At 68.0% G+C, this 57,671-nt stretch carries 44 protein-coding genes, 1 pseudogene and 1 riboswitch (1 of these 46 running past the window's edge); of the genes and pseudogenes, 16 read left to right on the top strand and 29 right to left on the bottom strand.

From position 1 onward, the window contains the following. Together AC3A3X_RS07480 and AC3A3X_RS07475 are read right to left on the bottom strand one after the other, a co-directional pair. On the bottom strand, nucleotides 1-268 hold the beginning of the coding sequence (locus AC3A3X_RS07480) for a protein-L-isoaspartate O-methyltransferase family protein (protein WP_487582398.1). 380 nt of this gene lie to the left of the window's left edge; the window shows 268 of its 648 coding nt (coding positions 1-268); its start codon is at nucleotides 266-268; its stop codon lies off the left edge, out of view. Between the two features lie 202 nt (nucleotides 269-470). Continuing rightward, the gene (locus AC3A3X_RS07475; protein ID WP_487582397.1) at nucleotides 471-1,154 is read right to left on the bottom strand and encodes a TetR/AcrR family transcriptional regulator; all 684 of its coding nucleotides are present in this window, start codon (nucleotides 1,152-1,154) and stop codon (nucleotides 471-473) included. Between the two features lie 122 nt (nucleotides 1,155-1,276). Between AC3A3X_RS07475 and AC3A3X_RS07470 the strand changes: the two genes are divergently transcribed. Beyond that, nucleotides 1,277-2,344 carry an efflux RND transporter periplasmic adaptor subunit gene (locus tag AC3A3X_RS07470; protein WP_487582476.1) on the top strand — a complete coding sequence of 356 codons (1,068 nt, stop codon included), beginning with the start codon at nucleotides 1,277-1,279 and terminating at the stop codon, nucleotides 2,342-2,344. A 3-nt stretch (nucleotides 2,345-2,347) separates the two neighbouring features. Next, a complete protein-coding gene (locus tag AC3A3X_RS07465; RefSeq protein ID WP_487582396.1) occupies nucleotides 2,348-5,503 on the top strand; it encodes an efflux RND transporter permease subunit in 3,156 nt (1,051 codons plus the stop codon). Between the two features lie 34 nt (nucleotides 5,504-5,537). On the opposite strand, the gene AC3A3X_RS07460 is transcribed toward AC3A3X_RS07465, so the two are convergent. The 18 genes and pseudogenes from AC3A3X_RS07460 to AC3A3X_RS07375 form a co-directional block, all read right to left on the bottom strand. Beyond that, on the bottom strand, nucleotides 5,538-6,170 hold the full coding sequence (locus AC3A3X_RS07460; protein ID WP_487582395.1) for a hypothetical protein: 633 nt from the start codon (nucleotides 6,168-6,170) through the stop codon (nucleotides 5,538-5,540). Between the two features lie 84 nt (nucleotides 6,171-6,254). Next, entirely contained in the window at nucleotides 6,255-7,343 is a 1,089-nt protein-coding gene (gene leuB / locus AC3A3X_RS07455; protein WP_487582394.1) for a 3-isopropylmalate dehydrogenase, read from the bottom strand. Continuing rightward, nucleotides 7,333-7,971 (bottom strand): 3-isopropylmalate dehydratase small subunit, encoded by a 639-nt coding sequence (gene leuD, locus AC3A3X_RS07450; RefSeq protein ID WP_487582393.1) that lies wholly within the window; start codon nucleotides 7,969-7,971, stop codon nucleotides 7,333-7,335. Before leuD ends, leuB begins: the two co-directional genes overlap by 11 nt. 154 nt (nucleotides 7,972-8,125) lie before the next feature. Beyond that, the gene (gene leuC / locus AC3A3X_RS07445) at nucleotides 8,126-9,574 is read right to left on the bottom strand and encodes a 3-isopropylmalate dehydratase large subunit (RefSeq protein WP_487582392.1); all 1,449 of its coding nucleotides are present in this window, start codon (nucleotides 9,572-9,574) and stop codon (nucleotides 8,126-8,128) included. A gap of 77 nt (nucleotides 9,575-9,651) precedes the next feature. Then, complete coding sequence (locus AC3A3X_RS07440) at nucleotides 9,652-11,223, bottom strand: 2-isopropylmalate synthase (RefSeq protein ID WP_487582391.1); 1,572 nt, start codon at nucleotides 11,221-11,223, stop codon at nucleotides 9,652-9,654. Continuing rightward, nucleotides 11,220-12,344, bottom strand: a complete 1,125-nt coding sequence (locus AC3A3X_RS07435; protein WP_487582390.1) for a threonine dehydratase — start codon at nucleotides 12,342-12,344, stop codon at nucleotides 11,220-11,222. The genes AC3A3X_RS07440 and AC3A3X_RS07435 overlap by 4 nt, the downstream gene beginning before the upstream one ends. A 4-nt stretch (nucleotides 12,345-12,348) precedes the next feature. Then, nucleotides 12,349-13,323, bottom strand: coding sequence for an aminotransferase class IV (locus tag AC3A3X_RS07430; protein WP_487582389.1), 975 nt, complete (start codon nucleotides 13,321-13,323; stop codon nucleotides 12,349-12,351). Beyond that, nucleotides 13,320-13,556: an ACT domain-containing protein gene (locus tag AC3A3X_RS07425; protein WP_158732233.1), complete on the bottom strand. Its 237-nt coding sequence runs from the start codon at nucleotides 13,554-13,556 to the stop codon at nucleotides 13,320-13,322. Before AC3A3X_RS07425 ends, AC3A3X_RS07430 begins: the two co-directional genes overlap by 4 nt. Then, a complete protein-coding gene (gene ilvG / locus AC3A3X_RS07420; protein ID WP_487582388.1) occupies nucleotides 13,540-15,279 on the bottom strand; it encodes an acetolactate synthase 2 catalytic subunit in 1,740 nt (579 codons plus the stop codon). Before ilvG ends, AC3A3X_RS07425 begins: the two co-directional genes overlap by 17 nt. After that, nucleotides 15,279-16,295, bottom strand: a pseudogene (ilvC, locus tag AC3A3X_RS07415) (ketol-acid reductoisomerase); the annotation flags it as partial. The gene ilvG and the pseudogene ilvC, both read right to left, overlap by 1 nt. A 63-nt stretch (nucleotides 16,296-16,358) precedes the next feature. After that, complete coding sequence (ilvD, locus tag AC3A3X_RS07410) at nucleotides 16,359-18,155, bottom strand: dihydroxy-acid dehydratase (RefSeq protein WP_487582387.1); 1,797 nt, start codon at nucleotides 18,153-18,155, stop codon at nucleotides 16,359-16,361. Nucleotides 18,156-18,492: 337 nt separating this feature from the next. Further along, nucleotides 18,493-19,779 (bottom strand): threonine synthase, encoded by a 1,287-nt coding sequence (gene thrC / locus AC3A3X_RS07405; RefSeq protein ID WP_487582386.1) that lies wholly within the window; start codon nucleotides 19,777-19,779, stop codon nucleotides 18,493-18,495. A gap of 159 nt (nucleotides 19,780-19,938) precedes the next feature. Further along, entirely contained in the window at nucleotides 19,939-20,925 is a 987-nt protein-coding gene (locus AC3A3X_RS07400) for a homoserine kinase (RefSeq protein WP_487582385.1), read from the bottom strand. Nucleotides 20,926-20,933: 8 nt separating this feature from the next. Then, complete coding sequence (thrA, locus tag AC3A3X_RS07395) at nucleotides 20,934-23,483, bottom strand: bifunctional aspartate kinase/homoserine dehydrogenase I (RefSeq protein ID WP_487582384.1); 2,550 nt, start codon at nucleotides 23,481-23,483, stop codon at nucleotides 20,934-20,936. Between the two features lie 316 nt (nucleotides 23,484-23,799). Continuing rightward, on the bottom strand, nucleotides 23,800-24,828 hold the full coding sequence (locus tag AC3A3X_RS07390; RefSeq protein WP_487582383.1) for an alpha/beta fold hydrolase: 1,029 nt from the start codon (nucleotides 24,826-24,828) through the stop codon (nucleotides 23,800-23,802). Beyond that, entirely contained in the window at nucleotides 24,818-25,897 is a 1,080-nt protein-coding gene (locus tag AC3A3X_RS07385; RefSeq protein WP_487582382.1) for a hypothetical protein, read from the bottom strand. Before AC3A3X_RS07385 ends, AC3A3X_RS07390 begins: the two co-directional genes overlap by 11 nt. Nucleotides 25,898-25,900: 3 nt before the next feature. After that, nucleotides 25,901-28,135, bottom strand: a complete 2,235-nt coding sequence (locus tag AC3A3X_RS07380; RefSeq protein WP_487582381.1) for an FAD-binding protein — start codon at nucleotides 28,133-28,135, stop codon at nucleotides 25,901-25,903. Further along, on the bottom strand, nucleotides 28,122-28,499 hold the full coding sequence (locus AC3A3X_RS07375) for a DUF805 domain-containing protein (RefSeq protein ID WP_487582380.1): 378 nt from the start codon (nucleotides 28,497-28,499) through the stop codon (nucleotides 28,122-28,124). Before AC3A3X_RS07375 ends, AC3A3X_RS07380 begins: the two co-directional genes overlap by 14 nt. Before the next feature lie 121 nt (nucleotides 28,500-28,620). Then, a riboswitch (TPP riboswitch) is annotated at nucleotides 28,621-28,722 on the top strand. A gap of 51 nt (nucleotides 28,723-28,773) precedes the next feature. Here AC3A3X_RS07375 and thiC point away from each other — a divergent pair. The 6 genes from thiC to AC3A3X_RS07345 all read left to right on the top strand — a co-directional run bounded on the left by thiC (nucleotide 28,774) and on the right by AC3A3X_RS07345 (nucleotide 39,292). Further along, nucleotides 28,774-30,651 carry a phosphomethylpyrimidine synthase ThiC gene (gene thiC / locus AC3A3X_RS07370; RefSeq protein ID WP_487582379.1) on the top strand — a complete coding sequence of 626 codons (1,878 nt, stop codon included), beginning with the start codon at nucleotides 28,774-28,776 and terminating at the stop codon, nucleotides 30,649-30,651. A 104-nt stretch (nucleotides 30,652-30,755) separates the two neighbouring features. Continuing rightward, a complete protein-coding gene (locus AC3A3X_RS07365) occupies nucleotides 30,756-31,433 on the top strand; it encodes an ion channel (protein ID WP_487582378.1) in 678 nt (225 codons plus the stop codon). A gap of 265 nt (nucleotides 31,434-31,698) precedes the next feature. After that, the gene (locus AC3A3X_RS07360) at nucleotides 31,699-34,050 is read left to right on the top strand and encodes a winged helix-turn-helix domain-containing protein (RefSeq protein ID WP_487582377.1); all 2,352 of its coding nucleotides are present in this window, start codon (nucleotides 31,699-31,701) and stop codon (nucleotides 34,048-34,050) included. A 144-nt stretch (nucleotides 34,051-34,194) separates the two neighbouring features. Then, nucleotides 34,195-35,115, top strand: a complete 921-nt coding sequence (locus AC3A3X_RS07355; RefSeq protein ID WP_487582376.1) for a helix-turn-helix domain-containing protein — start codon at nucleotides 34,195-34,197, stop codon at nucleotides 35,113-35,115. A gap of 190 nt (nucleotides 35,116-35,305) precedes the next feature. Further along, nucleotides 35,306-38,167 carry a TonB-dependent receptor plug domain-containing protein gene (locus tag AC3A3X_RS07350; protein WP_487582375.1) on the top strand — a complete coding sequence of 954 codons (2,862 nt, stop codon included), beginning with the start codon at nucleotides 35,306-35,308 and terminating at the stop codon, nucleotides 38,165-38,167. 138 nt (nucleotides 38,168-38,305) lie between these two features. Beyond that, nucleotides 38,306-39,292 carry an aspartyl/asparaginyl beta-hydroxylase domain-containing protein gene (locus AC3A3X_RS07345; protein WP_487582374.1) on the top strand — a complete coding sequence of 329 codons (987 nt, stop codon included), beginning with the start codon at nucleotides 38,306-38,308 and terminating at the stop codon, nucleotides 39,290-39,292. A gap of 69 nt (nucleotides 39,293-39,361) precedes the next feature. Here the strand turns inward: AC3A3X_RS07345 and ppa are convergent, their stop codons facing one another. Next, nucleotides 39,362-39,916, bottom strand: coding sequence for an inorganic diphosphatase (gene ppa / locus AC3A3X_RS07340; RefSeq protein ID WP_487582373.1), 555 nt, complete (start codon nucleotides 39,914-39,916; stop codon nucleotides 39,362-39,364). A 477-nt stretch (nucleotides 39,917-40,393) separates the two neighbouring features. After that, the gene (locus tag AC3A3X_RS07335) at nucleotides 40,394-42,424 is read right to left on the bottom strand and encodes a sodium-translocating pyrophosphatase (RefSeq protein ID WP_487582372.1); all 2,031 of its coding nucleotides are present in this window, start codon (nucleotides 42,422-42,424) and stop codon (nucleotides 40,394-40,396) included. Nucleotides 42,425-42,678: 254 nt separating this feature from the next. Here AC3A3X_RS07335 and AC3A3X_RS07330 point away from each other — a divergent pair, with 254 nt between their 5' ends. Next, nucleotides 42,679-43,200, top strand: a complete 522-nt coding sequence (locus AC3A3X_RS07330) for a hypothetical protein (protein WP_487582371.1) — start codon at nucleotides 42,679-42,681, stop codon at nucleotides 43,198-43,200. 135 nt (nucleotides 43,201-43,335) lie between these two features. On the opposite strand, the gene AC3A3X_RS07325 is transcribed toward AC3A3X_RS07330, so the two are convergent. From AC3A3X_RS07325 to AC3A3X_RS07315, 3 genes are all read right to left on the bottom strand, one after another. Continuing rightward, entirely contained in the window at nucleotides 43,336-43,752 is a 417-nt protein-coding gene (locus tag AC3A3X_RS07325) for a hypothetical protein (protein ID WP_487582370.1), read from the bottom strand. A 179-nt stretch (nucleotides 43,753-43,931) separates the two neighbouring features. Further along, a complete protein-coding gene (locus AC3A3X_RS07320) occupies nucleotides 43,932-44,507 on the bottom strand; it encodes a DUF4410 domain-containing protein (protein ID WP_487582369.1) in 576 nt (191 codons plus the stop codon). Nucleotides 44,508-44,620: 113 nt separating this feature from the next. After that, complete coding sequence (locus tag AC3A3X_RS07315) at nucleotides 44,621-45,877, bottom strand: 6-phosphofructokinase (RefSeq protein ID WP_487582368.1); 1,257 nt, start codon at nucleotides 45,875-45,877, stop codon at nucleotides 44,621-44,623. Nucleotides 45,878-46,068: 191 nt separating this feature from the next. On the opposite strand from AC3A3X_RS07315, the gene AC3A3X_RS07310 reads away from it, so the two are divergent. The 3 genes from AC3A3X_RS07310 (at nucleotide 46,069) to AC3A3X_RS07300 (ending at nucleotide 48,956) form a co-directional block, all read left to right on the top strand. Further along, nucleotides 46,069-46,647, top strand: a complete 579-nt coding sequence (locus AC3A3X_RS07310; protein WP_487582367.1) for an adenylate kinase — start codon at nucleotides 46,069-46,071, stop codon at nucleotides 46,645-46,647. A 235-nt stretch (nucleotides 46,648-46,882) separates the two neighbouring features. Further along, complete coding sequence (locus AC3A3X_RS07305; protein ID WP_487582475.1) at nucleotides 46,883-48,274, top strand: Mur ligase family protein; 1,392 nt, start codon at nucleotides 46,883-46,885, stop codon at nucleotides 48,272-48,274. Between the two features lie 91 nt (nucleotides 48,275-48,365). Then, the gene (locus AC3A3X_RS07300; protein WP_487582366.1) at nucleotides 48,366-48,956 is read left to right on the top strand and encodes an LON peptidase substrate-binding domain-containing protein; all 591 of its coding nucleotides are present in this window, start codon (nucleotides 48,366-48,368) and stop codon (nucleotides 48,954-48,956) included. A 15-nt stretch (nucleotides 48,957-48,971) separates the two neighbouring features. Here AC3A3X_RS07300 and AC3A3X_RS07295 read toward each other — a convergent pair whose 3' ends face one another. Further along, on the bottom strand, nucleotides 48,972-50,966 hold the full coding sequence (locus AC3A3X_RS07295) for a bifunctional DedA family/phosphatase PAP2 family protein (protein ID WP_487582365.1): 1,995 nt from the start codon (nucleotides 50,964-50,966) through the stop codon (nucleotides 48,972-48,974). Between the two features lie 136 nt (nucleotides 50,967-51,102). Between AC3A3X_RS07295 and AC3A3X_RS07290 the strand changes: the two genes are divergently transcribed. The 3 genes from AC3A3X_RS07290 (at nucleotide 51,103) to AC3A3X_RS07280 (ending at nucleotide 54,046) form a co-directional block, all read left to right on the top strand. Then, nucleotides 51,103-51,783 carry a protein kinase family protein gene (locus tag AC3A3X_RS07290; protein WP_487582364.1) on the top strand — a complete coding sequence of 227 codons (681 nt, stop codon included), beginning with the start codon at nucleotides 51,103-51,105 and terminating at the stop codon, nucleotides 51,781-51,783. A gap of 48 nt (nucleotides 51,784-51,831) precedes the next feature. Beyond that, nucleotides 51,832-52,680, top strand: a complete 849-nt coding sequence (locus AC3A3X_RS07285) for an SDR family oxidoreductase (RefSeq protein ID WP_487582363.1) — start codon at nucleotides 51,832-51,834, stop codon at nucleotides 52,678-52,680. Between the two features lie 139 nt (nucleotides 52,681-52,819). Further along, complete coding sequence (locus AC3A3X_RS07280; protein ID WP_487582362.1) at nucleotides 52,820-54,046, top strand: acetylornithine/succinylornithine family transaminase; 1,227 nt, start codon at nucleotides 52,820-52,822, stop codon at nucleotides 54,044-54,046. Between the two features lie 129 nt (nucleotides 54,047-54,175). On the opposite strand, the gene hemL is transcribed toward AC3A3X_RS07280, so the two are convergent. After that, complete coding sequence (gene hemL / locus AC3A3X_RS07275) at nucleotides 54,176-55,459, bottom strand: glutamate-1-semialdehyde 2,1-aminomutase (protein WP_487582361.1); 1,284 nt, start codon at nucleotides 55,457-55,459, stop codon at nucleotides 54,176-54,178. Then, complete coding sequence (gene thiE / locus AC3A3X_RS07270) at nucleotides 55,456-56,148, bottom strand: thiamine phosphate synthase (protein WP_487582360.1); 693 nt, start codon at nucleotides 56,146-56,148, stop codon at nucleotides 55,456-55,458. The genes hemL and thiE overlap by 4 nt, the downstream gene beginning before the upstream one ends. Nucleotides 56,149-56,240: 92 nt before the next feature. Here thiE and AC3A3X_RS07265 point away from each other — a divergent pair, with 92 nt between their 5' ends. Next, the gene (locus tag AC3A3X_RS07265) at nucleotides 56,241-56,432 is read left to right on the top strand and encodes a rubredoxin (protein ID WP_158732207.1); all 192 of its coding nucleotides are present in this window, start codon (nucleotides 56,241-56,243) and stop codon (nucleotides 56,430-56,432) included. A gap of 45 nt (nucleotides 56,433-56,477) precedes the next feature. Here AC3A3X_RS07265 and AC3A3X_RS07260 read toward each other — a convergent pair whose 3' ends face one another. Continuing rightward, nucleotides 56,478-56,924: a DUF192 domain-containing protein gene (locus AC3A3X_RS07260; RefSeq protein ID WP_487582359.1), complete on the bottom strand. Its 447-nt coding sequence runs from the start codon at nucleotides 56,922-56,924 to the stop codon at nucleotides 56,478-56,480. Nucleotides 56,925-57,671 lie beyond the last annotated feature (747 nt).

Here is a 57,671-nt window from a genome sequence, read left to right as displayed (position 1 = left end):
AGCCGCTGCCGGTGCCGATCTCGAGCACGTCGTCACCCGGGTCCAGCGCCAGCGCCTGCAGGGTGCGGCCTTCGACCACGGGCTTCATCATCGACTCGCCATGGGCCAGCGGCAGTGCCAGGTCGGCATAGGCCAGCCGGCTGTGCTCGGCGGGCACGAAGGCCTCGCGCGGCAGCGTCGCCAGCACGTCGAGCACGCGCGGATCGAGCACGTCCCAGGGACGTACCTGCTGCTCGACCATCAGTTCGCGTGCCTTGATGTAATCCATGGGGTTCATCGGGGGGAAATCTCGCGCGGAAGACCGCGAATTGTACCGGTAATGACCCACCGGGCCGGTGCTGGCGCGGCGCACAGAATGGCCGAGCGTCGGCGCGGGGACTGAGTGCCGGAAGTAATCAAGACCAGTCACCCTCCTGTAGTCAATCGCCAGATCTGGTCAGATCAAGCATGCAAGTTGCCCGCATCGGCCATCAACGTGACGCCCGTGCCATACGGGCCGGCGCCGCTTCGCGCACCGCGTAGGCGCGCAGGAACAGATCGACCGATCCGGCAAGGTGCGCTTCGATTTCCTCCTCCGTCGGGGCCGGGCCACCGAACACCAGGCAGGCGTGCGGCTCGCCCTTGAGCAGGGCGAAGAACTGTCCGGCCGCGCGCGGCACATCGGCGATGTCGAGTTCGCCGGCGTCGATCCGGCGCTCGAGCAAGGTGGCGAAATCGCCCTGGACCCGCATCGGGCCGGCTTCCCAGAACAGCTTGGGCAGGGCCGAGTGGGCGACCTGCGGGGTGCACAGCATGCGATGGCCGGCGACCGCTTCGGGCGAGCTGATCATGCTGTAGAAGGCGCGGGCGATGGTCGCCAGGCGCTCGCGCAACGGCGTCGCCGGCGAGGGCTCGAACAACGACGACGGCAGCGACTGTTCGCAATGCGCCTCGATGGCGGCGGCGAACAGCGCGTCCTTGTCGCCGAAATGGCTGTAGACGGTGAGCTTGGAGACCCCGGCCTCGGCGGCGATCTGGTCCATGCTGGAGCCGTCGTAGCCGAGCTGAGTAAACATTCTTTTGGCCGCCTCCAGGATGGCGGCGCGCTTTCCCAGATCCTTGGGACGTCCCGGTCCGGTGGACTTCGGGGGGCTAGGCTGGCGTGAAGCAGTCATGCGGGAATACTAGACTATTGAGTTTGATATTTATACAGTACCGCCAGGTACAATAATTAACCTCGAGGTCACCCGCAATGCGCAGCAGTCCCCCCACCGCTGCCCGCTTCGCCCTGGTTGCGATGCTTGGCCTTTCGACCCTGGCCCTGGCGGCGTGCAGCAGTGACGCCAAACCGGAGGAGGAAGCCCGCCCGGTGCTGGTGACCCGCCCCGGTGAATCGACCCAGACCGCAACCGCCTTTGCCGGTGAAGTGCGCGCCCGCGAGGAAAGCCCGCTGTCGTTCCGCGTCGGCGGCAAGCTGATCGAGCGCAAGGTCGACGTCGGCGCCCACGTGCGCAAGGGCGACCTGCTGGCCGTGCTCGATCCGGGCGACCTGCAGGCGCAGGCGCGTGCCGCACAGGCCCAGCTGACGGCAGCCCAGGCCGAACTGGGTCGGGTGAAGGCCGACCAGGTCCGTTTCGCCCGCCTCGCCAATGAGCAGCTGGTCAGCCGTTCGACGCTCGATGCGCAGAACGCCGCGACCCAGGCCGCACAGGAGCAGGTCAATTCCGCCCGCGCCAACCTCGAGGTCGCCCGCAACCAGGCCGCCTACTCGCAACTGCGGGCACCGGCCGACGGCGTGATCGCCACGCGCAGCGCCGAGGCCGGCCAGGTCGTCGCTGCCGGCCAGGCGGTGTTCTCGCTGGCCGCCGATGGCGTGCGCGAAGTCGCCTTCGCCCTGCCCGAGGGCATCGTGTCGGAGATCAAGCCGGGCCAGCCGGTGCTGGTGGAGTCGTGGTCGCAGACGGGCAAGCGCTGGCCCGGTCGCATCCGCGAGATCTCGCCGGCGGCCGATCCGGCCTCGCGCACCTATGCGGCGCGGATCAGCGTCGACGCACCGGACGGTGCGCTGGAACTGGGTCAGAGCGCGCGGGTGTACCTGCCGGGCGACGGCCATGGCGGCCTGAGCGTGCCGCTTGCGGCCGTGCAGCGTGGTGCCAATGGCAATGCCGTGTTCGTGGTCGATCCGAAGACGTCGACGTTGAAGCTGCAGCCGGTGCAGACCGGTCCGTTCGGCGAGGATCGCGTGCCTGTGATCAGTGGCGTCGGTGAGAATGATTGGGTGGTCGCCGCGGGCGGCCATCTGCTGCGTGTCGGGCAGAAGGTGCAGCCTGTAGATCGCGACAATCGTCCTGTGGCGGCGAACTGACCCATGCGCTTCAACCTCTCCGAATGGGCCCTGCGCCATCGCAGCCTGATCGTCTACGCGATGCTGGTGATGGCCATCGCCGGCACGTTCTCCTACCTCAAGCTGGGTCGCAGCGAGGATCCGTCGTTCACCTTCAAGGTGATGGTGATCCGCACGCTGTGGCCGGGCGCGACCGCCGAAGAGGTCTCGCGCCAGGTCACCGAGCGCGTCGAGAAGAAGCTGATGGAGACCGGCCAGTACGAGTTCATCCGCTCGTACTCGCGCGCCGGCGAATCGCAGGTGATGTTCGTCGCCAAGGATTCGCTGCGCTCCAAGGACATCGGGCCGCTGTGGTACCAGGTGCGCAAGAAGATCGGCGACATCCGCCCGACCCTGCCCAGCGACGTGGTGGGTCCGTTCTTCAACGATGAGTTCGGCGACACCTTCGGCAATATCTACGCGCTTACCGGCAAGGGCTTCGACTACGCCGTGCTCAAGGACTATGCCGAGCGGGTGCAGTTGGCACTGCAGTCGCAGCCGGACGTGGGCAAGATCGAACTGTTCGGCGTCCAGGACGAGAAGGTCTGGATCGAACTGTCGAACGTCAAGCTGGCCACGCTCGGCATCCCGGCGTCGGCAGTGCAGCAGGCGCTCGACGAGCAGAACGCGATGGTGCCGGCGGGATTCTTCGAGACCGGCAGCACGCGCGTGCCGCTGCGCGTGGGCGGCAAGTTCAAGTCGGTCGAGCAGATCCGCGAGTTCCCGATCCGGGTCGGCGACCGCACCTTCCGCCTCGGCGACGTCGCCGACGTGCGCCGCGGTTTCTCCGATCCGCCGGCGCCGCGCATGCGCTTCATGGGCGAGGACGCGATCGGCATTGGCGTGGCGATGAAGGAAGGTGGCGACATCCTCAAGCTCGGCAAGACCCTGGAGGGCGAGTTCGCCGCGCTGCAGAAGACGCTGCCGGCGGGCATGCAGCTGCGCAAGGTCGCCGACCAGCCGGCCGCGGTCGAGGAGTCGGTCGGCGAGTTCATCAAGGTGCTGACCGAGGCCGTCGCCATCGTGCTGCTGGTCAGCTTCTTCTCGCTCGGCCTGCGCACCGGCCTGGTGGTGGCGCTGTCGATCCCGCTGGTGCTGGCGATGACCTTCGCGGTGATGTCGTTCTTCGGCGTGGGCCTGCACAAGATCTCGCTGGGCGCGCTGGTGCTGGCGCTGGGCCTGCTCGTCGACGACGCGATCATCGCGGTGGAGATGATGGCCATCAAGATGGAGCAGGGCTTCAGTCGCCTGAAGGCCGCCGCGTTCGCCTGGGAAAGCACGGCGTTCCCGATGCTCACGGGCACGCTGATCACCGCGGCGGGCTTCCTGCCGATCGCCACTGCGCGTTCGAGCACTGGCGAATACACGCGTTCGCTGTTCGAAGTGGTCACCATCGCGCTGATCGTGTCGTGGATCGCGGCGGTCGCCTTCATTCCGTATCTCGGCGACAAGCTGCTGCCTGACTACGGGCACGCAGCGCCGCCGCCGAAGCCGGGCTCCTTGCCGGCGCGCTGGCGCGGTTTCCGCGAGCGCCTGGCCGATCGCTTCCCGGCCCTCCACGATTACCTCGCGCCGAAGCCGTCGATCGACGGCCACGTCCATGACCCCTACGCCAGCAAGTTCTACACGCGCTTCCGTGGCTGGGTGACGTTCTGCGTGCGCCGCCGCTGGCTGGTGATCGCCGTCACCGCGGCGGCGTTCGTGGCTTCCGTGTTCGCCTTCCGCTTCGTGCCGCAGCAGTTCTTCCCGGATTCGACGCGGCCGGAACTGATGGTCGACGTCGAGCTGGCCGAAGGCAGCTCGCTGCGCGCGACCGCAGAACAGTCCGAGCGCCTGGAGAAGATCCTCGCCGGCCGCAAGGACCTGGCCAGCTATGTCGCCTACGTCGGCACCGGGTCGCCGCGCTACTACCTGCCGCTGGACCAGCAGCTGCCGGCGGCCAACTTCGCCCAGTTCGTGCTGACGCCGAAGAACCTGGACGCGCGCGAGGACATTCGCCACTGGCTGATCGAGGATGTGTTCAAGCGCTTCCCCGAGTTGCAGATGCGGGTGACGCGCCTGGAGAACGGGCCGCCGGTCGGCTACCCGGTGCAGTTCCGCGTGTCGGGCGAGCACATCGACCAGGTCCGCAGGATCGCCTGGCAGGTGCAGCAGAAGATCCGCGCCAACCCGCACGTGGTCAACGTCAACTTCGACTGGGACGAGCCCAACAAGGTCGTGCGCCTGGTGGTCGACCAGGAACGTGCGCGTGCGCTGGGCGTGAGTTCGGCGCGGCTGGCGCAGTTCCTGTCGAGCTCGCTGTCGGGCTCGCACGTGAGCACGTACCGGGAAGGCAACGAGCTGGTCGAGATGCTGCTGCGCGGCCCGGCCGAGGAGCGCCTGCGCCTGGAAATGCTCAGCAGCCTGATGGTGCCGACGCAGAGCGGGCAGAGCGTGCCGCTGACACAGATCGCCACGCTCGAGTACGGCTTCGAGGAAGGCATCATCTGGCACCGCGACCGCAGCCCGACCATGACCGTGCGCGCCGACATCTATGACGGCACGCAGCCGGCCACGGTCACCGCGCAGATCTCGCCCACCCTTGATGAGCTGCGCGCGAAGTTGCCCTACGGCTACTCGATCGATGTCGGTGGCAGTGTCGAGGACTCCGCCCGCGGACAGAACTCGATCGTCGCCGGTGTGCCGCTGTTCCTGTTCGCGGTGTTCACGCTGCTGATGATGCAGCTGCGCAGCTTCTCGCGCAGCTTCCTGGTGCTGCTGACCGCGCCGCTGGGGTTGATCGGCGTGACCTTGTTCCTGCTGGTGTTCCGGGTACCGTTCGGCTTCGTGGCGATGCTCGGCACGATCGCGCTGGCGGGCATGATCATGCGCAACTCGGTGATTCTGGTCGACCAGATCGAACACGACATCGGCGCCGGCGCCGAGCACTGGCAGGCGATAGTCGAGGCCACCGTGCGCCGCTTCCGCCCGATCGTACTGACCGCACTGGCGGCGATCCTGGCGATGATCCCATTGTCGCGCAGCGCCTTCTTCGGACCGATGGCGGTGGCCATCATGGGCGGCCTGACGGTGGCGACGTTCCTGACGCTGCTGTTCCTGCCGGCGCTGTACGCGGCGTGGTTCCGGGTGAAGGCGCCTTAGTCGAAGGCGCCGCGACCGCCTGCCGGCCCGGCGCCTACCAGCCCCAAGGTGCCGCCGGTGCCGGCACCGGCCGGGTCAGGTCGAACTCCACGCGGAACCTGCGATCCGGGCGCGTGAGCTCGTAGGCGAACATCCGTCCCGGCTCGATCTCCATCGCCCAGACGTTGGTCATCGAAGCGGCGCGATGGTTGCGTTCGAACACGCGCTTGGATTCGGCGTCGACCGGGAATTCCTGGCGCGTGGCGCTGCCGCGGCTGACCGTGTCGCCGCCGTACATCGACAACGGGTCCTCGCCACCGTCACGGTGGCGGTGGTCGTGCTTGAGCGTGATCCCGGTCAGGGTCCGCGTCAGCAGCCAGGTGCGGGAATGGTCGTCGCCGACGTGGAACGGGATCGCGATGCGGTCGCGATCGCATTGACGGACATGCATGATCAGCGCCCTGCCGGCAAACGGGTCGCCCGGCATCGCCGGTTCGTCGACGACGATGCGTCCGGCGAAGGCCTTGCCGCATAGCGTCTGCAGGCTGGCGAAGAAGCTGTCGGCGGGCTCCTGCCGGTGGTCGCCGGTGACCGGTGGCGCATCCGCCTCCGGCGGCGCGGAGTGGCATGCCGACAGAAGCAGCACGGAAGCGATGGCAGCGGTGGCAAGTCGGAGGGTGCGCGTCATGCGCGCACCCTAGCCGTGCTGCCGTGACCTTGCAATCAAGCCGTGGTCGTTGGCGGGCCGGGAACCGGAACCCTGGCGGAACCTTCAGTCGCGCATCACCACCGGCTCACATTCGATCTGCAACTGCGCCAGCACCGCGGCGGTTGCCGCCTGGGTGCCGACGCCACGCCCGGCCGCGGCGAGGTCCGCCGTGAAGACTCCGGCATCCAGCGCCGCGCCGACCGCTTTCTCCACGCAGCGCGCCTCGCTCTCCAGTCCCAGCGAGTGACGCAGCAGCAGCGCCGCGCTGAGGATCGTCGCGTAGGGATTGGCGATGCCGCGGCCGGCGATGTCCGGTGCCGAACCGTGGATCGGCTCGTAGAGGCCGACCCTTCCTTCGCCCAGTGACGCCGACGGCAGCAGGCCGAGCGAACCGGCCAGCATCGACGCCTCATCGGTGAGGATGTCGCCGAACATGTTCTCGGTGACGATCACGTCGTACTCGCGCGGCTTGGCCAGCAGGTGCATGGCCATCGAGTCGACCAGCTGGTGCTCGAGGGTGATGTCGGGGAACTCGTCGCCTACGACCCGCGTCGTCACCTCGCGCCACAGCCTGGAGGTCTCAAGCACGTTGGCCTTGTCGACCGAGGTCACCAGGCCGCGACGCTCGCGCGCCAGCGTGCAGGCGCGACGGACCACGCGCTCGATCTCGGCGACGGTGTACCGGCACAGGTCGCTGGCCGAGTCCTTGTCGCGCTGCTTGTCACCGAAGTAGATGCCGCCGGTGAGCTCGCGCACGACCACCAGGTCGACGCCGTTGAGCAGGTGCGGCTTGATCGGCGAGGCGCCGAGTGCGGCCGGGTGCGGTTTGACCGGTCGCAGGTTGGCGTACAGGCCCATGGCCTTGCGGATCGCCAGCAGGCCCTGCTCGGGGCGCACCGCGGCCTTGGGATCGGACCACTTCGGTCCGCCGACCGCACCCAGCAGCACCGCATCGGCGCGCTGAGCTGCGGCCAGGGTTTCGGGTGGCAGCGGCGAGCCGATGGCATCGATGGCGGCGCCGCCGATGAGGTGCTGTTCGAAACGGAAACCGTGGCCATAGCGCTGCGCCACTGCGCGCAGCACCTCGACCGCAGCGGCGGTGACCTCCGGGCCAATGCCGTCGCCGGGAAGAACGACGATGTCAGCTTGCATGGACGAACTCCTGCTGTGATGGCGAATGATTGGGTGGCGACTGGGTGGTGGATTCGAAGCGGCGGGCTTCGAAGAGGCTGATCGCTTCGTCCTGGCGGAGCAGGTAGCCGAGCTGGTCGACGCCTTCGAGCAGGCAGGTCTGGGCAAAGGCATCGAGCGGGAATTCGACGCGGCTGCCGCCGGGCAGGGTCACGCTGCGCTGCGCGATGTCGATGTGCAGTTCGATGCCAGGCCGTTCGAGCAATTCATCGACGACGGCTTCGTCGAGCACGATCGGCAACAGGCCGTTCTTGAGCGCGTTGCTGCGGAAGATGTCGGCGATCTCGGCGCTGATGACCGCGCGCAGGCCGAGGTCGGCCAGGGCCCACGGCGCATGCTCACGTGAGGAACCGCAACCGAAATTGCGGCCGGCGACGAGGATGCCGGCGCCGGCATTCTCGGCGCGGTTGAAGGCGAAATCCGGGTTCAACGAACCGTCGGCAAGGCGGCGCCAGTCGTTGAAGGCGAACTGGCCCAGGCCCTTGCGCTGCGTGGTCGTGAGGAACCGCGCCGGGATGATCTGGTCGGTGTCGATGTTGCGTTCGCGCAGCACGACGGTGCGGGAGGTGAGTTCGGTGAAGGGGCGCATCAGGGGGTCCCGGAGTCGGAGCGAATGCAGACCGTCATCCCCGCGAAGGCGGGGACCCAGCGTCGTGGCCGTTGGCTTTCGTGCCGCGCGAAGCGAAGGCGCTGGGTTCCCGCCTTCGCGGGAATGACGGGGGACGATGTGCGGCGCGCTTCCATCACGCCACCTCCATGATCTGGGCCTGTTGCGCCGGCGCCGTCGTCAGATACGGCCGCGGATCGGTGATCTCCCCGGCGACCGCGCACGCGGCCGCGGTCAGCGGCGAGGCCAGCACGGTGCGTGCGCCCTTGCCCTGTCGGCCTTCGAAGTTGCGATTGCTGGTGGATACCGCGAGCTGCCCTGGGCCGACCAGGTCGCCGTTCATGGCGATGCACATCGAACACCCGGGTTCGCGCCATTCGGCACCGGCTGCACGCACGACCTGGTCGATGCCTTCGGCTTCCGCTTCGCGCTTGACCTGCGCCGATCCAGGCACCACCAGCATGCGCACGCGCGGATGCACGTGACGTCCGCGCAGCACGCTGGCGGTTTCACGCAGGTCGGACAGGCGCGAGTTGGTGCAACTGCCGACGAAAACCACGTCGACCGGTCGGCCCGCCAATGCCGCGCCCGCCTGCCAGCCCATGTAGTCGAGCGCCTTGGCCTGGTCGCCATCGCCGGAGGCGGGCACGTGCGCAGCGATCGCCGCGACCTGGCCCGGGTGGGTGCCCCAGGTCACCGTCGGCTGGATGTCGGCGGCATCGATGCGGACCTCGCGGTCGAACCGCGCACCTTCGTCCGTGCGGAACCGGCGCCACTGCGCAACTGCCGAATCGAAGGCCGCACCTTGCGGGACGCGCGGCCGCCCGCGCAGGTAGTCGAACGTAACCTCGTCCGGCGCGATCAGTCCGGCGCGCGCGCCTGCCTCGATCGACATGTTGCACACCGTCATCCGCTGCTCCATCGACAGCGCACGGATGGTGGAACCGCGGTACTCGATGACATGGCCGGTACCGCCGTTGACGCCGATCACGCCGATCACGTGCAGGATCAAGTCCTTGGCACTGACGCCTGGAGCAAGCGCGCCATCGACGTTGATCGCCAGCGTCCTGGGTTTGCGTTGCAGCAGGCACTGCGTGGCCAGCACATGGCCGACCTCGCTGGTGCCGATACCGAATGCGAGCGCGCCGAACGCACCGTGGGTCGCGGTGTGGCTGTCGCCGCAGACGATGGTCTGGCCGGGCTGGGTCAGGCCCAGCTCCGGGCCCATCACGTGGACGATGCCGCGCTGCGGGCTGTCGTAGTCGAACAGCTCGACGCCGAAGCGCGCGCAGTTCTCGCGCAGCTGGTCGACCTGCGCGCGTGCCTCGGCATTGACGTATGGGTGCTGGCCATCGGCGCCGGCAGGCAGGGTCGGCGTGGAATGGTCGAGCGTGCCCTTGGTCAGTTCCGGGCGGCGCACCGGCAGGTTGCGCTCATCGAGCTCCGCGAAGGCCTGCGGCGAGGTCACTTCATGGATCAGGTGCAGGTCGACGTAGAGCGTGGCCGGCGCCGTCTCGCTTTCGGGCGTCACGACATGGGCGTCCCACAGTTTGTCGAACAGGGTTTGCGGTGCTTGGCTGGTCATTGGCTGGGCTTGTGGTTGTGCTTTCAAAGCCCTTCTCCCGCGCGCGGGAGAAGGGTTGGGATGAGGGCGCTCTTGCGCTAGGCAATCGCCGCCGTCCTGCGCTCGGGTCCGGCAGCGCCAACCGCGCGCGTGCGCAGCACCCGGTTGGCGATATCCAGCCACGCCAGCGCACTGGCTTCGAGGATGTCGGTGCTGGTGCCCGAGCCGGTGACCTCGACGCCGTCGATGCGCGCGATCAGGCTGGCCTGACCCTGCGCGTCGTCGCCGGTGGTGACGCTGGAGACCTGGTAGCTGTCGATCTCCAGCGCCAGCCCCGTGGCGCGGGCCAGCGCCGCGAACAGCGCGTGCACCGGGCCGTCGCCGATGGCGGCCTCGCTGACGGTGGTTCCGTCGGCATCGACCAGCTGCACGCTCGCGGTGGGCAGGCTGTCCTGCGCGACGCCGGTGCTGACATGCAGGCGGGCGAGGCGATGACCGCGCGCGGCGCGCTTGTCGGCGCCGAGCACCAGCGCCTCCAGGTCGGCATCGAATACTTCGCGCTTCTTCTCCGCCAGCGCCTTGAAGCCGGCGAACACGGAGTTCAGCTGCGCCTCGTCGAGGGCGAAGCCCAGCGCCTGCAGGCGATCGCTCAGCGCCGCGCGGCCGCTGTGGCGGCCCATCACCATCTGCGACTGCGCCCAGCCGACGTCCTCCGGCCGCATGATCTCGTAGGTGCCGCGGTGCTTGAGCATGCCGTGCTGGTGGATGCCCGACTCGTGGGCGAACGCGTTCTGTCCGACCACGGCCTTGTTGCGCTGCACGGCCATGCCGGTGATGCGCGACAGCAGGCGCGAGGTCGGCACCAGCCGGCGACTGTCGATGCGGGTGTGCGCGCCGTAGTACTCGCCGCGCACGCGCAGGGCCATCACCAGTTCCTCGAGCGCGCAGTTGCCGGCGCGCTCGCCGATGCCGTTGATCGTGCACTCGACCTGGCGCGCACCGCCCTCGATTGCGGCCAGCGAGTTGGCGACGGCCAGGCCGAGGTCGTTGTGGCAGTGCGCGGAGAATACGGCCTGGTCCGCGCCGGCCACATTCGCCCGCAGGTACTCGAACAGGGAGCGGATCTCGCTCGGCGTGGTGTAGCCGACGGTGTCCGGGATGTTGAGGGTGCGAGCACCGGCGGCAACTGCAGCGCTGCAGATCTCCGCCAGGAACTCCGGCTCGGTACGCAGCGCGTCCTCGGCAGAGAACTCGACATCGTCGGCGTGCCGGCGCGCCAGCTCAACGCCCATCACTGCGCGCTCCAGCACCTGCTCGCGGCTCAGGCCCAGCTTGTGCTCGCGGTGCAGCGGGCTGGTCGAGATGAAGACGTGGATGCGCGGGTGCACGGCACCCTCGAGCGCCCGTGCGCAGGCCTCGATATCGCCCTGGTGGCAGCGGGCCAGCGTCGCGACAGTGGCGCCACGCACTTCGCGGGCGATCGCGCGCACGGCGCCCATGTCGGTCTCCGAGCTGGCCGGGAATCCGGCCTCGATCACATCGACACCCAGTTCCGACAGCGCATGGGCGAAGCGAAGCTTCTGCGCCGGCGTCATGCTGCAGCCCGGTGACTGCTCACCGTCGCGCAGGCTGGTGTCGAAGATGCGTACTCGGGAGGCGGGGTCGTTCATGCGGTGAGCTCCTCGGTGCGGGTGCGCACGGCAGCGGCGCGAATGGGTGGGGTGGTGGGTGTGGCGGGACGGAACGTGGTGATGGCCGGCTCCAGTGACGCCTGCGCCGGGTGCTCGCGATGGCGGCGGCGCGGCCGCCGCGGTGCGCGCGGACGTATCTCCGAAAGCAGTTGCGCGAGCACGCCGGCATCGAGGTTGCCGCCGGAGACCACCGCGCACTTGCGCTTGCCGGCGACGCGACGGCCGGCGGCCAGTGCCAGCGCGCCCGCGCCCTCGGCGATGACGTGCTCTTCCAGTGCCAGGCGCACGAGCGTTTCGCGCAGCTCCGCCTCGCGCACGACGATCACGTCATCGAGCAGCTGCGACAGCAGCTGGCGGGTCAGATGGCCGGGCTCCTTGACGCGCACGCCATCGGCGAGCGTCGCCGCCGGCTCGCGCAGGGCGCAGTCGCCGCGCAGGGCACGACACATCGAGTCGACGCCCTCGACCTGGGCGCCGATCACGCGTACGCGCCGCGCCCCTTGGGGCGCGGACAGGCACGCCCACTTCAGCGCCAGTGCGACGCCCGAAGCGAGCCCGCCGCCGCCGATCGGCACCAGCACCACGTCCGGCCCCAGCGCCGCCAGTTCCAGCCCGACCGTGCCCTGGCCGGCGATCACGTCGGGATCGTCGAAGGCCGACAGCACGCGGTAGTCGTTCTGCAGGGCCAGCTCGGCCGCGAAGGCCTTGGCCTCGTCGTAACTGTCGCCGTGCAGCCGCACCGTCGCGCCCCAATGCGCCACGCCGGCGATCTTGGTCTGCGGCGCGCAGCGCGGCATCACGGTGATCGCATTGACGCCAAGGCGGTAGGCCGCCCACGCCAGTCCCTGCGCATGGTTTCCGGCGGACGCGGCGATGACCGTGCGATGGTCGCCGCGCTCGCGCGCGGCCAGCAGCGCATTGAGGGCGCCGCGCACTTTGTAGGAACCGGTGCGCTGCAGGTTCTCCAGCTTCAGCCAGCAGCCGAAGCGCTCGGCATAGTGGAGCGGGGTCGGCGGCAGGTAGCGGCGCAGGCGAGCCTGTGCCGCCAGTACGTCACCGACGTCGACGGTCTGTACGTGCGTGCTTACGTCGCCGTCCATGGCATCAGACCGCCGTCAGCCAGCCGGCATGCGCCGGCTCTTCACCGCGCACGACGCGGGCATACAGGGCCGACAGCTCGCGCGTGACCGGGTTGTCGCCGAACTCGCGTCGATCGAGGACGCTGATCGGCGCTGCCTCGGCCGCCGTCCCGCAGACGAAGACCTCGTCGGCGTCGAGCAGCTCGTGATGAGTGACGGTGCGCGACTGCGCGCCGCTCAGCCTGATCAGCGTGTCGCGGGTGATGCCGGGCAGGGCGTCGCGGTGCTCCACCGCGGTGACCTGGCCATTGCGCACCATGAACACATTGGCGCCGGTGCACTCGACGACATTGCCGTCCTCGTCGACGAACAGCGCCTCGTCGAAGCCGCGCGACTTGGCTTCGCGCTTGGCCAGGATCGAGTTGACGTAGCCACCGCACAGCTTCAGCGGCGGCAGCGCGCTGGCCGGATTGCGCCGCCACGGCGACACGGTCAGGCGGGTGCGGTCACCGGCCAGGTGCACGCGCTGGGCCATGGTCGCGACCATGAAGTGCTGGCTCAGTTGCGAGACGTCCAGGCCGATGCTGCCGGTGCCGAACCACGCCAGCGGGCGGATGTAGGCATCGCGATGGCCGTTGGCACGCAGCGTCTCCAGCGTCGCTTCGAAGGCGCGCTCGACGTCGAAGTCCAGGCCTATCAGCTCGGCGCCCTTGCGCATGCGCTGCAGGTGCTCGGGCAGGCGGAACACCGCCGCGCCCTGGCGCGTGGCATAGCTGCGGATGCCCTCGAACACGCCGGTGCCGTAGTGCATGGCGTGGGTGGTCAGCGGCGCCTGCAGCGAATCGGCGCTGGCCAGTTTGCCGTCGAACCACAGCATCGGCGTCGTATCAGTCGGAGTCTGGCTGCGGCGCGCATCGTCCAGGCGCGTACCGTCGAGTAGCTGCAGCGGCATCGCCGTGCCTCGCTGGCGCGCGCCCTGTTGACTCTCGGTGACGGTCATTGACACGGCGACACCTCCACCGAGAGGCAGTCGTAGAGCTTGGCGAGCTGGCTCTGCAGGCTGGTGTCGGCGCGGTCGCCCTCGACCGTCAGGCGCAGGTACCAGCGGTCGCCGTCGGGCTGCGCCTCGCCATCGACGGCGAGCGGACGGAAACCACGGCGTTCGGCGGCGCCCAGTACACGCGCCAGCGCACCTTCGGCCTGGCGCAGGGTGAGATCAAGCTGGTATCGCATGGCGGGGGTCCTCGACGGTGGGGGTGGCAATGGCGGCGCGCGCATCCGCTTCCGGATCGAGCATCTGCGCGTTGTTGTGGTTGGGCGGCACCAGCGGCCACACGTTCGCGGCCTGGTCGATGGCCACGTGCAGCAGCGCCGGACCGGGGGCGGCCAGCAGTTGTTGCAGCGCGGCCTCGACGCCGTCGGCGCGATCGACATGCAGCGCCTGCACGCCGAAGGCGGCGGCAACGGCGACGAAGTCGGGGTTGTCGGACAGGTCGATCTCGGAATAGCGGCGCTCGAAGAACAGCTCCTGCCACTGCCGGACCATGCCCAGGGCCTGGTTGTCGAGCAGCACGATCTTCACCGGCAGGCCGTAGCGACGCAGCGTCGCCAGCTCCTGCACGTTCATCAGGAACGAGCCGTCGCCGCTCACGCACACGACTTGCGCCGCCGGGTCCTGCATCTGTGCGCCGATCGCGGCCGGCAGGCCGAAGCCCATCGCGCCGAGTGCGCCGCTGGTCAGGTGCTGGCGCGGTTCCTTCATGCGCCAGTGCTGGGCGACCCACATCTGGTGCTGGCCGACATCGCAGGCAACGATGGCATCGGGCGCCAGTTCCGACAGGCGCTTGAGCAGCGACGGCGCGTACACGCTCTCGCCTGGGGCGTCGTAACGCGCGGCGTGTTCGCGTGCGCGCTGCTGGCAGGTCGCACGCCAGGTGCGGCGGGCGATGCCGTTGCGTCCGTGCAGGTGCGCCGCGCACGGCAGGGTCAGCGCGGTCAGGGTGGTGCGGATGTCGCCGCGCACGCCGACATCGGCGTGGCGCAGCTTGCCGATCTCGCAGGCGTCCAGGTCCATGTGGACGACGCGCGCATTGGGCGCGAACTCGGCCAGCTTGCCGGTGGCGCGGTCGTCGAAACGTGCGCCGACGACGATCAGCAGGTCGGCTTCCTGCACCGCCAGGTTGGCGGCGCGGCTGCCGTGCATGCCGAGCATGCCCAGGTTGAGCGCGTGCCCGGAGGGCAGCGCGCCCAGGCCCTTCAGCGTCAGCACGGTCGGGATCTGCGTGGCATCGACGAAGGTGCGGAACGCCGCCACGCAATCGCCAAGCGCGATGCCGCCGCCACCGTAGACCAGCGGCCGCTGCGCCTGCGAGATCAACGCCAGCGCCGCGTGCAGCGAGGCATCGATCGGTGCGGGCACATCGTCGATGTCGACCGGCACATGCGCCGGCAACGACGAGGCATCGCCGAACTGAACGTCCTTGGGCAGGTCGATCAGCACCGGACCCGGACGGCCGGAGCGGGCGATGCGGAACGCTTCCGCCACCATCCGTGGCAGGTCCTCGACCCGCCGCGGCAGGAAGCTGTGCTTGACGATCGGCATGGTCATGCCGAACACGTCCAGCTCCTGGAAGGCATCGGTGCCCATCAGCGCCGTCGGCACCTGGCCGGTGATGACCACCATCGGCACCGAGTCGAGCATCGCATCGGCGATGCCCGTGACCAGGTTCGAGGCGCCCGGACCGGAGGTGGCGACGCATACGCCGACGCGCCCGCTTGCTCGTGCGTAGCCATTGGCCGCGAATGCCGCGCCCTGTTCGTGGCGGACCAGCACATGGCGCAGGTCCGACCCGTGCAGGGCGTCGTAGAAGGGCATGATCGCGCCGCCCGGATAGCCGAAGAGCGTATCGACGCCTTCGGCCACCAGAGCCTGCACCAGCCAGCGGGCACCGTTCATCACGCGGCCTCGGTCTGCGCCGGGCGCGCGGCGGTGGCCGCTGCCGGTTGCGGTGACGACGCCAGCCACTTCATGTTGGCGCGCAGCTTCTTGCCGACCGCTTCGATCGGATGGTCGAGGTCGGCCTGCTTGAGCGCCTTGTAGTTGGCGTTGCCGGCGGCGTACTCGGCGATCCACTGGCGCGCGAACGTGCCGTCCTGGATCTCGGTCAGCACCTTCTTCATCTGTGCGCGGGTGTTGTCGTCGACGACGTAGCTGCCGCGGGTCAGCGCGCCGTACTGCGCGGTCTCGCTGATGAACTCGTGCATGCGGGTGATGCCGCCTTCATAGAACAGGTCGACGATCAGCTTCAGTTCGTGCAGGCACTCGTAGTAGGCCACCTCCGGTTGATAGCCGGCCTCGACCAGCGTTTCCCAGCCGGCCTGGACCAGCTTGGTGGCGCCGCCGCAGAGCACGGCCTGCTCGCCGAACAGGTCGGTCTCGGTCTCTTCCTTGAAGGTGGTCTGGATGGCGTTCTGGCGCGCACCGCCGATGCCGGCGCAGTAGGTCAGCGCGAGCTGCTCGGCGTTGCCACTGCGGTCCTGGTGCACGGCATAGACGGAAGGAACACCGCGGCCGATCTCGTACTCGCGACGCACCAGCGCGCCCGGGCCCTTGGGCGCAACCAGCACGACGTCGAGGTCATCGCGCGGGGTGATCTGGCCGTAGTGGACGTTGAAGCCGTGGGCGAACAGCAGGCAGGCACCTGGTGCAATGTTCGGCTCGATCACTTCGCCGTAGAGCTGCGGCTGGACCATGTCCGGGGTGAGCACGGCGACAAGCTGCGCGTTCTTGACCGCTTCGGCGGGCGTGGTGACGGTGAATCCGTCGGCCTTGGCCTTGATCTCGGTCGGGCCGCCCGGTCGCAGGCCGATGGTGACGTCGAAGCCGGAGTCGCGCAGGTTCAGTGCATGGGCGCGGCCCTGGCTGCCGTAACCGACGATGGCGACGCGGGGTTTGGAGCTGGTGGTCATTGCAAAGTCCTTGTGGTGTTCGAAGCGGAAGGAGGAGCAGGGACGGACGACTTCATGCGGGACACATCAGGCGAGTGCGGGCTCGCGTGGTTCGGTAGTAGTGCCGGTGCTCGCGTCGACCAGTTGGCTGGCGATGCGGCGGTCATCGAGCGGACCCGGCGCGGTCACGGCGCCGCGCGAGGCTGAACTGACGAGGCGCGCGTACTTGGCCAGCACGCCGGTGGTGACGCGCGGGGCGATGCGTGCAGGTGTGCGCGTGGACAGGTCGGCATCCACGTCGATCCGGCGCGTGCCGACATCGATCCGCACCCGGTCGCCTTCGCGCAGCTTCGCGATCGGACCACCGTGCGCGGCCTCGGGCGAGATGTGCCCGACCATGAAGCCGTGCGTGGCGCCGCTGAAGCGGCCATCGGTGATCAGGGCGACGTCGTTGCCCAGGCCCTGGCCGACCAGCGCTGCGGTCACCGCCAGCATCTCGCGCATGCCCGGGCCGCCGGCAGGACCTTCGAAGCGGATCACCACGACGTCGCCGGCATCGATCTGTCGCGCCTGCACCGCCGCGAACGCCGCTTCCTCCGAATCGAAAACGCGCGCGGTGCCTTCGAAATGCTCGCGACCGTGGCCGGCCAGCTTGACGATGCAGCCTTCGGGGGCGAGGTCTCCGTAGAGGATCGAATAGCCGCCACGCGGCTTGATCGGGTCGTGGATCGGACGGACGACATCCTGTTTGGCCGGTGCGGGAACGTCATCGAGTTCGGTGAAGAACGAGCGGCCGGTGACGGTGGCGATGTCCTCGATCAGGCCCGCGGCGCGCAGCTCGCGCGCGACCAGCGCGGTGCCGCCCTGTTCGAACATCTCCGCGGCGGTGTAGCGGCCGCCGGGCTTGAGGTCGGCGATCACCGGCGTGATGCGCGCGGCGGCTTCGAACTCTTCCAGGTCGAAGGCAACGCCGGCTTCGTGCGCGATCGCCAGCAGGTGCAGGGCGGCATTGGTGGAGCCGGCAGTGGCCGAGACCGCGCGGGCCGCGTTGCGCAACGCAGCTGGGGAGAGGATGTCGCGCGGTCCCGGCCCGCCGTTGCGCAACCGGTCCATCACCAGCGCGCCGCAAGCCCGGGCGGAGGCCGGCTTGTCGGCGTGGATCGCGGGGATGTCGTTCAACTGCAGCGGCGACAGGCCGAGGAAGGTCAGCACCATCGCCATCGTGTTGGCGGTGAACTGGCCGCCGCAGGCACCGGCGCCGGGGCAGGCATGGGATTCGATGCGGTGCAGCTCGGCATCGTCGATGCGGCCGGCGGAGTGCGCTCCGACGGCTTCGAAGACGTCCTGGACGGTGAGGGGGCGGTCCCCCTCTCCCTGGCCCGCTTCGCGAGCCTGTCCCTCCCCAGCGAGGGGGGAGTGGGTGTGCTTCGACGGACATCGGCCGGGCATGATCGTGCCGCCGTAGAGGATCACGGTCGGGATATCCATCCGCGCCGCCGCCATCGCCGCGGCCGGGATGGTCTTGTCGCAGCCGACCAGCAACACCATCGCGTCGAGGCAGTGGCCGTTGACGGCCAGCTCGATCGAATCGGCGATGGTCTCGCGCGAGGCCAGCGAACAGCGCATGCCATCGGAGCCCATCGCGATGCCGTCGGTGACGGCGATGGTGTTGAACTCGATCGGCGTGCCGCCGTTGTCGAGCACGCCCTGGCGCACGTCCTGGGCGAGGTCGCGCAGGGTGAAGTTGCACGGCGACACGTCCGACCAGGTGTGGACGACGGCGACCAGCGGCCTGGCGATCGCGGCGTCGTCCAGGCCGGTGGCGCGCAGCATCGCGCGTGCCGGTGCATGTGCGGGGCCTTGCTTGATGGCATTGCTTCTCACGAACTGGCTTCCTTGGTGGAAACCAGGTCCGCAAAAACAAAAACCCCGCGCCGTTTCGGGCGCGGGGTCTTTGTGTTTCAGACCTGGGTGGTGTGGTGTTGCTTACACGAACCCGTACCCCGCGCTGGCATGCCCGGTAATAAGTACGAGTACAAGAATGAGTGCCGCCGATGCGGTCAGGGTCAACGCAAGTCGCAGCGACTCGGCCGTGCCTTGCGGCCGGGCCTGAGCGGTCTGCGGGTGGTTGCTGCGCTGCGTCATGGAACCGAGGTAAACATGCCCGGCGCGGGCATGTCAACAGTTTCGTATGAAACAGCGCGAGGTTGCGACGGGCTCCTCATCTCCCCGCCAGCCGTTCGCGCAACGCCGCGTAGTCGACCGCCAGAGGCTCTGCGAAGGCCGGCCACGACAGCGTTTGCGCCAATGCCGGCGGCGGTTCGACGGCATGGCCGACGAGCGGTTCGACGATGGTCTCGAACTTGGCCGGGTGGGCCGTGGCCACGACCGCCCAGGGGCGACGATCGCCTTGTGCACGCAGTTGCTCGAGCACATGCAGGCCGGTGGCGGTGTGCGGGCAGGGCACGATGCCGTGGCGCCGTGGCGCCTCGCCGATGGTGGCGGTGATGGTGGCGTCGTCGACCGCGAATGCCTTCAGGGCGTTGCGCAACTGCGCGTCGTCATCGTGCCAGTACCGCAGCCGTTCGAAGTTGCTGGGCGCGCCGACATCCATGGCATTGGCCAGCGTCGCGCGGGTCGCCTGCGGAGCATAGTCGCCCCCGGCGAAATAGCGCGGCAGCACGTCGTTGGCGTTGCTGGCCAGCACCAGCTCACCGATCGGCAACCCCATGCGCCTTGCGAGGAAGGCCGCGCAGGCATTGCCGAGGTTGCCGGTGGGGACGATGAAGTTGAGCGGCTGCCCGTGCTCCGAGAAAAACCTCAATGCCGCGTGCGCGTAGTAACCCACCTGCGGCAGCAGGCGACCGAGGCTGATGCTGTTGGCCGAGCTGAGCGACATCGACTGTCGCAGCGCTTCGTCCGACAGCGCCTGCTTGGCCAGTCGCTGGCAGTCGTCGAAGCTGCCGGCGACGCGGTAGGTGCGCACGTTGGCGCCCCAGCATTCCAGGCCATGCGCCTGGCGTGGCGAGACGCGGCCTTCGGGGTAGAGGATCACCACTTCAAAGCCGGGGCGGCGGTGGAAGGCAGCCGCCACGGCCGCGCCGGTGTCGCCGGAGGTCGCCACGAGGATGGTTGTCGGCGGTGCCCCCTGCGGACGCAAACGCGACAGGGACTCGGCGAGGAAGCGCGCGGCGTAATCCTTGAACGCGGCCGTCGGCCCATGGAAAAGCTCGAGCAGATGGTCGCCTTCGCCGGTCATCGAACGCAGCGGGGCGGGAAAGGAGTAGGCGTGTTCGCAGATCGCAGCTAGCGAATCGCGCAGCGACGAAGCGGCGAAGTACGGCGCAAGCACCGCCTGCGCGGTATCGGCCAGCGTTGCCCCGGGTTGCAGGGTCAGCGTCGGGATGCGCTCGGGCACGTAGAGGCCGCCGTCGGGAGCGAGTCCGGCGACGAGGGCCTGGTCGATCGAGGTGGGAGGTGTATTGCCGCGAGTGCTGGTGAAATTCATGGGAACCACTGGATGAGCTCGCCACCCGTCATTCCCGCGAAGGCGGGAACCCAGTGACATTGCTGTTGATGACTGGTCAAAGCCAAGTCACTGGGTCCCCGCCTTCGCGGGGATGACGAGTGACCTCATTAATGACCTCACGAGATTAATGACCTCACGTCACGTCAGCGGCATCACATCCGCCCGCGGCCCCGCCACCGGCGTGACGTACGCGCGCGAGCCGTACCCCGCCTGCGCGAACGCCGCCTGCATCGCCGGTGCCGCCGCTTCGGCCTCGGCCTTCGACGCGAACCACGCGAACGTGCTCGGTCCGGCGCCGGAGATGCTTGCGCCCAATGCACCGTGGTCCAGCGCCGCTGCCTTGGCCTCTACAAAGCCCGGAATCAGCGGCGCGCGGCGAGGTTCGACCAACAGGTCGTGCAGGCCTTCGCGCAGCAGCGAGGCATCGCCACGTTGCAACCCGGTCAGGAACAGCGCCAGGTGCGAGCTCTGCTCGACCACCAGCGACAGCGGATACGGATCGGCCAGCACCGCGCGGGCGCGACGCGTCTCCAGCATCTGGTCGGGGTGGACGACCACCGCGTGCAACCAGTCGGGCACGGCCAGCGGAATCATCCGCGTTGCCGTGGCCATGACCACGCCACCGAGCAGCATCGGCGCGACGTTGTCGCCGTGGCGACTGCCGCTCGACACCGACTCGCCGTCGAGGGCGAATTCGTACAGCGCCTCGCGCGGCAGTGGCGCGTCGAGGAGGGCGTTGGCGGCGACCAGCGCGGCAACGCAGGAGGCGGCGGAACCGCCCAGGCCGGAGCCGAGTGGGATGCCCTTTTCCAGTTCCAGCTCGAAGCCGAAATCCAGGCCAAGCCCGGTTCGCAGCGAGATCAGCGCCTGTCCGGCGGTGTTGCGCGCAGCCTCCAGCGGCAGCGACTCGGCGCCGGCGACATCGCCGCGGATCGCCGCGATGCGCACTTCCGGCTGGGCGATCCGACGCACCTGGGCGATGTCGCGCACACCAGCGATGGAGTGACCGAGCAGATCGAAGCCGACGCCGATGTTGCCGACACTGCCCGGCGCAAACGCGCGGCACTGCAGGCGCCGATCGTGCGCGGCAGCGCCCGAAGAAGCCTCGATTTCAACCTTCGTCAAATCAGCACTCATGCGTGCGCCTCGACCGGCACGCCGGCATGCAGCAGTGGCATTCCGCTGGGCGATCCCAGAGACTGCGCGATGGCCAGCACATCGCCGAATACACCGGCGGCCGTCACGTCCGGACCCGCGCCCGGACCTTGCACGACCAGCGGATTGTCGGCATAGCGGCGGGTACTGAACTGCACCAGGTTGTCGGTCAGGCGGGTATGGCAGCAGGCGTGTTCGCGCGGCAGGGCGACCACGCCGACGCTGGCGCGACCGTCGCGGTCGAGGCGGGCGAGATGGCGCAGGGCGCGCTGCTCCGCGTCGGCTTCGCGATAGCGCGCCAGCATCGGCGCATCCATTTCATCCAGGCGGGCCAGGAACTCGTCCCGGCCGACCGCGCGCAGTGCCTGTGGCACCAGGTTCTCCACTTCCACGTCCTCCAGCGACAGCACGCGACCGGCTTCGCGCGCCAGGATCACCAGTTTGCGCGCGACATCGAGGCCGGACAGGTCGTCGCGCGGGTCGGGTTCGGTATAGCCCAGCGCCTGCGCCTCGCGGACCAGCTGCGAGAACGCCACGCTGCCGTCGAAACGGTTGAACAGCCACGCCAGTGTGCCCGAGAGCATGCCGTCGATGCCGAACAGCTCGTCACCGGTGTCGAGCAGGTTGCGCAGGGTCAGCATCACCGGCAGGCCGGCGCCGACCGTGGCCTCGTAGCGGAAGCGACCGCCGCCGCTGCGGCTGGCGTCCTGGATGGCGCTGTAGTGGGCCCAGTCGCCGCTGCCTGCATGCTTGTTCGGCGTGACGACGTGGATGCCGGCGGCGAGCCAGTGCGGGTACAGCGCGGCGACCGCCGGGCTGGCGCTGCAGTCGACGATCAGCGCATGTGGCAGGTGCTCGCCGCGGACATGGCTGGCGAAACGCTCGAGGTCGACTGGCTCGGCGGCGCCACCGTCGAGGCGCGCGACCGCGTCTGCCGGCTCCACGCCGCGCTCGTCCAGGTGCATCGCGCGGCTGTTGGCGAGTGCGCGCAGGCGCAGGTCGAGGCCGGAGCGTTTGCGCAGCTGCGGCAGTGCCGCCGACAACTGCAACAACAGGGCGCGTCCGACCTGCCCCGGGCCAATCACGCCGACCGACAGGCTCTGTGGCGACAGCCAGAAGGCGGCATGCGCGGCACGGAGTGCACGCGTGGCGTCCTTGTCGCCGATGGCGACGGAAATGTTCCGCTCGCCCGCGCCCTGTGCGATCGCACGGGCATTCACCCGTGCCTGCGCCAGGCCGCCAAGCAGCCGCGCCGCCACGCCCGGCGTGCCGACCATGCCGTCGCCGACCGCGGCCAGCACGGCGATGCCGTCGGTCAGGGTCACGCCCTGCGCCTGGCTGTCGGCGATGGCATCGGCAAAGGCGGCGGCGATCGCGTCGCGGGCACGTTGTGCCTGGTCGGCGCGGACCACGCAGCAGATCGAGTGCTCGGAGGATCCCTGCGAGATCATCGTCACCGACACGCCGGCCCCGCGCAGCGCGCCGAACAGGCGCTCGGCCGCGCCCGGCACGCCGACCATGCCGTTGCCGACCAGTTCGACGATGGCCATGTCGCGCACCAGGCTCAGGCCTTTTACCGGCGCGCCATCGGGATCGCTCTTCGGGCTGATCAGCGTACCCGGCAGGTGCGGCCGGCGGGTGTTGCGGATCCACAGCGGAATGCCGCGCTCCTGCACCGGCGCCAGCGTCTGCGGGTGCAGCACCTTGGCGCCGAAGTAGGCCAGTTCGCAGGCTTCGGCATACGACATCGACGGCAGGCAGACTGCTTCGGGCACCAGCCGCGGGTCGGCGGACAGCACGCCGTCGACGTCGGTCCAGATCGTCAGCGCATCGGCGTCGAAGAGGTTGGCGAAAATCGCCGCCGAGTAGTCGCTGCCATTGCGGCCGAGCGTGGTGGCGCGCCCTTGCGCGTCGCGCGCGACGAAACCGGTGACGACGACGTGGCCGCTGCCGTTGCGCGCGCGCCACTCGGCCAGTCGCGCGCGGCTGGCGGGCCAATCGACGGCCATGCCCATCTCGCCGGGGTGCACGACCAGCACGTCGCGTGCATCCAGTCGCAGCCAGCCCGGCGCAGTCGCGGCAAGCGCGGCGTGCATCAGCCGCGACGACCAGACTTCGCCCCATCCGGGCAGCGCCGCCGCGATCGGTTCCGCAGCGCTGCCGTCGCCGGCGATCGCGGCGAGCTCGCCGCGCACCGACTCGAACTCCTCATCCAGTGCCGACTGCAACGCCTGGTTGCCGTCGCCGTCGAGCGCGTCGGCCGCGGCACGGTGCCGCTGCCGCAACGCTTCCCAGGCCGGTGCCCAGTCCTGGCCGGTGCGGGCACCGGCGACCAGGGCGATCAGCGCATCGGTGACGCCCTGCATGGCCGACACGACCACTACACGGGTACTGGCCTGGTCATCGAGCAGGCCGGCGGCGATGCGATACAGCGCGGCATCGGCAAGGCTGCTGCCGCCGAATTTGTGGACGTGGCATTGCGCCGTGGGTCTGGCGCGATCGGGTGGTGCGGCATCGGCGGAAGGCATGGCTCGGGCTCCTGGTGGGCCCCGCTTCCGGTCCGGGTGCACACCTGCGCACCCGGGTCGGGTGCGGAGGCGTGGTCTGGTTCAACTGGACACGCCCGTCCGCACCCCGAAAGGAGTGGTACCGGTACCCGTGGTAATCGCAACGGCCACGACGTCGACGTCCCGGCGTGAGCCCGGGATGTGCTGTGTCTGCGGCGGCATGTTGCGATGCGTCATGGAACGAGAAGATCACGCGGTTCAGGGGGCTGTCAACAGTTGCATCTGTAACGGGAAAACGGCCTTCCGCATCCGCCGGGGCCACCCGCCCAGGCCTTATTCAACGCAGCAGTGCAGTCGCAGCGCTGGCCATGGCAGCGCCGGATTGCAGCTCCTTCACCAGCAACGATTCGAAGGCCGGCGGATCCTCGATGTGCGGGATATGGCCGACCCTGTCGATGACGCGCAACCGCGACTGCGGCACCAGTGCCTGCAGGCGACGGGCCTGCGATATCGGCGTGACAGTATCGTCGGCGCCCCACAGCAAGGTCAGCGGCACCTGCAACCGGCTGATGCCTCCCGGGTCGGTGCTCGAACCCCGCTCGGGGACGCAGGCGAAATGGTAGGCCCATGCGCCCAGTGCACCGGTGGCACCGTCCAGGCTCGACGGTCGGCGGTACTGTGCGAGGCGAGCGGACGTGATCGCCTCCTTGCGAGCGACGAAACTCGCCAGCAGCTTCCTGCTCCACAGCGGGTTGGTCGCGGTGGCGGCGAGCACGGTGTGGCGTAACGGCGCGATCGCGAACGCGCGGCAGGAGGTCGAATCGGGTGCTGGTCGCGAATCCAGGCCGAGTGCGGCATCGACCAGCACCAGCTGGCGCACGCGCGCCGGCGCGACCAGCGCCAGCTCCAGTGCGGGACCGCCACCGAACGAGTGGCCAACGACAATGGCGCGATCGACGCCATGATGATTGAGCACGCCGACCAGTCGTCGCGCCTGCGCGGCGCGACTGAAATCGACCTGCACCGACTTGTCCGAGTAGCCGAACGGCGGCAGGTCCACGGCGATCACGCGGTAGCCGGCCTGGCTCAACGCCGGAATCAGACTGAACCAGGTGCCGCTCCACGCGGCCGTCCCATGTACCAGCAGAAGCGGCGTGCCATCGGCGCGGCCGCTGACCTGCGAATGCACCATCACGCCATCGACGCGGGTGTAAGTGCCTCCCGCAGGTGCGCTCGCGACCACCGCATCGCGCTCGTGGACGAACCCGTAAGCCAGGCTGGCAAGCAGGTACAGCACCAGCATCAGCAGCGAGAGTCCAAGCACGCGCAAGGGCCAGGTGAACACCGTGCGGGGGCTAGTAGTCAAAGACGTGCTCCACCGGCCCGCCGCTGGCGACCTGACTGGACAAGAGCGCATCGAGGCGTGCAACCGGAACCTCCAGCACCCGGCGCTCGAAATCGGCACGGGTCAGGATCGGCTGCCGGATCAGCACGCGTGCATCCGCCTGGACCGGTTGCGCGACCGGCGCGACCACGCTGACCAGGATCAGGCCGCGGTTGCCGGCGATCTCGACGAAGCGGCTCCCGCCCAGCGAGAGCGTGGTCGCGTAGTCGGTGAATGCCTGGTAGCGCGGAACCTCGACGAGCGCCTGCCGGCCGCTGCCCTGATACAGCCGCCGCAACTCGGGCAGCTTGCCTTCGATCCCGTCCGGCAGGCCTTCGACCACCGCCACGGTGGTGGCGCGCGGCGCCTCGAACGTCGACCTCGTTGCCTGCTTGATCAGCGCCGCATAGCCGGCCTTGACGATCCACTCGCTGGTCAGCGCGTAGCGCCGTTCCCATTTGCGCAGGGCGTCGTTCCCCCACCACGGCGTCTGCGTCCACAGCGTCTTCAACGGCGTGACGAAATCGAACTCGTACCAGGGACGTACCCGGATGAAGTCGACATAAGCCCGCGCCTGTTCGGTCGCAAGCCTGTCCTCCGGCGTGGCGTTCGGCGCCGACGTGAGTTCGGTGAGCCGGCCGACCAGGGTTTCGTAGGCGCCCTTGATCGCGTACTCGACCGTCGTGCTCACGCCGATCACCACGATCATCGTGTGGTACTCGCCGTTGAACGGATACTTGCCCCGGGTGGCGCCGATGATCTGCCGATAGGCGCCCCAGAACTGGCCGACATGGCCGAAGAACGGGAACGAGCTTGCCGGCTGCGAAGCCTGCAGCACATCCGCGTACTCGTCCGGGCTGAATACCAGGAACCACTCCGGGAACGTGAGGTAGGTCTGGTCGGCGCCGCGACGGTCCTTCTCAAGCGCCTGCAGCCCGTCCGTCCGCGCCTGCGGCAAGGCCGCGGTGGCGCAGGCCAGCAGCACGACGGCGGTCAGCACGCGCAATCTCAGCAAGCGCGACAGCAATGACTTCATGCGCAGTGACTTCATGGCTCAACTCCGCTGGAAGCACAGCAACGTGTTGAGAGTCGGGTCGTGGGCCTGCAGCAGGCGCGGACCGGTGAGCTCGAACCCGTGCCGCTTCAGGATCGCCACCCACTCGTCGATGGTGCGGAAGTGCCGGAGTTCGCGCGCGTTGGTTTCCCACGACACGCCCAGGCCGGCGTTGAACACCGCATGCGCCAGCGACACCAGCGCCCGCATGTGGTCGTCACCGACATCATGGTCGCGCACGATCAGCAGGCCACCGGGCTTGATCACGCGATGCAGCGATGCAATGAAGGCATCGAGCCGGTCCAGCGGTATGTGGTGGAGGCCGATGTAACAGGTCGCCAGCTCGATGCTGGTATCGGCCACGCTGGCTGCGATCGGCACGTAATCGTCCAGCGGTACGAACCGCCCCAGCTTGCGCAGGCGGCCACGTTCGACGATGTCCACCGGCGAGAAGCCGGGCGCGACGTCGTTGACCAGGACCAGGTCTCCCCGCAGGTCGAGGTGGCGGCGAAGGTCGCTGACATAGCGCCCTGTGCTGCCAATTTCCAGGTAGCCGTCGAAGCGTCGCCGCTGGCCCAGCAGCTCCAGGGTCTGCCGCGACATCTCGCGCTTCTGTCGCGACAGCGACGGAATCGCGTAGGTCAGCTCCGACAGGAACGGCTTGATCGACGGCAGGCGCGACTGCAATGCGCGATAGATCGGCTCATCGTGGCGCTGCGCCCGGGTCGATTCCTGGATCAGGTTGTGGAAGCGATCCTCCGGATAAAGACGATAGATGGTCTGCAGGAACCGGTAGAAGTCGTCGTTGCCACGCGTGTTGCCGTAGACGGCTTCGAAGTCGCCGAGGGGAATGCTGGAAGCCTGGTTCATCGGATGCTCGGGCGTGGCTGCGTAGTAGGTGTCCCACAACACGTTGCGCCAGCGGAAATCGGGGTCGACCCGGCGCTTGAGCGCGAACAGTTCGCTGGCGCGGGGATAGGCCCGGTGGAACTGCGCCGGCGTGGCGTGGGGCTGGTAGGGCAGGTAGTAGGTGCCGCCGCAATCGATGGCGGCATCGATCAGCTCACGCGTCCAGACCGCGACGCGGGCCTTAGCGTTCGCCCGCGTGCGCTGCTTGTAGTAGAGGACGAAGGCGAAGACTTCCTCGCGCGCCCAGGCCAGCATCGAGCCCGGGTCGGCGAAGGCATGGCGGACCGAGACGTTGACCATGTTGACGCGGTGGCGCTTGAGGATCTCCGCCATGCGCGGAACGAACTCGTCGAAGCGCGCGACCGGGACGAAGTATTCCTGCAGCACGTAGGTGCTGCGCTTGCGCGACTCCGGCTCGAGTTCGGCGACGTCGTAGCCGGCTTCGTAGTTGCGCCAGTGCACGGGTCGGGTCAGGTACAGCAGCGGATCGAGCAGGCGCTCGCGCCGCCACTTGCCGCCGATCGACTCGGTGAAGGCCCAGAAGAAATAGCGGTGCAGCGGGAAGTGCCGGCGCAACGGCTGCAGGCGCTGCGGCACGGTGACGGCGTTGCTGGTGCGTCGCCAGGTCACGGCGCGGACGCGCTGGAAATGCGGCGGGTAGAGATCGGCGTTGTGGAACACCGCGTCGACATCGCTGCGTACGCGCTCATGGAAGTACGCGGCATAGCGGCTGGTTGCCATGCAGGCATGCGTGCGCTGCACGCGGGCGTTGTCGGTCAGCTGCAAATCGGCTTCGACGATCACGCCCAGGCCGCCGTAGCCGCCGATGGCGCCATGAAACAGGTCGCTGTTCTTGTCCGCGCTGGCCTCGACCAGGTCGCCATTGGCCAGGACCATGCGGATCGAACGCACCGACAGGATCAGCGGGCCCAGGCCGACGTAGCGGCCGTGCACGTTCACGCTCAGCGAACCGCCGACGGTGAAGTTGGCGTAGGTCTGCATGATCTGGATCGACAGGTCATGCGGATCGATGAAGCGCTGGATGTCGCACCAGCGGCAACCGGCCTGGACGCGGATCACGCGGTCCTGCGGGCGGAACTCGAGCACGCAGTCGAGCGCGCGCATGTCCAGGTGCAGGCTGCCCGGGCTGGCGGTCTGCCCGCCCATGCTGAAATGGCCGCCGCCGACGGAGATCGGCCCGTCGGCGCGACGCACGGCCTCGCGTACTTCGTCGACGCTGGTAGGGGTCGCGACCGCCCACACCCGGACCGGGTTGAGCCGGGTCACGTCGTTGACGATGACCCCGGCGACGTCAGCCCGGTTCAATGGCCGCCACCTTCAGGTAGTCGCGGCCCACCGTCCGCGGATCCTCGCCGTACTGGTTGTCGCCGGCGGTGCCGCGCGCGAACAGCAGCAGAAAGGCCACCAGCAGCGGGCCGAGGACCGGCACCAGCAGCGCCAGCAGCCACGCAGGCGAACGGGCCTGGTCGTGCAGGCGCCGCACCGACAGCGACAGCAGGACCGCAAAGAAGGGTGGGTAGAGCACGAGCGTGCTGGCAGTACCCGCCACGCGCTCGAGAAAGACATAAAGGACGGCGAAAACCGTGCAGGCCACCACGGCCCGCCACAACAGGCTGCGCCGCCGCAGGCGGCCATGCCACCGGGTCCATCCCAGGATCCACTGCGTCATCGTCCCCAACTCCCTGCCAGGTGCCCCTTCCGGCCGGCTGAATACTAGGCATGCCGTCCCCCGGCCGGTCAATCGGCCGCTGCGATTTGCTGGCCGTCGCGGCCCGGCCATGGTCAAATGCGCACTGAAGCGGGGGTACCTGCGCCAGGTGGCGCCGGTTGAGACAGACCCTTCGAACCTGATGCGGTTGAGACCGCCGTAGGGAAGCTTCGCGACACCGCCACGGCCGCGGTGCGCGCCGCCGCTTCGTCCCGCCCCCATCCGGACGAACGCCATGAATGCAGTCCCCTCCGAACTTGTCCGCCAGGCTGAGCAGCTGTCGGCCGACGTCACCCGCCCGATCCCGGGCTCGCACAAGATCCACGTCGAAGGGTCGCGTCCGGACATCCGCGTGCCGATGCGCGAGATCGCGCTGGCGCGCACGCCGACCATGTTCGGCGGCGAGGACAACGCACCACTGGCGGTGTACGACACTTCCGGTGCCTACACCGACAGCAACGCGGTGATCGACCTTGCCCAGGGCCTGGCGCCGCTGCGCGCGCAATGGATCGCCGACCGCGGCGACACCGAAGCGCTCGCCGGCCTGTCCTCGGAGTTCGGCCGCAAGCGCGAACACGATCCCAGGCTCGATGCGGTGCGCTTCGGCAACCGTCCATTGCCGCGTCGCGCCATCGCCGGTGCCAATGTCACCCAGATGCATTACGCCCGCCGCGGCATCGTCACCCCCGAGATGGAGTTCATCGCGATCCGCGAGAACCAGCGCCTGGAGTCGATCCGAGAGGCGCACCTGCTGCGCCAGCACGCCGGCGAAACCTTCGGCGCCAACATCCAGAAGATCATCACGCCCGAGTTCGTGCGCGACGAAGTCGCCCGCGGCCGCGCCATCATCCCCAACAACATCAACCACCCGGAAAGCGAGCCGATGATCATCGGCCGCAACTTCCTGACCAAGGTCAACGCCAACATCGGCAATTCGGCGGTGTCCTCGGGCATCGCCGAGGAAGTGGAAAAGCTGGTGTGGTCGATGCGCTGGGGCGCCGACACGGTCATGGACCTGTCGACCGGCAAGCACATCCATGAAACGCGCGAGTGGATCATCCGCAACTCGCCGGTGCCGATCGGCACCGTGCCGATCTACCAGGCGCTGGAGAAAGTCGACGGCCGCGCCGAGGAGCTGACCTGGGAGATCTTCCGCGACACCCTGGTCGAGCAGGCAGAGCAGGGCGTGGACTACTTCACCATCCACGCCGGCGTGTTGCTGCGCTACGTGCCGCTGACCGCCAGGCGCGTCACCGGCATCGTCTCGCGCGGCGGTTCGATCCTGGCCAAGTGGTGCCTGGCGCACCACAAGGAGAATTTCCTCTACACCCACTTCGAGGACATCTGCGACATCATGAAGGCCTACGACGTGGCCTTCTCGCTCGGCGACGGCCTGCGTCCGGGCTCGATCGCCGATGCCAACGACGCCGCCCAGTTCGGCGAACTCGAGACCCTCGGCGAGCTGACCCGGATCGCCTGGAAGCACGACGTCCAGACCATGATCGAAGGCCCCGGCCACGTGCCGATGCAGCTGATCAAGGAGAACATGGACAAGCAGCTGCGCGAATGCGGCGAAGCGCCGTTCTACACGCTGGGGCCGCTGACCACCGACATCGCGCCGGGTTACGACCACATCACCAGCGCCATAGGCGCGGCGATGATCGGCTGGTTCGGCACGGCGATGCTTTGCTATGTCACGCCGAAGGAACACCTGGGCCTGCCCAACAAGCATGACGTGCGCGAAGGGCTGATGGCCTACAGGATCGCCGCGCACGCGGCCGACCTGGCCAAGGGCCATCCGGGCGCGCAGGCGCGCGACAACGCGATGAGCAAGGCGCGCTTCGAGTTCCGCTGGGAGGACCAGTTCAACCTCGGCCTGGATCCGGAACGTGCCCGCGAGTACCACGACGAGACGCTGCCCAAGGACGCCCACAAGGTCGCCCACTTCTGCTCGATGTGCGGTCCGCACTTCTGCTCGATGAAGATCACCCAGGACGTGCGCGACTACGCCAAGGAGCACGGCGTGGACGAACAGGCGGCGCTGGATGAAGGCATGGCCGAAAAGTCGGCCGAGTTCCTCGCCCAGGGCGCGCAGGTCTACCACAAGGCCTGATCGCCGCTCGCAGCCGTGCCGTCACCACGCGATGGCGGCACCACGCTGTAAAGGCACTCGATGGGCTACGCTCTGCCGCAATCACACGGACGGGGCAGGGCGAGATGGGCGAGACCCGCATGGGCTGGTTGCGCTGGCGCGTGAAGGCGCGGCGCAATCCATCGGCGTTCCTGCTCGCCGCGCAGCTGCTGAGCCTGGTGCTGTACCCGCTGTTCGACGAGATGCGTTCCGGTCGCGTGCTGTTCGGCGCGTTCGGCGTGGTGGTGATCGTGTTGGCCGTGCTGGTGGTGAACAACAGCCCGGCCAGGACCTGGATCGCCTGGGTGCTGGCGGCGCCGGCGTTGCTGCTGTCGGTGGTAGCCGTGGTCATCGACGACCACTCCCTCGTCACCATCTCCGCCGCACTGGAAGCACTGCTGTACCTCTACGCCGCCTGCAGCCTGATCGCCTACATGCTGGGCGATCACAAGGTCACCACCGACGAGCTGTTCGCCGCGGGCGCCACGTTTACGCTGCTCGCGTGGGGCTTTGCTTACGTCTACTTCGTTTGCCAGGCGCTGTATCCGGGCAGTTTCACCGGCGCGGTCAATCCCGATCAGCCGCGGCCCTGGCTGGAGTTGCTGTTCCTGAGTTTCACGACGCTGTCGGCCACCGGCCTGGGCGACATCCTGCCGCTGTCGTCGCCGGCGAGGGTGCTGGTGATGCTGGAGCAGTTCGCCGGCGTGGCCTACATCGCCGTCGTCGTGTCGCGCCTGATCGGGCTGACCATCCTGCGCAAGTAGCGCACTGGCGGTATTCGCCGGGGCAAAGACAAAAAAATCGCGCCGAAGCGCGAATGGTGGAACAGAGATTTCTGTAGGACGTCGGCGAGAGAGGGCCTGAAGCCACCCCGGATGAACGGGATTGAGCCTTTAAGACGTTAGAATGAGCACTCTGAGCAGTGCTATCCCCCACGCGCCCGGGCTGTTTGCCGGATCGGTCGATTGGACGGATCCGGACCGAACGGCACATGACGGCTGTTCAGCTTGCTGTTCACCATTCGGATCCATGCCCCGACCCACCGAGCCAATAACGCCGACCACGCCGTCCGACAGGATGCGCGTGGGCGACTGCATGGTGGATGTGCCGCTGCGCGAGATCCGTGCGCCGGGCAAGCGCCGGCCGCTGCGCATCACGCCCAAGTCGATGTCGGTGCTGCTGGTGCTCATCGAACAGGCCGGTCGTGTTGTCAGTCGCGACGCGCTGATGGCCGAAGTCTGGCCGGACACATTGCCGACCAACGACGTCGTCACCCAGGCCATCACCCAGTTGCGCAAGGCGTTCGACGACGAGCGCGGCAACCCGCGCTACATCGAGACCATCGCCAAGAACGGCTACCGCCTGCTGGCGCCGGTGGAATGGCAGTACTCGCACGATGACGCGCAGGCTTCGGCATCGGCGCAGGGCGACGATGCGCGCTGGGCCGACCCGTCGCGGACGACGGCCAAGTATCCGGCGATCGCACCGGCCGATCCGAGCGAACCGCTGGCGCCCGTGCCGTTCCCTGTCACCCAGTTGCCGCGCGGCAACTGGCGCTCGATCGCCGCGGTCGTCGGCACGGTGGCAGTGCTGGTGTCGGCCCTGTTGACCTGGGCGCTGGTTCGCGGCGGCGACGTGGCGCCCAGCGGTGCCGAGCCGGTCGCCCCGTCTATCTCGCACGGCCTGCGCAGCGAGCGGCCGTATCGCCTGATCACTTCGATGCCGGGCTTCGAACTGGCGCCGACCTTGTCGCCCGATGCCGGGATGGTCGCCTACGTGGCCATTCCCGAAGGCGAGCGCGGCACGTCGATCATGGTCCAGACCACCGAGCAGACGCAGCCACGCCTGCTGACCCGGCCGCCGGAAGGTGCCGACGACAGCGCTCCGGCCTGGTCGCCGGATGGGCGCTGGGTCGCTTTCATCCGCATCGCCGGCAATGCCTGCAGCATCCGGGTGGTCACCCCCAACGCCCGCGGCGAACACGAGGTCGGCAGCTGCGACTATCGCAATCCACCGACCTTCGACTGGACGCCCGACGGCAACGGCCTGGTGTTCGGCGGCGTGCCGGGCGATCGCGGCAGCCTTGGCCTGCGCCTGCTCGACCTCGACAGCGGCGGTTGGCGTGATCTGGTCTATGACCACGATTCCGACGACCTCGATTCCTCGCCGCGTTACTCGCCTGACGGCAACTGGATCGTGTTCGTGCGCAATGCGCCGCTGGGAGACTTCTGGCGGATTCCGGCCGCCGGCGGCAAGGCCGAGCGCCTCAGCCACCTGCGTGCCGACATGAAGGGGTGGGACTGGCTGGCGCAGGGTCAGGCCTTGTTGTTCAGCGCGATGATCGATGGCGACTACCGCATGTTCCGGCTTGACACCGGTTCCGGTGAGGTGCGCCCGATGGGGTTGGACGATGCGCAATCACCGGTGACGGCGCCCGCACGCCGGGCCATGGCCTTCGTCCAGCGCCGGCCGTACTTCGGCCTGTACCGGGTGGCGCTGGGTCACCCGGGTGCGGGCAGCGTGCACGTGGTCGAGCCGCTGTTCGCCTCGACCTCGCGCGACCTGCTGCCGACCATTGCCCCTGATGGACGCCAGCTCGCCTTCGTTTCCGACCGATCCGGCAGCAATGGCCTGTGGTGGGGCGACCTGACCCAGCCCGACACGCTGCGCATCATCACTGGCGTCCGCCCGGGCGGGCGCTACGCGCCATCCTGGTCCGCCGACAGCCAGCGCCTGCTGGTAACCGGAGTCGATGGCGGCAACCGCAGCGTCCTGCAGGAGGTCACTCCGGCCAGTGGTCGCGTCACCCGCCTGGACCTGCCCGAACCCGACCCCCTCCAGGCCCAGTACACGCCCGCCCCTGACCGCGTGCTGGTGCTGTCGGCCAACAGCGAAGGCCATCCGCAGTTGCGTCTGTACGATCGCAGCCAGAAGCCGTGGCGGTCGCTGGCGCGGATCGGTGGTGTCTCCAACTTCAAGGTCGACGCGGGTCGACGTCGGGTCCTGTTCACCCGCCTGACCGAAGGCGGACTGTGGCAGGTCGACCTGGACCTGACCGCCGCCAGCGTTGCCCGCATCGACGAGGCCGAGCCGACCTCCGACCGCTACCGCCTGTGGGCCGTCGCCCCCGACGGCGAGGTCCGCTACGTCGAGCAATTGCAGGGGTGTGCGGCCAGCCTGCGCCGGATCCTGCCGGCAGGCCCGGACGCTCCGGCCAGCTGCATGGACCAGACCCGACGCTCGGCCGTCAACGGTTTCAGCCTCGGCGGCCCGCGCGGTGATGTGGCTTACGTCGCACTTATCGAGTGGGACGGTGCCGATATCGGTTACATGGAGCTTCCGGAGGAACCGAAAGCCTTCATCCCCGGATGGATCAACTAACTGATGCAAAAGGGGAAGTTCCTTTCGGAACTCCTTCGGCAGAGCATTCGTTGCGAATTCGTATAAGTCTCCGCCAACTTTCCTGATGTAGACGCCCGTCTCAGGCAAATCCATTGACCATTCTCGGCACATGAGGTGGACTAAATGGAGCAAGTGCAATGGGCGGACCGCGGCCAGCTGCTGCAGCTCGACACGGCTGAAGGCGCGGTTCAGGGCGGCTGCATCGGTGTTTCCAGGTTGGGCAGCGTGCAGGTTGCCGGTGGCTTCTCGATCTGGGTGCAGTTGCACGGCAGCTCGTGGGTCGAGGCCAAGGAGGGCAAGTTCCGGCTGCGCCGCGGTGACTGGATCGCCTTCGAGAAGGACTCCAAGCCGACCGTCCAGGCCGACCGTTTCGGCATCTGCATGGGTCTCACCCTTTCCGGAGATGCTCTCCGCGAAATGACCCGGTTCGCCGACCGTGGTCTGTACGCCGGCCGCGGCAACATGTCGCGACGCGACGCACGCATCGCCCTGCGCCTGTGGCGCGAGGCCGCCGCGCGCCTGGCCGAGAACCCCTCGGCGATGTTCGACGCCGCCGCGCTGCGGCCGATCCTGCTGCACCTGGCCGGCGTCCAGCGCGAACTGGCCGCGCGCATTCCGCGTTGCCCGGGCCGCTCGCGTAGCCGCAAGCGCCAGGTGTTCGGCCGCCTCCAGCGCGCCCGCCTGTACCTGGAAGGCAATTGCGACCGGGTGGTCCGCATCAGCGAGCTGGCCGAGCTGACCAGCTTCTCCAGCTGGTACTTCTCCAAGACGTTCCACAGTCTCTATGAGGAAAGCCCGCAGGCGGCCTCGGCGCGGATGCGCCTGGAGCATGCGGCCGACCTGCTGACCAGCACCTCGATGATGATCGGCGAAGTCGCCGCTGCCAGCGGCTTCGACAACTGCTGCAGCTTCGCGCGCGCTTTCCGTGCCCGCTTCGGCGAGTCGGCGACCCGCTACCGCGGTGCGGCCGCAGCCACCCGGGCTGCATCGCCGAAGGCCATCGCCGCGACCCGAAACAAGGCTGTCGAGCGCGCCGGCATCTGATCCAAGTAGCCGCTGGCCACTATCTCGCCGCTGGCCGGGCGAGGTAGTGCGCATTGCCCACGCGCGGCAGTGCCCTCAAGGGCACATTCAGCAAAGTCTCTCAGCGCTAGCCGCAAAGCGGTGGAGCGCACCGGAACGTAAGTTTGATGGGCGTTTAACACGCTCATAACAGTTATCTGGAGAGAGATAAATGAACCATCGCAATCTGCGCACCGCGATGCGCGTCGGCATGCTGCCGGCCGGCATCGCGATCGCATTGGCGCCGGCGTTTGCCAGCGCGCAGGAAGCTGCCGCCGAGCAGCAGGGTGCCACCACCCTGGACCGCATCGAGGTCACCGGCTCGCGCATCCGCGGCGCCGACATGGAAACGCAGCAGCCGATCATCACGCTGAGTCGCCAGGACATCGAGAAGCAGGGCTTCACGTCGGTTGCCGACATCCTGCAGAACCTGACCTCGGCCGGTTCCCCGGCGATCTCGCGCTCCGATGCCCTGGCTTCGGGCGAGAACGTCGGTGGTTACTACATCGACATCCGTAACCTGGGCGCACAGCGCACCCTGATCCTGGTCAACGGCAAGCGCCTTGGCGCGACGACCTCGGGCCTGCAGGACCTGAGCCAGATCCCGATGGCTTCGATCGACCGCATCGAAGTGCTGAAGGACGGCGCCTCGGCGATCTACGGTTCCGACGCCATCGCCGGCGTCGTCAACGTCATCACCCGCAAGCGCTACGAAGGTGCCGAAGCCAGCGCTTACCTCGGCCAGTACGGCGAAGGCGACGGCGACACGCAGCAGTACTCCTTCACCGTCGGCTCGTCCGGCGACCGTGGCGGCGTCACGCTGTCGGTCGAGTACAACAAGCAGGAGCCGGTGTTCGCTGGCGACCGCGAGTTCAGCAAGTACGGCAACGCCGGTCCGGGTTACCCGGGTTCGGGCTGGAGCCCGGTGAGCCAGAACGGCGGTTGGTTCGGTCCGTGCGGTCCGGGCGGCGACGAGGATCTGTGCACGCTCAATCCGGGCGGCAATCCGAACAACCCGGCCGACTACCACCCCATCACCGAGGCGGAATACGCCAACTCCAACCAGCAGATGATGCTGTACACCGGTATCGAGCGTCGTTCGGTGTTCGCCAACGCGAACTACGACATCACCGACAACATCACCTTCAACGCCGACATCCTCTACAACCACCGCTCGACCGACCAGCAGATCGCCGGTTACCCGTACCAGTCGGGTTCGTTCGAGCAGGTGCTGTCGGGTAGCAGCGCGTTCAACCCGACCCCGGGCACCGACGTCGACTTCGTCCGCCGCCTCTGGGAAGTGCCGCGTACCACCAAGAGCGACCTTGAGACCTACCGCTTCGCCGGTGGCTTCAACGGCTACTTCGAGCTTGGCGGCCGTGGTTGGGACTGGGACGTCGGCGCGCTGATGAACCGCAACAACGTGACCAAGCGCGGTCACGGCGACGCCAGCCTGATCGCGACCGAACAGGCCCTGGGCCCGTCGTTCATCAACGCCGACGGCGTCGCCCAGTGCGGCACGTCTGCTTCTCCGATCGGCCTGGATGCATGCCTCCCGTGGAACCCGCTGCTGCCTTACGGCGTCAGCGGCCAGGGCGCGCTGTCGGATCCGGCGCTGCAGAAGTTCCTGTTCCCGTACTACACCGACACCGGCACCACCCGTACCACCAGCTACACGGCCAACGTTTCCGGTGGTCTGTTCGACCTGCCGGCCGGCGAAGTGGGCATGGCGCTGGGTTTCGAGCACCGCCAGGAGCAGGGCCGCTTCGTTCCTGACGCGTTCAACCAGTCCGGCCAGAGCACCGGCCTGGTGGCCTCGACGACCGAAGGCGAGTACTCGCTGGACGAAGTCTATGTCGAGCTGAACGTACCGCTGCTGTCCGACGTCGCCTTCGCCAAGGAGTTGACGGTGAACGTTGCAGGTCGCTACTCCGACTACAGCAACTTCGGCGACACCACCAACGGCAAGTTCGGCTTCACCTGGCGCCCGATCGACGAACTGCTCGTCCGCGGCACCTGGGCCGAAGGCTTCCGCGCCCCGACCATCGAAGACCTGTACGGCGGCACCGGCTCGAGCTTCGAGTCGTACACCGATCCGTGCGGCACCGGTGCGGTCAACAGCGTCAACGGCAATGCCGCCTGTAACGCTGCCGGCGTGCCGCTGGGCTTCGTGCAGCTGGGCCAGGGCCTGCGTCCGTGCTCCACCTACCCGTGCGCAACGCCGGACCAGTTCTTCACCGGTTCCAACCCGAACCTGCTGCCGGAAACCTCGACCAGCAAGACCGCCGGTCTGGTGTGGAGCCCGCGCTGGGTCGAGGGTCTGGACATCTCGCTCGACTGGTACAGCTACAAGATCGAGAACATGATCATCTCCGACGGCGTCGACCGCATCCTGCGCGACTGCTACGTCCTGGGTAACGCCGATCGCTGCAATGGCATCGAGCGTGCCGGCGATGGTCACATCACCAACCTGTTCTTCGGCCTGGCCAACCTCGGCCAGATGGAGACGGAAGGCTGGGATCTGGGCGTGAAGTATCGTCTGCCGGAACTGTCGTTCGGCAAGTTCACGATCGACTGGCAGTCGTCCTACGTCAGCAAGTACGACGAAGCCGGCGAGAACGGCGACGGCGATCCGATCACCATCGGTCGCGTCGGCGAGCCGGGCATCTTCCGCCTGCGTTCGAATGTCGGTCTGAACTGGGAGCTGGGCGATTTCGGCGTGTCCTACATGGCCCGTTACTACTCGGGCATGGAAGAGGCCTGCGTGCCGAACCGCCCCTGCACCGAGCCGGACCACTACGCAAACGGCGAGGCGGACGCGATCCGCAAGGTCGGTTCCAACACGTTCCACGATCTGCAGTTCAACTGGCAGGCACCGTGGAATGCGACGGTGGCGGTCGGTGCGAACAACGTGTTCGATCACCAGGGTCCGATCATGTTCTCCAACTCCGCTGCTCGCGGCAGCGACTTCCCGTACTACGGCGCGTTCGACATCGGCCGCTTCGTGTACCTGAAGTACCAGCAGCGCTTCTGATAGGCTCAAACGCAACACGCAACACCACTACGGCCCCGCGAGGGGCCGTAGTTTTTTGCGGCGGCGGGCCGATCCGGGCACCCCGCCGGCGGCGGCCGCGGACGCTACAATGGCGACCGACTTCCGGCCGGATCCGCGATGAAACTGCAGGTGCCCTTCATCCAGCTGCCCCTGGCATTCGACGCCGGCGCCTTGGCGGCGGAGATCGCCGCGCTCGGCGAGGACGCCTGGCGACCGCATCCGCAGGGATTTGCAGGCAACTCGATGCTGCCGCTGGTGGCGGTCGATGGCGACCCGGGCGACGAAGCATTCGCCGGCCGCATGCGCCCCACGCCAGACCTGCTGCGTTGCCCATACCTGACACAGGTGATCGCCAGTCTCGGCGTGACGGCTGGCCGCAGCCGCCTGATGCGCCTGTCGGGCATGGCCGAAGTCACCCGCCATGCCGACCAGGGCTATTACTGGGCCGAGCGCGTGCGCGTGCACGTCCCGGTCGTGACCCAGCCGACGGTTCGCTTCGAATGCGGCGATGCGGCGATCAACATGGCCGCCGGGGAGTGCTGGATCTTCGATACCTGGCGCCAGCATCGCGTCCTCAACGACGCGGTCGAGTCGCGCGTGCACCTGGTCGTGGACACCGTCGGCGGTGGCGCGTTCTGGGACCTGGTCAACCGCGGTCGAACGCACAACGCGCCGCGCAGCGGCTGGCAACCGCATGACGTCCCGGTCCAGCCCGGCGTCGTTGCGCCATTTCCGTGCGAGTTGGTGAACGTCCCACGGGTGATGTCGCCGTGGGAACTCGATGGCCATCTCGGCCTGCTGCTGGCCGACGCCGTGCCGCACCCGAACCTGCCGCTGGTGCGGCAGATCGTCACGCGCTTTGCCCGCACGTGGCAGGGGCTCTGGTTCGAATACGGCGACGGACCGGATGGGCGGTCGAGCTACCGTGGAGTGCTGGAGCGCTTCACCGAGGAAGTCCGGGTGCCGAGCCAGGCAATGATGCTGAAGAACGAGCTGCACTGGTACACGGCGCTGCTGGCGCGCGTATGCCAGTTCGCGCTGGGGGTCGAGACGTCTCTGCCGGCGGGCGCCGCACGTCAACGCGAGGCCGGCGACAACGGCTAGTGAGCCGCGTGCGTGGCGGAAACGACCAAGGCCGCCCTGCGGCGGCCTTGATCGGGCACGCGTCCGGGCTCAGAAATTCGGCTTGTCTTCTTCCGACGTCGCGTTGTAGCGGGCGATCGCTTCATTGAGGATCGACTTTGCTTCGGCGGCATTGCCCCAGCCTTCGATCTTCACCCACTTGCCCTTCTCCAGGTCCTTGTAGTGCTCGAAGAAGTGGCCGATGCGGTCGAGCCAGTGCTGCGAGACCTGCTCGATGTCGGTGATGTGGGCGTAGCCGCCGAAGATCTTCGGCACCGGCACGGCAATCATCTTCTCGTCGCTGCCGGCCTCGTCGCTCATCTTCAGCACGCCGACCGGCACCGCACGGATGACCGAACCGGGCACCAGCGGCAGCGGCAGGATCACCAGCACGTCGGCCGGGTCGCCGTCGCCGCACAGGGTGTGGGGGACGTAGCCGTAGTTGCACGGGTAGCGCATCGGGGTGGACAGGATGCGGTCGACGAAGATCGCGCCCGAAGCCTTGTCGACTTCGTACTTGACCGGCTCGGCATCCTTGGGGATTTCGATGATGACGTTGATCTCATCCGGCGGGTTCTTGCCGGTGGGGACGAGGTCCAGACCCATGCGTTGCTCCAACTTCTGATGGCCGCGCCAGGACGGCGGGGCGGGGGATTTAGATAAGCGGCCGGGCATTTTACGCGGCCGGCTGCTGCGGCGCAGCAGTGGAGTGTTCAGCTTCGCCGCGGGGCTGCGGGGGCGGGCTCGAGCCCCTCTCCCGCCTGCGGGAGAGGGCAAACGCCCGCGGCTTCCAGGCGTCTGTCTGCGGACGGCGCTCTGGCATTTCGTTGCTTGGTCTTCGGTGGCCCTCACCCCAACCCCTCTCCCGCAAGCGGGAGAGGGGCTAAAGAAAACCGTCATCCCCGCGAAGGCGGGGACCAAGCGACGTTGCTCCGATGCCGTCATTCCCGCGAAGGCGGGGACCCATGGACGTTGCCTCCCGCACCGGCCACGCAAAAGAAAACGGACCGCATGGCGGTCCGTTTGCCCTCACCCCCAACCCCTCTCCCGCAAGCGGGAGAGGGGCTCAAGACCGTCCCGCATTTACAGCAATGGCACCATCAGCAGAGCGACGATGTTGATGATCTTGATCAGCGGATTGATCGCCGGGCCAGCGGTGTCCTTGTACGGATCGCCGACGGTGTCGCCGGTGACCGCCGCCTTGTGCGCGTCGGAGCCCTTGCCGCCGTGATGGCCATCCTCGATGTACTTCTTGGCGTTGTCCCAGGCGCCGCCGCCGGTGGTCATCGAGATGGCGACGAACAGACCGGTCACGATCGTGCCGATCAGCAGGCCACCGAGCGCCTTCGGACCGAGCAGCAGTCCGACCACGATCGGCACCGCCACCGGCAGCAGCGACGGCACGATCATTTCCTTGATCGCCGACTTGGTCAGCATGTCGACCGCCTTGTCGTACTCCGGCTTGCCCGTGCCTTCCATGATCCCCGGGATCTGGCGGAACTGGCGGCGCACTTCCTCCACCACCGCGCCGGCGGCACGACCGACCGCCTCCATCGCCATCGCACCGAACAGATACGGGATCAGACCACCGATCAGCAGACCGATGATCACCAGGTGATCGGACAGATCGAAAGCGTACGTGACACCGGCGTTGTTCGCCGACAGGTTGTGCGTGTAGTCGGCAAACAGCACCAGCGCCGCCAGAGCCGCCGAACCGATCGCATAGCCCTTGGTCACCGCCTTGGTGGTGTTGCCGACCGCATCGAGCGGATCGGTGACATTGCGCACCTCCGGCGGCAGTTCCGCCATCTCGGCGATGCCACCGGCGTTGTCGGTGATCGGGCCATAGGCATCGAGCGCGACGATCATGCCGGCCATCGACAACATCGCCGTGGCGGCGATGGCGATTCCGTACAGGCCGGCCAGCGCGAACGCACCCCAGATCGCCAGGCACACCGCGATCACCGGCAGCGCGGTCGATTTCATCGACACGCCCAGGCCGGCAATGATGTTGGTGCCGTGACCGGTGGTGGAAGCCGCCGCGATATGGCGCACCGGGCCGAACTGCGTGCCGGTGTAGTACTCGGTGATCCACACGATCGCGCCGGTCAGCACCAGCCCGATCAGCGCGCACCAGTACAGGTTCATCGCACCGTGGCTGTTGTCGGCCATCAGCTGGGTGGTGATCGGATAGAACGCGATCGCCGCCAGCACCGCCGACACGATCACGCCGCGGTACAGCGCGCCCATGATCGAGCCGCCTTCCTTCACCTTGACGAAGAACGCACCGATGATCGAAGCGATGATCGACACGCCGCCCAGCACCAGCGGATACAGCACCGCATTGCGTCCGGCATCGGCGGCCATCAGACCGCCCAGCAGCATCGTTGCGATCACGGTGACCGCATAGGTTTCGAACAGGTCGGCAGCCATGCCGGCGCAGTCGCCGACGTTGTCACCGACGTTGTCGGCGATCACCGCCGGATTGCGCGGATCGTCCTCGGGAATGCCGGCTTCGACCTTGCCCACCAGGTCGGCACCGACGTCGGCGCCCTTGGTGAAGATGCCGCCGCCCAGTCGCGCGAAGATCGAGATCAGCGACGAACCGAACGCCAGGCCCACCAGCGCGTGCAGCGCGGCTTCGCCGGTGACGCCCAGGTGGCGCGTCAGCACCACGTAGTAGCCGGCCACGCCGAGCAGGCCCAGGCCGACCACCAGCATGCCGGTGATCGCGCCGCCGCGGAACGCCACATCCATCGCCGGGCCGATGCCCCTGCGCGCCGCTTCGGCGGTGCGCACGTTGGCGCGCACCGACACGTTCATGCCGATATAGCCGGCTGCACCCGACAGCACCGCGCCGATCAGGAAACCGATCGCCGTGTGCCAGCTCAGGAAGAGGCCGATCAGCACGAACAGCACCGCGCCGGCGATGGCGATGGTCGTGTACTGGCGATTGAGGTAGGCGCGCGCGCCTTCCTGGATCGCGCCGGCGATCTGTTGCATTCGTTCGTTGCCGGCGGGCTGCGCGTTGATCCAACGCGCGGAAATGATCCCGTAAAGGATCGCGATGACGGCGCAAACCAGCGCCAATGCCAAACCGTACTGCTCCAGCATGAACCCCTCCCCTTAAGAGTGGACACATCAGGAATTTCGAGTCGATCGCCTTGAGTTGTAGTGCTGCACGGGCCGTGGGGCCACCGCCGCAACGGTCCGACTATCGCACAGACCCCGCGCGGACCGCACCTTGGAGGACGCACCCGGCGAACGCGCTCCGGCGCCGGTTGTGATCGATGTCGCAGGCGTGAATCCTTCGTTCAGCGCGGTCATGCCAGCCTTCTGGACCTGTCACCACGGGGGCCGCCCCTGCCATGCGACTGTTGCCCGCCCTGCTGCTTGCCACGCTCGCCCTGCCGGTACTGGCGGCCAATCCCAAGTCGGATCCCAAGCCCGAGATCAGCCGTGAGCCGGCCAGGCCGCAAGCGCTCAACACCGTCCACACGCTGCGCCAGATCCCCGAGGCGTGCGCGCGCCTGGAAGGCATGTTCACCGGCCAGGCGGCCGAGCCCTACGCATTCGCGGTCGTGCGCATCAGCCCGACCTGCCAGCCGCGCGCGCGATTCGTCGATGCGGCCAAGGCCAAGCCATCGGAGAAAACAGGCTGGAAGCTCAACGACCTGATCCGCGTGCCAAGCGCCGCTTGCGGCACCCAGTTCGCGGTCGTGCGGGTGTGGCGCAAGCCGGTCGATGTCGCCACGCCGGCGCTGGACGCCCAGGGCAAGGCGCGCATCTACCTCGATGAGGCGCACCAGCAGGCGAAGGCGGGGCAGATGGCAGCGGTGCCGATGTTCGCCGCGCAGATGGCGGTGGAAGGCACGCCGTGCGCCAAATAGGCCCGCCGACCACCGCAGGGACGAAGGCCGCACTTGCGGCCTTCGCCGCACGGGCGAACCACTTGTCGGCAATCGCCGACGAGCGCGGTAGAGCCTCATGAGCACCTTGCCGCCTTCCTTGATTGGCCTGGGCTCTTATCTGAGCTCCACGTTCTCCGCTATATATCCTTCGATGGCGGTGCCTGCCGGAACCTCGACGTCCTTGCCCTTCTTGAGCACGCCCAGCGCACCGAACAGTACGACAAGTGTCGTTGTGGCGGCCGTCGTATCCTGGCCATGACTTGAGAGCTTGTTGCGCAGGCGGATGCGCTGCTCGCCCGGGCCTTCCAGAAAATCGAGCCGATAGTAGATCTCGCCGCCTTGGCCAACACGTCGTGCCGGTTCCGCATACGTGACCGTTCCACTAGCCATTGCTCCCGCGGGAATGGCGACTGTGTCGCCGACCAGCAGGTCCCGCAGCAATTTCAGGCGGACGATGTCGCCTTGCTTCGCGGTCTTCGAGCTCAGGACGTCCAGCAGCTCCAGCGTGACGATCGTGCCCTCCTTGATCATCTGTTTGGAGTCAGAGGCTAGTGGCATAGCCGGCGCAGTGGCGGGCGCTGCTGGCTCGCCCGGCGCCGAAAGGGCCTGCGCCAGCGCGCATGGCCCAATCGCAGAGAGCACAAGTGCGACTGCAAGCACCGATGCCACCGAGCTCCGAGGGATGCTCGTTGGTCCAACGGAGCCCATGTTCATCGGGCGCTTTGCTTGAGCGCTTTTGCGGCGAACTGCGCGATCTTCTCGGCGAAGTCCTGCATGCCCTTGGCATCCGACCCGCCAAGCACTCCGCCCACCTTGCGGTCGGTGACTTCTGCCTCGGCAAGCGTGGCGTCGTTTGCCTTGTCGGACAGTCGCGCCTTAACGCCGAACTTCTGTGCGCCGGCCAGGCCCATGCTGAAATAACGGGCCGCCTTGTTGCCCTGCTGGAAGTCGCTCATCTGGCCGTGCAACACGACCGAATTGCCACCTTCGCAGCTGCCTTCACCGATGGCGACGATCCGGGTGCCCTTCACCTTCTTGCCGAGCTCGGCCACTACGGCAAGCTGGATCTGGTCGAGCTTGTGGTCGGGCAATCGCGTCAGTTGCGCAGACTCCTTGCTGTCCACTTCACCGGTTACGGTGAATCGCTCGACTTCCACACAGTCCACGGCGGCGTGCGCCATGCCCGTCGCCGATGCAGCCGCGAGGGCCATCGCCATTACGATCTTCTGTTTCATCTTCGCATCCCCCTGTAGCGAGTTGAGATACCCCAGCGAGGACGTGCGCATCCAGGCGGCTCGCAGCCGCGCAAGATCAAGCCTCCCCCCCAGGCCGCTCCGGGATCCCCAAAGCGGTTGCCAGATTGGTCAAGTCATGGGGTCAATGCAATGGGACAAATTCGTCAGGGCTCGAAGGCGGGCAGCTTCGGCTTCACCGCCGAGTTCTTCAAGGTCACGTACTTGGGAATGCCATCGCGCCCGTACGGCGGCGGCGCCTCGCCGCGAATCAACGGCTCCAGGTAGCGGCGCGCCGCAGGCGTGATGCCGTAACCGTCCTTGCGGATGAAGCCGGCCGGCATCTTCTTCTCATGATTGGCGACCTTCGACAGCGGCGCCGGCTCGATCTTCCAGCGGTATGGCGAATCGCTGCTGCGCATGATCACCGGCATCACCGAGTTCATGCCCTTGAGCGCGAACTCCACTGCTTTGCGTCCGACCGCCTGCGCCTGTTCCAGATCGGTCTTCGAAGCCAGGTGCCGCGCCGAACGTTGCAGGTAGTCGGGCAATGCCCAATGCACCTTGTAGCCAAGCGAATCCTTGACCCGGCCGGCGAGGAACGAGGCGACGCCGCCGAGCTGGGTGTGCCCGAACGAATCCTTGCCGCCGCCGGCATCGGCGACGAAGCGACCGTCCGCGGTCTGGATGCCTTCGCTGGCCACGACCACGCAGTAACCGACGCGCTCGACGGTGGCTTTGACCTTGGCGAAGAAGTCGGCTTCGTCGTACGGACGCTCCGGAAACAGGATCAGGTGCGGCGCATCGTCGACACCTTGTCCGGCCAGCCCGGCCGCTGCTGCCAGCCAGCCGGCATGCCGCCCCATCGCCTCGTAGACGAACACCTTGGTCGAGGTGTCGGCCATGGCCGCGACGTCGAGCGCGCACTCGCGCACCGACACGGCCGTGTACTTGGCGGCCGAGCCGAAGCCGGGGCAGCAGTCGGTGACGGCCAGGTCGTTGTCGACCGTCTTGGGCACGCCGACGCAGGTGAGCGGATAGCCGAACTCGGCGGCCAGCTGCGAAACCTTGAGCGCGGTGTCGGCCGAATCGTTGCCGCCGTTGTAGAGGAACCAGCGCACGTCGTGGGCGCGGAACACATCGAGCAGGCGTTCGTAGCGGGCGCGATCCTGGTCCAGCGACTTGAGCTTGACGCGGCACGAGCCGAAGGCGCCGCCGGGGGTATGGGCCAGGGCCCGAATCGCTGCCGCCGACTCGCGGGAAGTGTCGATCAGGTCCTCGCGCAGGGCGCCGAGGATGCCGTTGCGGGCGGCCAGCACCTTGACCTTCCGGGCCCGGGCGGTCTCGATGACGCCCGAGGCGGTGGCGTTGATGACAGCGGTGACACCGCCAGATTGGGCGTAAAGCAGGGTTCCGGAGGGCATGTCCATTCCTGGGGTGTGGGGGCAGGACCAGGCCGGGATGCGGTAAGCTGCCCGCAATATTTGCCCGGCGGGGTTGGGTCGTGAGCGAGTGTAGCGCCGCCGCGGGCAGTCGCCCGGAGGCCGGGCCGCCAGCACCGCGCGCGGGCCGCGACGGGCCACCAAGAAATTTTCCCGTTCTAGGAGTGATTTTGATGCGATTGGTACTTCTGGGCGCGCCCGGTTCCGGCAAGGGCACGCAGGCAGCGCGCCTCAAGGAGCATCTGCAGGTGCCGCACATTTCCACCGGCGACCTGCTCCGCGCCGAAGTCGCCGCCGGCTCCAAGCTGGGCCTGGAGGCCAAGGAAGTCATGGCCTCGGGCAACCTGGTCAGCGACGAGATCCTGCTGGGCATGCTCGAGGACCGCTTCTCGCGTCCCGACACCCGCGACGGTTTCATCCTCGATGGCTACCCGCGCAACCTGGCCCAGGCCGACGCGCTGGACAAGCTGCTGACCCGCATTCGCCAGCCGATGGACTACGCCGTGCAGCTGGACGTGCCGACCGACCTGCTGGTCGAGCGCATCGCCGGCCGCGCCAAGGCCGAAGGCCGCGCCGACGACAGCCCGGAATCGGTGCGCACGCGTCTGAATGTGTATGACGACCAGACTGCGCCGGTGATCGAGTTCTATCGACAGCATGGCCAGCTGACCGTGGTCGACGGCGTGGGCTCGCTGGATGATGTGTTCAACCGCATCATCGAGGCGCTGGTGCCGGCGAAGGAAGTGGGCTGAATTTGAGCTTCGCTTGGAGCCCCTCTCCCGCTTGCGGGAGAGGGGTTGGGGTGAGGGCCGCTTCTGCAGTCGGCTTCGGTCGACGTCATCGGCGGCCTCCCTCACCCCTTGCCCTCTCCCGCACGCGGGAGAGGGGGAGTGATGGCCGTGCGGCTTCTTCTTCGTTGACGTGGTTGCGATCGTTTGGGATGACTTGATCTTGAAGATTCATATTCTGGGCATTGCCGGCACCTTCATGGGCGGTGTCGCCGCACTGGCCCGCGAACTGGGCCACGAAGTCGAAGGCAGCGACCAGGCCGTCTATCCGCCGATGTCGACCCAGCTCGAACAGCTCGGCATCGCGCTCAAGCAGGGTTACCAGCCGCAGCACATCGCCGCCGACTGCGACCAGATCGTCGTCGGCAATGCGCTCTCGCGCGGCAACGCCGCCGTCGAGCAGGTCCTCGATGATGGCCGCAGTTACACCTCCGGCGCGCAGTGGCTCAGCGAGAACCTGCTGCCAGGCCGCGACACGCTGGCTGTCGCCGGCACACACGGCAAGACCACCACCACCACCATCCTGACCTACCTGCTGCAATCGGCCGGGCGCGAGCCGGGCTTCCTCATCGGCGGCGTCGCCGAGGACTTCGGCGTGTCGGCACGGATCGGTACTGGCCGCGAGTTCGTGGTCGAAGCCGACGAATACGACACCGCGTTCTTCGACAAGCGCAGCAAGTTCGTCCACTACCGTCCGCTGGTGGCGATCCTCAACAACCTCGAGTACGACCACGCCGACATCTTTCCCGACGTCGCCGCGATCCAGCGCCAGTTCCACCACCTGGTGCGGACTGTGCCACGCCGCGGTCGCCTGATCGTCAACGGCGAAGACCGCCACCTGGCCGAAGTGCTGGCCATGGGTTGCTGGACGCCGGTGGAGACCTTCGGCCTCGATGCGAGCCTGGCGCCACAGCCGGTGCAATCGCAGGGCCATGGTGACCGCGCCGACGAACGCTCCGCCGCGAGCGCCAGTTTCAACTGGACCGCGCGCATGATCGAAGAGGACGGCAGCGTCTTTGCCGTCGTCCACGATGGCGTCGAAATCGGTGAAGTCCGCTGGCCGCTGCTTGGTCGCCACAACGTGATGAATGCGCTGGCGGCACTGGCCACCGCCAACGCCGTCGGCGTCGATGTCGCCAGCGTCCTGCCGGCACTGGCGCAGTTCCGCAGCGTCAAGCGCCGCATGGAAGTCATCGGCCAGGCGCAGGGCGTGACCGTCTATGACGACTTTGCCCACCATCCGACCGCGATCGCGACGACACTCGCCGGCCTGCGCGCGAAGGTCGGCGCGGCGCGGATCGTGGTGGCCATGGAGCCGCGCAGCAATTCGATGCGGCTGGGAGCCCATGCGCAAGCGCTGGCACCGTCGCTGGACATCGCCGATGCGGTGGTGTTCCTGCATCGGCCGGAGCTGGCGTGGGACGCCACCACGGTGGTCTCCGCGCTGCGCGGCGACGGCATTGCCGTGGCCGATGCCGACGCACTGATCGCGGTGTTGCGCGAACGCGTCCGCGCCGGCGACCACGTCGTGTTCATGTCCAATGGCGGCTTCGACGGCGCACCGCGCCGCTTCCTCGCTGCCTTGGCGTAACCCTCCACCGGAAATCGTCATTCCCGCGAAGGCGGGAACCCAGCGACTCTGGCGGCCACGCTTACCGGCAAATCGTCCTAGACTGGCGCCAATGCCGGTAGACGACGCCCCGACCCAGTCCCTGGGATTGTTCCCGCTGCACACAGTGCTGCTGCCCGGTGCCGCGATCGGGCTGCGCGTGTTCGAACCGCGCTACCTCGACCTGATCCGCGATTGCGGCCGCGACGGCAAGGGCTTCGGCATCTGCCTGATCATGCAGGGCGAAGAGGTGGGTGCGCCGGCCTCGGCGGCGGCGTTTGGCACCGAGGCGGTCATCGAGGATTTCGGCCGCGGCGACGACGGTCTGCTGACCCTGCGCGTGCGCGGTGCGCGCCGTTTCCACGCGCAGCGCGTGCGCGTGCGCGACAACGGCCTGCAGGTGGCCGACGTGAGCTGGTGCGATCCCGATCCCGATGACGACCTGCGTCCCGAGCACGGCCTGCTGGCGACACTGCTGCAACAGATCATCGACCAGGTCGGCGGCGAGCATGCCAAGGCGCCGCAGGCAAAGTTCGATGACGCTGCATGGGTCGGCTGGCGCCTGGCCGAACTGTTGCCACTGGACGATGCGCAACGCCAGGCACTGCTGCAGCTCGACGACCCGCACCAGCGCCTGGACCGGTTGCTGGCCCTGTTGCCCTGACGGGGCACTCGTTCGTTACGGCTCGCCGCCGGTTTTCACCCGCAATACCTGGGTAGCCCCGTGCGGGTGCGCCGACTGCTGCGATTCCAGCCCCTCGAGCGCTTCGACGACCAGCGCATGCGCGTGACCGTCGTCGCTGGCCGGCAGCCACAGCGCGGCCGCGCCCAGCGGCTTGGTCAGGTGCAAGGTCTGCGTGCTGCCCAGCCAGAGCGGCGTGCCGTCGCCGAGAAGCACCGGCGCCGGCCACAGACGCAGCGCGTACTGCTCGTCCTTGCGGGCGCCCTGGCGCAGCATCAGCAGCGCTTCGGCCTGGGCGTCCAGCGTTGCCGGCAACACCGGCTGCCGCTGTGTCGGCTTGTCGTCGTCGAGCAGGCCAACGGTGTCGACCCAGTTGGCTTGCGGCTGCACGCGCCAGCCCTGCGCCTGCAGGCGCGCCTGCAACGGTGCCAGCGGGCCGGCCACTTGCAGATCGAGCGGCCAGCGCCGGCGCTCGTCGCGTTCGTTGCGTTGCGCCGGCAGGTCGGTCCACCCCTGCTGCCACCACTCGTCCTGGGCCATCACCGTCGTCGGTGTCGCCGCGGCGAACTTGGCCAGCAGCGCATCGGCCGAACGCGGCGCATGCCACAGCGCGGCGATGACGAAGGTCGAATAGAACAGCCACGCCAGCGGCCGCATCCAGAACGAGCGCGCGACGTGGCGGCGATAGGCGATGCCCAGGATCAGCAGCCACAGGATGCCGAACAGCGTGCCGCCAACCAGGTCGCTGGGCCAGTGCGCGCCCAGGTACAGGCGGGCGAACCCGATGGCGGTCGTGACCACGCCGGCGAGCAGGTACGGCCACACCCGCGTGCGCCCGGGCAACTCGCGTGCGATCAGCACCGCGAAGAAGCCGAACACGATCGTGCACATCGTCACTGCGACCGACGGGAAGCCGAAGCCGGCCGGCGCGGTCGGCGGACGCGGCATGTCGATCGCCGCCTCCAGCAACGAGGTCAGGGCCAGGCCGAACACCAGCGCCGCCAGCCAGTGCGCCGCCGCCATCCAGCGCTTGCGCCAGACCAGGTAAGCCAGGGCCACGGCTGCGGCTGGGCCGAGCACGGAGGCATCGCCCACGCTCGCCAGCCCCGCCATCAGGCGGTCGGCAAGCGGATTGCGCAGGCCCCACATGAACTCATGGACCGTGTGGTCGAGCGCAAGCGGGCCACCGCTGGCGAGCAGCGATGCCAGCAGCGTGAACCAGGCCCAGCTGATGCCCAGCAGGCACACCGCCAGCATCAGCAGCGACGGGGATTCCGGGCGGTTCGGATCGATCAGCGCGGCCGCGTAACGACCCAGGTGCGGGTGATGGCGGGTCCAGTACAAGGCCCGTGCCAGCAGGTTGTCGGCGTGCGCGGCGAACCAGCGCCACGTGTAGAGCACGATCGCCCAGACCAGGCCGATGGTGAGCGCCAGTGCGGCCAGCACGATCGCCAGCCGGTCGGCGACCGCGGCGACGGCGTCATACGATTTGCCCAGCGCCCAGCCGGGGGCGAGGAATGCCAGCGACCACACCAGGCAGGCGGCCAGGCTCGGCAGCGCATAGCGGCGCATCGGCATGTGCAGCATGCCGGCGATGGCCGGTACGAACGGACGCACCGCGCCGACGAATCGCGCGATCACGATGCTCATGCTGCCGTGGCGGCGGAACAGTGCCTCGCCGCGATCGAGCCATTGCGGATAGCGCGAAAACGGCCAGCGGCTGCGCAGTTGCGGGCCCCAGCGATAGCCGACCCAGTAGCTCAGTCCATCGCCGATGAAGGCGCCGAGCGTCGCGCAGGCCAGGGCATAGGGGCCGCTGACATGGCCCAGCCCGACCAGCGCGCCGACCGCGAACAGCAGCGGCAGCGCCGGCACCACGATGCCGACGATGACGAGGGCATCACAGAAGGCAATAAGGAAGATGACAGCGCCGGCGGCGATAGGGTTTGCCGCGATCCATGCGGTCGCGCTTTCGATCCAGGCCGGTTCCATCGGCCGATTATAGGCAGCCCGACCATTACGGCGCGATGGTTGATGTGCAGGGTGACCGCAAGCACGGTGACGGCAGGCACGGTGAGGCCGGCATGGGACCTCGCGGTGGCGGCGAGCGATTCCGTACACTGGCGCGATGCCCCCACGCACCACCACCACCGACCTCGACGCCATCGAAGTCCAGGCCCTGAAGGCCGACAGTTTCGGCCGGATCGCGCTGATGCGCGATGACGACGGCCTGTTCGTGCGTCGCGACCTGCGTCATGTGCCGCTGTGGCTGCGCCTGCCGGCGTGGTGGCTGGCGCGGCGCGAAGCCCGGGGTCTCGAGCGCGTCGCGGGCCTGGCGGCGACGCCGCAACTGCTGCGCTGGGATGGCCGCCGGCTCGATCGCAGCTACATGGCCGGCGCGGCGATGTACCAGCAACCGCCGCACGGCGACCTGGCGTATTTCCGGCGCGCGCGGCGATTGCTGCAGCAGCTGCACCGGCGCGGACTGGCCCACAACGACCTGGCCAAGGAAGCGAACTGGCTCGTGCTGGACGATGGTGCGCCGGCGATCATCGATTTCCAGCTCGCCACGCGCGGCAGTCCGCGCGCACCCTGGATGCGCCTGCTGGCGCGCGAGGACCTGCGCCACCTGCTCAAGCACAAACGCACCTATTGCCCGCAATTTCTCACTCCCGTCGAGCGGCGCGTGCTCAAGCGCCACTCCTGGCTGCGCGAGGCCTGGTTTGCGACCGGCAAGCCGGTCTACCGCTTCGTAACGCGCAAGCTGCTGAAATGGGAAGACAACGAAGGGCAGGGGCCGAAACCGTAAGCCGCCCCGCGGCGACGCTTTCTGCCCTGAGCCCTGGAGGACACTGCCATGCGTACCCTGTCTGGAAAGACCCTTTTCATCACCGGTGCCTCGCGCGGCATCGGTCGCGCCATTGCGCTACGCGCCGCGCGCGACGGTGCCAACGTCGTCATCGCGGCCAAGTCCGCGGTTCCCAACCCGAAGTTGCCGGGCACGATCCACAGCGTCGCCGCCGAAGTCGAAGCCGCCGGCGGCAAGGCGCTGGCGGTGCGCTGCGACATCCGCGAGGAAGACGACGTGTATGCCGCGGTCGCGGCCACGGTCGACCTGTTCGGCGGCATCGACATCCTCGTCAACAACGCCAGCGCGATCTGGCTCAAGGGCACGCTCGAGACGCCGATGAAGCGCTTCGACCTGATGCAGCAGGTCAATGCGCGCGGCAGTTTCCTGTGCGCGCAGGCCTGCCTGCCGCACCTGCTCAAGGCGCCCGACCCGCACATCCTGTCGCTGGCACCGCCGCTCAACCTCGATCCGAAGTGGTGGGCGCCGCACACCGCCTACACGCTGGCGAAGATGGGCATGAGTTTCGTCACCCTTGGCCTGGCCGCGGAGTTCGGCCCGCAGGGTGTGGCGGTCAATGCGCTGTGGCCGCGGACGGTCATCGCCACCGATGCGGTCAACATGATCCCCGGCGTGCGCCTGGAAATGTGCCGCAAGCCGGAGATCGTCGCCGATGCCGCGCACGCGGTGCTGGTGCGGCCGTCGGACGACTTCTACGGGCACTTCCTGATCGATGACGATGTGCTGTTTGCCGCCGGTGTCACCGACTTCGCCCAGTACGCGACGAATCCGTTCTGCGAGCACCTGATCCCGGATCTGTTCCTGACCGACTCGCAACTGGCCAGCAAGCCACGCTAGCGCGCACGACCTCCCGCGGCGATCGTGCAGGATCGCCGGCAAGGGCGATTTTCACGGGGCCGGGGCTTCAACGGGGCCGCAGGACGGTCGCGATGGGCGACAATGGCGCCCTCCCCGCATCGCCCGACTTCGTCCCACCATGACTGCCACCAGTGCCGACCTGTTCTCGCTGTCCGAACGCTACTACCTGCCGGTGTACCGGCCCCGCCGGATCGTGCTCGATCATGGCCGTGGCGCACGCGTGTGGGATCGGGAAGGTCGCGAGTACGTCGATTTCGGCGCCGGCATCGCCGTCAACGCGCTCGGCCACGCCAATCCGGTGCTGGTCGCGGCGCTGACCGAGCAGGCCGGCAAGCTCTGGCACACCAGCAACGTCTTCGTCAGCGAGCCGCCGCTGCGCCTGGCCGAAGAACTGGTCGAAGCGTCGCGCTTCGCCGAGCGGGTGTTCTTCTGCAATTCCGGCGCCGAAGCCAACGAAGCGGCGATCAAGCTCGCGCGCAAGTGGGCCACCGCGCAAGGGCGCGAACCCGACCGTCGCGTCATCCTCAGTTTCCGCGGCAGCTTCCACGGTCGCACCCTGGCCGCCGTCACCGCGACCGCACAGCCCAAGTACCACGAGGGTTTCGAGCCGCTGCCGCCGGGTTTCCGCTACAGCGACTTCAACGATCTCGCCGCTGCCGAGTCCGCAATGGCGGCCGGTGACGTCTGCGCCGTGCTGGTCGAACCGGTGCAGGGCGAAGGCGGCGTCACGCCGGCGACGGAAGAATTCCTGCTCGGCCTGCGCGCGCTGTGCGATCGCCACGGAGCGCTCCTGATCCTCGACGAGATCCAGTGCGGCATGGGCCGCACCGGTCACCTGTTCGCCTGCCATGGCTACGGCGTCACGCCCGATGTCGTGACCCTGGCCAAGGCGCTGGGCAGCGGTTTCCCGATCGGCGCGATGCTGGTCGGCGCCAAGGCGGGCGAGTCTATGCAGTTCGGCGCGCACGGCACTACCTTCGGCGGCAATCCGCTGGCCGCGGCGGTCGCGCGCGCGGCATTGCGCGAGATTTCCTCGCCGCAGGTGATGGCCAATGTCGTGCGACAGTCGTTGGCGATCCGCGACGCACTGGCCGCGCTCGATGCCGAACTGGGCCTGTTCTCCGAGATCCGTGGCTGTGGCCTGATGCTCGGTGCGCAGTTGCGCCAAGCGCATGCCGGCAAGGCCGGGCTGATCCTCGACCTGTGCGTGGAGCAGGGCCTGCTGCTGCTGCAGGCCGGCCCGGACGTGCTGCGTTTCGTGCCGGCCCTGAACATCAGCGACGAAGATGTCGCCGAAGGCCTGAAGCGTTTGCGCGCGGCGCTGACGGCATTCGTCAACGCCTGACCTCGTCTTGAGCCCCTCTCCCGCAAGGCGGGGTGAGCGGGCACTGCTTGCGAGCCATTGGCTCGCGTGCCCGCGAACGCCCGAGCGCCATGCGCTCGGGCCGGGGCGCGGGTTGGGGTGAGGGCGCTCTTACAGCGTAGCGAACGAAGCCCGCGCAGCCTCGATCGTCCGCGCGATCTCCGCCTCGCCATGCGCACTGGACACAAACCCGGCTTCGAACGCCGAAGGCGCCAGGTACACGCCGCGCTCCAGCATCGCGTGGAAGAAGCGATTGAAGCGCGCGCTATCGGACGCCTTCGCATCTTCGAACGTTTCCACCGGTCCTTCGCGGAAATACAGGCCGAACATGCCCGGCGCACGCGTCGTATGGAACGCGATGCCCGCCTCGCGCGCCGCCGCTTCCAGTCCGTCGCACAACACCTGGGTCGTGCGCTCGAGCGCGTCGTGGAAGCCCGGCGCCTGGATCAGTTCCAGCGTCGCCAGGCCCGCGGCCATCGCCACCGGATTGCCGCTGAGCGTGCCGGCCTGGTAGATGGGACCGCTCGGCGCGACCTGTGCCATCAGCTCACGACGGCCGCCATAGGCGCCGACCGGCATGCCGCCGCCTATGATCTTGCCGAAGGTGGAAAGGTCGGGCGTGATGCCGTAGCGCTGCTGCGCACCGCCCAGGGCGACGCGGAAACCGGTCATCACCTCGTCGAAGATCAACAGCGCGCCGTGCTTCGTGCACAGCTCGCGCAGATGCTGCAGGTAGCCGTCGCGCGGCAGGATGCAGTTGGCGTTGCCGACGATCGGCTCGATGATCAGCCCGGCGATCTCGCCGCCGATTTCGTCGAACAGCTTCGTCGCCGCGCCGAAATCGTTGTAGGCGATGGTCATCGTCAGGTCGGCGAGCGCCGACGGCACGCCCGGCGAATTCGGCAGGCCCAGCGTCATCACGCCGCTGCCGGCCTTCACCAGGAAACTGTCGCCATGGCCGTGGTAGCAGCCTTCGAACTTGACGATGCGGTTGCGCCCGGTGGCGCCACGGGCGACGCGGATCGCCGACAGCGTCGCCTCGGTGCCGGAGTTCACCATGCGCACCATCTCGCAGCTCGGCACGATCGCGGTGATCGCCTCGGCCATCGTCACTTCCAGCGCATTGGGCACGCCGAAGCTGAGGCCGTCGCGCATGGTCTTCTCGACCGCTGCCAGCACCTTCGGATGGGCGTGGCCGGCGATCATCGGCCCCCACGAACCAACGTAATCGATGTAGCGGTTGCCATCGACGTCCTGCAGGTATGCACCTTCCGCGCGCTGGGCGAAGAACGGCTCGCCGCCGACCGACTTGAACGCGCGCACCGGCGAATTGACGCCGCCGGGGATCAGTTCGAGGGCGCGGGTGAACAGTTCGTGCGATTGCGATTGATTCATGGGGGAGTCTCTTGGCTCCCTCTCCCGCTTGCGGGAGAGGGCTGGGGTGAGGGCAGATCGAAGCAGGCGAGGTACCGCCGCACCGCCGCTGCAGGATCATCGACATCAAACACGCCGCTGATCACCGCGAGCAGGTCGGCGCCAGCCTCGATCAGAGGAGGTGCATTGTCCGGGGTGATGCCGCCGATCGCCACCCGCGGCAATCCCAGCGACGCGGAGTCCCGCAGCAGATCGAGGCCTGCCCGGCGTGCATTGGGCTTGGTCGGCGAGGGGAAGAAGGCGCCGAAGGCGATGTAGTCGGCACCCGCCGCGGCCGCGCGCTGGGCCAGGGCCAGATCGGCATAGCACGAGGCGCCCAGGATCGCGCCCTCCGCCAGCGCGGCACGGGCGGCGGCGAGTTCGCCGTCGTCCTCGCCCAGATGGGCTCCGTCGGCGCCGATCGCTGCGGCCAGGCGCCAGTCGTCGTTGATGATCAGGGGAACGTGGTGGCGGCGGCATAGGGGCAGAAGCTCGCTTGCCTGGCGTTCGCGAAGGGTCGGGTCGGCCGCCTTGTTGCGGTACTGCAGCAAGGCGGCGCCGGCCGCCAGCACGGTTTCGACCCGCTCCAGCAGGCGCGCGGTGTCGTTGTCGTCGGGGGTGATGGCGTACAGGCCAGTCCGCAGGGCATGCCGTGACAGCGGCGGATTCATCCTGGAAGCTTCCGTGGGCGCGGGCGCAGTGGGACAATGCGCGTTCCGCAATCCCGCATTATCCGTCCAATTCCCCCGGGTCCGATCCATCCATGTCCGAGCTTGCCGCCGCCACCACCTACCGCACCTGGATGTGCGTCGTCTGCGGCTTCATCTACGACGAGGCCCAGGGCCTGCCGGAAGAGGGCATCGCGCCGGGCACGCGCTGGGAAGACGTGCCCGATACCTGGACTTGCCCGGACTGCGGCGTGACCAAGGACGATTTCGAGATGATGGTGCTCTGAAGCACGGTGCCCTGACCGCCTTCGCGGTCGGGTCGTTCAGTTCGTTCAGGGTGTTCCCAGCCCCGGTCCGAACTTCAGTTCGGCGCCATCCTTGAGCCCCAGCTTGGCCGCTTCGCCGGCATTGAGCTCCAGTACGTAACGCGCGGGCACATTGCTCGGGTAGGGCGGGCAGCCGTCGCCAAGTGAGCACGGCGGGGTGTCGCGACGCTGCGAGACGAGCTTGCGGTCGTTGTCGAAATAGAGGATGTCCAGCGGGATCTTGCAGTTCTTCATCCAGTAGGCGAGCGGTTCCTGGCTCTCGTGGATGAACAACATGCCGTGGTCCTCGGCCATTTCCTCGCGGAACATCAGTCCGCGCGTGCGCTCGGCGTCATCGTCGGCCACCTCCACTTCGAAGCGCTGTCCGCCCAGTTCGACCCAGGGGCTGGAGCCCATGGCGCATCCAGACAGGGCAAGGCCGCAGCAGGCGACCAGAAGGCGGGGCAGGAACATGGCGGAGCTCCTCGTGAGCGTTGATCCGGGACCGTGGCGGCCGTGGCGCGACGAAACATCGTCCAGTGCTGAATGCGAGTCAAGCGGAAATGTGAGTAGCGAGCAGGTCCGGGCGTCGGTCTGCGGAAGGGCGTCGTCCGCCGGGCCGGGGATTGCTCCGCCCCTTAGTCGGACATCCTGTCCGAATGCGGGGCGCGGGACATCCATGTCCCGCTGCGGAGCAATCCCCGGCCCGGCGGACGACGCTTTGGCATTTCGTTGCACGGTCTTCGGTGGCATTCACCCCAACCCCTCTCCCGCAAGCGGGAGAGGGGCTCCAACCGTTATTGGAAGACCGTCATCCCCGCGAAGGCGGGGACCCAGCGACTTCGCACTTACCCGTCATCCCCGCGAAGGCGGGGATCCATGGACGTTGCTCCGGGCCGTTCTGATTGCCCGGAACCGCCTGAACGTGCTCACTCGGCAAAGATGTAAAAAAACTTTAACGACCCCCTTCCATTCCCCGTTGTGCATGTGCACAATGCGCGCCCCGCCACGGTGAACTTCACGCGGCGGGACGCGGAAAAGACGGTGTGGATTCGAGGCGGTTGACGGTTCTCGAACATGCTGTAAGATGCGCGGCCCGGTGGTCCTGGGGCGGTCCGAAAGGGCGCTGAACGGACGGTCGGGGAGCGAAAAAAGATTTCGACACGGTGTTGACGGAATCGAAATTCGCTGTAAGATAGTCGGCTCCCTCGGGCACTTTGG

The organism is Lysobacter sp. Soil_N_23 (assembly GCF_057656135.1).
Note: the sequence above shows the minus strand (reverse complement) of the source record. Positions and strands in the feature narration are given on the sequence as shown.

Excerpts from the sequence above, each read along its gene's own strand:
- AC3A3X_RS07475 (WP_487582397.1), bottom strand. The coding sequence starts at position 1,154 with ATGACTGCTTCACGCCAGCCTAGCCCCCCGAAGTCCACCGGACCGGGA.
- AC3A3X_RS07470 (WP_487582476.1), top strand. The coding sequence starts at position 1,277 with ATGCTTGGCCTTTCGACCCTGGCCCTGGCGGCGTGCAGCAGTGACGCC.
- AC3A3X_RS07465 (WP_487582396.1), top strand. The coding sequence starts at position 2,348 with ATGCGCTTCAACCTCTCCGAATGGGCCCTGCGCCATCGCAGCCTGATC.
- AC3A3X_RS07460 (WP_487582395.1), bottom strand. The coding sequence starts at position 6,170 with ATGACGCGCACCCTCCGACTTGCCACCGCTGCCATCGCTTCCGTGCTG.
- leuB (WP_487582394.1), bottom strand. The coding sequence starts at position 7,343 with ATGCAAGCTGACATCGTCGTTCTTCCCGGCGACGGCATTGGCCCGGAG.
- leuD (WP_487582393.1), bottom strand. The coding sequence starts at position 7,971 with ATGCGCCCCTTCACCGAACTCACCTCCCGCACCGTCGTGCTGCGCGAA.
- leuC (WP_487582392.1), bottom strand. The coding sequence starts at position 9,574 with ATGACCAGCCAAGCACCGCAAACCCTGTTCGACAAACTGTGGGACGCC.
- AC3A3X_RS07440 (WP_487582391.1), bottom strand. The coding sequence starts at position 11,223 with ATGAACGACCCCGCCTCCCGAGTACGCATCTTCGACACCAGCCTGCGC.
- AC3A3X_RS07435 (WP_487582390.1), bottom strand. The coding sequence starts at position 12,344 with ATGGACGGCGACGTAAGCACGCACGTACAGACCGTCGACGTCGGTGAC.
- AC3A3X_RS07430 (WP_487582389.1), bottom strand. The coding sequence starts at position 13,323 with ATGACCGTCACCGAGAGTCAACAGGGCGCGCGCCAGCGAGGCACGGCG.
- AC3A3X_RS07425 (WP_158732233.1), bottom strand. The coding sequence starts at position 13,556 with ATGCGATACCAGCTTGATCTCACCCTGCGCCAGGCCGAAGGTGCGCTG.
- ilvG (WP_487582388.1), bottom strand. The coding sequence starts at position 15,279 with ATGAACGGTGCCCGCTGGCTGGTGCAGGCTCTGGTGGCCGAAGGCGTC.
- thrC (WP_487582386.1), bottom strand. The coding sequence starts at position 19,779 with ATGAATTTCACCAGCACTCGCGGCAATACACCTCCCACCTCGATCGAC.
- thrA (WP_487582384.1), bottom strand. The coding sequence starts at position 23,483 with ATGCCTTCCGCCGATGCCGCACCACCCGATCGCGCCAGACCCACGGCG.
- AC3A3X_RS07385 (WP_487582382.1), bottom strand. The coding sequence starts at position 25,897 with ATGAAGTCACTGCGCATGAAGTCATTGCTGTCGCGCTTGCTGAGATTG.
- AC3A3X_RS07375 (WP_487582380.1), bottom strand. The coding sequence starts at position 28,499 with ATGACGCAGTGGATCCTGGGATGGACCCGGTGGCATGGCCGCCTGCGG.
- thiC (WP_487582379.1), top strand. The coding sequence starts at position 28,774 with ATGAATGCAGTCCCCTCCGAACTTGTCCGCCAGGCTGAGCAGCTGTCG.
- AC3A3X_RS07365 (WP_487582378.1), top strand. The coding sequence starts at position 30,756 with ATGGGCGAGACCCGCATGGGCTGGTTGCGCTGGCGCGTGAAGGCGCGG.
- AC3A3X_RS07360 (WP_487582377.1), top strand. The coding sequence starts at position 31,699 with ATGCCCCGACCCACCGAGCCAATAACGCCGACCACGCCGTCCGACAGG.
- AC3A3X_RS07355 (WP_487582376.1), top strand. The coding sequence starts at position 34,195 with ATGGAGCAAGTGCAATGGGCGGACCGCGGCCAGCTGCTGCAGCTCGAC.
- AC3A3X_RS07350 (WP_487582375.1), top strand. The coding sequence starts at position 35,306 with ATGAACCATCGCAATCTGCGCACCGCGATGCGCGTCGGCATGCTGCCG.
- AC3A3X_RS07345 (WP_487582374.1), top strand. The coding sequence starts at position 38,306 with ATGAAACTGCAGGTGCCCTTCATCCAGCTGCCCCTGGCATTCGACGCC.
- ppa (WP_487582373.1), bottom strand. The coding sequence starts at position 39,916 with ATGGGTCTGGACCTCGTCCCCACCGGCAAGAACCCGCCGGATGAGATC.
- AC3A3X_RS07335 (WP_487582372.1), bottom strand. The coding sequence starts at position 42,424 with ATGCTGGAGCAGTACGGTTTGGCATTGGCGCTGGTTTGCGCCGTCATC.
- AC3A3X_RS07330 (WP_487582371.1), top strand. The coding sequence starts at position 42,679 with ATGCGACTGTTGCCCGCCCTGCTGCTTGCCACGCTCGCCCTGCCGGTA.
- AC3A3X_RS07325 (WP_487582370.1), bottom strand. The coding sequence starts at position 43,752 with ATGATCAAGGAGGGCACGATCGTCACGCTGGAGCTGCTGGACGTCCTG.
- AC3A3X_RS07320 (WP_487582369.1), bottom strand. The coding sequence starts at position 44,507 with ATGCGCACGTCCTCGCTGGGGTATCTCAACTCGCTACAGGGGGATGCG.
- AC3A3X_RS07315 (WP_487582368.1), bottom strand. The coding sequence starts at position 45,877 with ATGCCCTCCGGAACCCTGCTTTACGCCCAATCTGGCGGTGTCACCGCT.
- AC3A3X_RS07310 (WP_487582367.1), top strand. The coding sequence starts at position 46,069 with ATGCGATTGGTACTTCTGGGCGCGCCCGGTTCCGGCAAGGGCACGCAG.
- AC3A3X_RS07305 (WP_487582475.1), top strand. The coding sequence starts at position 46,883 with ATGGGCGGTGTCGCCGCACTGGCCCGCGAACTGGGCCACGAAGTCGAA.
- AC3A3X_RS07300 (WP_487582366.1), top strand. The coding sequence starts at position 48,366 with ATGCCGGTAGACGACGCCCCGACCCAGTCCCTGGGATTGTTCCCGCTG.
- AC3A3X_RS07295 (WP_487582365.1), bottom strand. The coding sequence starts at position 50,966 with ATGGAACCGGCCTGGATCGAAAGCGCGACCGCATGGATCGCGGCAAAC.
- AC3A3X_RS07290 (WP_487582364.1), top strand. The coding sequence starts at position 51,103 with ATGCCCCCACGCACCACCACCACCGACCTCGACGCCATCGAAGTCCAG.
- AC3A3X_RS07285 (WP_487582363.1), top strand. The coding sequence starts at position 51,832 with ATGCGTACCCTGTCTGGAAAGACCCTTTTCATCACCGGTGCCTCGCGC.
- AC3A3X_RS07280 (WP_487582362.1), top strand. The coding sequence starts at position 52,820 with ATGACTGCCACCAGTGCCGACCTGTTCTCGCTGTCCGAACGCTACTAC.
- hemL (WP_487582361.1), bottom strand. The coding sequence starts at position 55,459 with ATGAATCAATCGCAATCGCACGAACTGTTCACCCGCGCCCTCGAACTG.
- thiE (WP_487582360.1), bottom strand. The coding sequence starts at position 56,148 with ATGAATCCGCCGCTGTCACGGCATGCCCTGCGGACTGGCCTGTACGCC.
- AC3A3X_RS07265 (WP_158732207.1), top strand. The coding sequence starts at position 56,241 with ATGTCCGAGCTTGCCGCCGCCACCACCTACCGCACCTGGATGTGCGTC.
- AC3A3X_RS07260 (WP_487582359.1), bottom strand. The coding sequence starts at position 56,924 with ATGTTCCTGCCCCGCCTTCTGGTCGCCTGCTGCGGCCTTGCCCTGTCT.